General features: G+C 65.9%; 53 protein-coding genes, 2 tRNA genes and 1 pseudogene (1 of these 56 running past the window's edge). 44 read left to right on the top strand and 12 right to left on the bottom strand.

Annotated features, from left to right (window positions below):
- From tuf to ASC92_RS07890, 18 genes and pseudogenes are all read left to right on the top strand, one after another.
- Positions 1-154 (top strand): annotated as a pseudogene (tuf, locus tag ASC92_RS27930) (elongation factor Tu); the annotation flags it as partial.
- 21 nt (positions 155-175) lie between these two features.
- Positions 176-251: transfer RNA gene (locus tag ASC92_RS07810), tRNA-Trp, on the top strand.
- Between the two features lie 102 nt (positions 252-353).
- Positions 354-737 carry a preprotein translocase subunit SecE gene (gene secE, locus ASC92_RS07815; RefSeq protein WP_007831049.1) on the top strand — a complete coding sequence of 128 codons (384 nt, stop codon included), beginning with the start codon at positions 354-356 and terminating at the stop codon, positions 735-737.
- A gap of 3 nt (positions 738-740) precedes the next feature.
- Entirely contained in the window at positions 741-1,340 is a 600-nt protein-coding gene (gene nusG / locus ASC92_RS07820; protein WP_056512887.1) for a transcription termination/antitermination protein NusG, read from the top strand.
- A gap of 136 nt (positions 1,341-1,476) precedes the next feature.
- The gene (rplK, locus tag ASC92_RS07825; protein WP_056512890.1) at positions 1,477-1,908 is read left to right on the top strand and encodes a 50S ribosomal protein L11; all 432 of its coding nucleotides are present in this window, start codon (positions 1,477-1,479) and stop codon (positions 1,906-1,908) included.
- Positions 1,909-2,607, top strand: coding sequence for a 50S ribosomal protein L1 (rplA, locus tag ASC92_RS07830; RefSeq protein ID WP_013539106.1), 699 nt, complete (start codon positions 1,909-1,911; stop codon positions 2,605-2,607). It abuts the gene before it with no gap.
- Positions 2,608-2,867: 260 nt separating this feature from the next.
- Entirely contained in the window at positions 2,868-3,404 is a 537-nt protein-coding gene (gene rplJ, locus ASC92_RS07835; protein WP_056512894.1) for a 50S ribosomal protein L10, read from the top strand.
- Positions 3,405-3,447: 43 nt separating this feature from the next.
- Entirely contained in the window at positions 3,448-3,825 is a 378-nt protein-coding gene (gene rplL / locus ASC92_RS07840) for a 50S ribosomal protein L7/L12 (protein WP_056512897.1), read from the top strand.
- 251 nt (positions 3,826-4,076) lie between these two features.
- Positions 4,077-8,201 carry a DNA-directed RNA polymerase subunit beta gene (gene rpoB, locus ASC92_RS07845; protein ID WP_056512899.1) on the top strand — a complete coding sequence of 1,375 codons (4,125 nt, stop codon included), beginning with the start codon at positions 4,077-4,079 and terminating at the stop codon, positions 8,199-8,201.
- 21 nt (positions 8,202-8,222) lie between these two features.
- A complete protein-coding gene (gene rpoC / locus ASC92_RS07850; RefSeq protein WP_056512902.1) occupies positions 8,223-12,458 on the top strand; it encodes a DNA-directed RNA polymerase subunit beta' in 4,236 nt (1,411 codons plus the stop codon).
- 98 nt (positions 12,459-12,556) lie between these two features.
- Entirely contained in the window at positions 12,557-13,165 is a 609-nt protein-coding gene (locus tag ASC92_RS07855; RefSeq protein WP_056512905.1) for a hypothetical protein, read from the top strand.
- Positions 13,166-13,243: 78 nt separating this feature from the next.
- Complete coding sequence (gene rsmB / locus ASC92_RS07860) at positions 13,244-14,629, top strand: 16S rRNA (cytosine(967)-C(5))-methyltransferase RsmB (RefSeq protein ID WP_200935951.1); 1,386 nt, start codon at positions 13,244-13,246, stop codon at positions 14,627-14,629.
- A gap of 52 nt (positions 14,630-14,681) precedes the next feature.
- On the top strand, positions 14,682-15,248 hold the full coding sequence (locus ASC92_RS07865) for a DUF4390 domain-containing protein (RefSeq protein ID WP_200935952.1): 567 nt from the start codon (positions 14,682-14,684) through the stop codon (positions 15,246-15,248).
- The gene (locus ASC92_RS07870; RefSeq protein ID WP_056512913.1) at positions 15,245-17,575 is read left to right on the top strand and encodes a sensor histidine kinase; all 2,331 of its coding nucleotides are present in this window, start codon (positions 15,245-15,247) and stop codon (positions 17,573-17,575) included. The genes ASC92_RS07865 and ASC92_RS07870 overlap by 4 nt, the downstream gene beginning before the upstream one ends.
- A gap of 89 nt (positions 17,576-17,664) precedes the next feature.
- Entirely contained in the window at positions 17,665-18,366 is a 702-nt protein-coding gene (locus ASC92_RS07875) for a response regulator (RefSeq protein WP_056512914.1), read from the top strand.
- Between the two features lie 24 nt (positions 18,367-18,390).
- A tRNA-Phe gene (locus tag ASC92_RS07880) sits at positions 18,391-18,466 on the top strand.
- Positions 18,467-18,570: 104 nt separating this feature from the next.
- Complete coding sequence (locus ASC92_RS07885) at positions 18,571-18,909, top strand: ATP-binding protein (RefSeq protein ID WP_200935953.1); 339 nt, start codon at positions 18,571-18,573, stop codon at positions 18,907-18,909.
- Positions 18,910-19,009: 100 nt separating this feature from the next.
- Complete coding sequence (locus tag ASC92_RS07890) at positions 19,010-20,515, top strand: ISNCY family transposase (protein ID WP_056512917.1); 1,506 nt, start codon at positions 19,010-19,012, stop codon at positions 20,513-20,515.
- Positions 20,516-20,906: 391 nt separating this feature from the next.
- Here ASC92_RS07890 and ASC92_RS07895 read toward each other — a convergent pair whose 3' ends face one another.
- Complete coding sequence (locus ASC92_RS07895; protein WP_056512920.1) at positions 20,907-21,212, bottom strand: helix-turn-helix domain-containing protein; 306 nt, start codon at positions 21,210-21,212, stop codon at positions 20,907-20,909.
- A gap of 262 nt (positions 21,213-21,474) precedes the next feature.
- Here ASC92_RS07895 and ASC92_RS07900 point away from each other — a divergent pair, with 262 nt between their 5' ends.
- The 3 genes from ASC92_RS07900 to ASC92_RS07910 all read left to right on the top strand — a co-directional run bounded on the left by ASC92_RS07900 (position 21,475) and on the right by ASC92_RS07910 (position 24,036).
- Positions 21,475-22,047, top strand: coding sequence for a helix-turn-helix domain-containing protein (locus tag ASC92_RS07900; protein WP_056512922.1), 573 nt, complete (start codon positions 21,475-21,477; stop codon positions 22,045-22,047).
- Between the two features lie 355 nt (positions 22,048-22,402).
- Positions 22,403-22,954 carry a glycerol-3-phosphate dehydrogenase C-terminal domain-containing protein gene (locus ASC92_RS28885; RefSeq protein WP_162245708.1) on the top strand — a complete coding sequence of 184 codons (552 nt, stop codon included), beginning with the start codon at positions 22,403-22,405 and terminating at the stop codon, positions 22,952-22,954.
- A 74-nt stretch (positions 22,955-23,028) separates the two neighbouring features.
- Complete coding sequence (locus ASC92_RS07910) at positions 23,029-24,036, top strand: AraC family transcriptional regulator (RefSeq protein WP_235505742.1); 1,008 nt, start codon at positions 23,029-23,031, stop codon at positions 24,034-24,036.
- A 33-nt stretch (positions 24,037-24,069) separates the two neighbouring features.
- Here the strand turns inward: ASC92_RS07910 and ASC92_RS07915 are convergent, their stop codons facing one another.
- On the bottom strand, positions 24,070-24,978 hold the full coding sequence (locus ASC92_RS07915) for a LysR family transcriptional regulator (RefSeq protein ID WP_056512931.1): 909 nt from the start codon (positions 24,976-24,978) through the stop codon (positions 24,070-24,072).
- A gap of 178 nt (positions 24,979-25,156) precedes the next feature.
- On the opposite strand from ASC92_RS07915, the gene ASC92_RS07920 reads away from it, so the two are divergent.
- From ASC92_RS07920 to ASC92_RS07965, 10 genes are all read left to right on the top strand, one after another.
- Positions 25,157-25,876 carry a pirin family protein gene (locus tag ASC92_RS07920; protein WP_056512935.1) on the top strand — a complete coding sequence of 240 codons (720 nt, stop codon included), beginning with the start codon at positions 25,157-25,159 and terminating at the stop codon, positions 25,874-25,876.
- A gap of 142 nt (positions 25,877-26,018) precedes the next feature.
- On the top strand, positions 26,019-26,672 hold the full coding sequence (locus tag ASC92_RS07925) for a hydrolase (RefSeq protein ID WP_056512938.1): 654 nt from the start codon (positions 26,019-26,021) through the stop codon (positions 26,670-26,672).
- Positions 26,673-26,692: 20 nt separating this feature from the next.
- Positions 26,693-26,986 (top strand): DUF1427 family protein, encoded by a 294-nt coding sequence (locus ASC92_RS07930; protein ID WP_056513297.1) that lies wholly within the window; start codon positions 26,693-26,695, stop codon positions 26,984-26,986.
- Positions 26,987-27,090: 104 nt separating this feature from the next.
- Positions 27,091-28,980 (top strand): amidohydrolase, encoded by a 1,890-nt coding sequence (locus ASC92_RS07935; protein WP_056513300.1) that lies wholly within the window; start codon positions 27,091-27,093, stop codon positions 28,978-28,980.
- Complete coding sequence (locus ASC92_RS07940; protein ID WP_200935954.1) at positions 28,980-29,387, top strand: DoxX family protein; 408 nt, start codon at positions 28,980-28,982, stop codon at positions 29,385-29,387. The genes ASC92_RS07935 and ASC92_RS07940 overlap by 1 nt, the downstream gene beginning before the upstream one ends.
- Positions 29,380-30,981 (top strand): MFS transporter, encoded by a 1,602-nt coding sequence (locus tag ASC92_RS07945; RefSeq protein ID WP_056512942.1) that lies wholly within the window; start codon positions 29,380-29,382, stop codon positions 30,979-30,981. The genes ASC92_RS07940 and ASC92_RS07945 overlap by 8 nt, the downstream gene beginning before the upstream one ends.
- A gap of 46 nt (positions 30,982-31,027) precedes the next feature.
- Positions 31,028-31,576, top strand: coding sequence for a Dps family protein (locus tag ASC92_RS07950; protein WP_056512944.1), 549 nt, complete (start codon positions 31,028-31,030; stop codon positions 31,574-31,576).
- Between the two features lie 47 nt (positions 31,577-31,623).
- Positions 31,624-32,445, top strand: coding sequence for an alpha/beta fold hydrolase (locus tag ASC92_RS07955; RefSeq protein WP_056512948.1), 822 nt, complete (start codon positions 31,624-31,626; stop codon positions 32,443-32,445).
- 84 nt (positions 32,446-32,529) lie between these two features.
- Positions 32,530-32,847, top strand: coding sequence for a GNAT family N-acetyltransferase (locus tag ASC92_RS07960; protein WP_056512951.1), 318 nt, complete (start codon positions 32,530-32,532; stop codon positions 32,845-32,847).
- Between the two features lie 13 nt (positions 32,848-32,860).
- Positions 32,861-33,475 (top strand): antibiotic biosynthesis monooxygenase, encoded by a 615-nt coding sequence (locus ASC92_RS07965; protein ID WP_056512954.1) that lies wholly within the window; start codon positions 32,861-32,863, stop codon positions 33,473-33,475.
- Here ASC92_RS07965 and ASC92_RS07970 read toward each other — a convergent pair.
- From ASC92_RS07970 to ASC92_RS07980, 3 genes are all read right to left on the bottom strand, one after another.
- Entirely contained in the window at positions 33,466-34,176 is a 711-nt protein-coding gene (locus tag ASC92_RS07970) for a DUF1275 family protein (protein WP_056512958.1), read from the bottom strand. The two genes, ASC92_RS07965 and ASC92_RS07970, sit on opposite strands and share 10 nt — an antisense overlap.
- A gap of 118 nt (positions 34,177-34,294) precedes the next feature.
- On the bottom strand, positions 34,295-35,305 hold the full coding sequence (locus ASC92_RS07975; RefSeq protein WP_235505728.1) for a helix-turn-helix transcriptional regulator: 1,011 nt from the start codon (positions 35,303-35,305) through the stop codon (positions 34,295-34,297).
- Between the two features lie 171 nt (positions 35,306-35,476).
- Complete coding sequence (locus ASC92_RS07980) at positions 35,477-36,853, bottom strand: MFS transporter (RefSeq protein ID WP_056512964.1); 1,377 nt, start codon at positions 36,851-36,853, stop codon at positions 35,477-35,479.
- A 320-nt stretch (positions 36,854-37,173) separates the two neighbouring features.
- Between ASC92_RS07980 and ASC92_RS07985 the strand changes: the two genes are divergently transcribed.
- From ASC92_RS07985 to ASC92_RS07995, 3 genes are read left to right on the top strand one after another with little or no spacing between them, the layout of a single operon-like run.
- Positions 37,174-38,157, top strand: a complete 984-nt coding sequence (locus ASC92_RS07985) for an amidohydrolase family protein (protein WP_056512967.1) — start codon at positions 37,174-37,176, stop codon at positions 38,155-38,157.
- 25 nt (positions 38,158-38,182) lie between these two features.
- On the top strand, positions 38,183-39,052 hold the full coding sequence (locus tag ASC92_RS07990) for an intradiol ring-cleavage dioxygenase (protein ID WP_056512971.1): 870 nt from the start codon (positions 38,183-38,185) through the stop codon (positions 39,050-39,052).
- 4 nt (positions 39,053-39,056) lie between these two features.
- Positions 39,057-39,371: a Dabb family protein gene (locus ASC92_RS07995; protein ID WP_056512974.1), complete on the top strand. Its 315-nt coding sequence runs from the start codon at positions 39,057-39,059 to the stop codon at positions 39,369-39,371.
- On the opposite strand, the gene ASC92_RS08000 is transcribed toward ASC92_RS07995, so the two are convergent.
- Together ASC92_RS08000 and ASC92_RS08005 are read right to left on the bottom strand one after the other, a co-directional pair.
- Positions 39,347-40,297, bottom strand: coding sequence for a LysR family transcriptional regulator (locus ASC92_RS08000; RefSeq protein ID WP_056512978.1), 951 nt, complete (start codon positions 40,295-40,297; stop codon positions 39,347-39,349). The two genes, ASC92_RS07995 and ASC92_RS08000, sit on opposite strands and share 25 nt — an antisense overlap.
- Positions 40,298-40,304: 7 nt before the next feature.
- Positions 40,305-40,841, bottom strand: a complete 537-nt coding sequence (locus ASC92_RS08005) for a MarR family winged helix-turn-helix transcriptional regulator (RefSeq protein WP_056512981.1) — start codon at positions 40,839-40,841, stop codon at positions 40,305-40,307.
- Between the two features lie 133 nt (positions 40,842-40,974).
- Here ASC92_RS08005 and ASC92_RS08010 point away from each other — a divergent pair, with 133 nt between their 5' ends.
- Together ASC92_RS08010 and ASC92_RS08015 are read left to right on the top strand one after the other, a co-directional pair.
- Positions 40,975-42,240: an acyl-CoA dehydrogenase family protein gene (locus ASC92_RS08010; protein ID WP_056512984.1), complete on the top strand. Its 1,266-nt coding sequence runs from the start codon at positions 40,975-40,977 to the stop codon at positions 42,238-42,240.
- 13 nt (positions 42,241-42,253) lie between these two features.
- On the top strand, positions 42,254-42,799 hold the full coding sequence (locus ASC92_RS08015) for a flavin reductase family protein (RefSeq protein WP_056512988.1): 546 nt from the start codon (positions 42,254-42,256) through the stop codon (positions 42,797-42,799).
- Between the two features lie 32 nt (positions 42,800-42,831).
- On the opposite strand, the gene ASC92_RS08020 is transcribed toward ASC92_RS08015, so the two are convergent.
- Positions 42,832-43,614, bottom strand: coding sequence for an IclR family transcriptional regulator (locus tag ASC92_RS08020; protein ID WP_056512992.1), 783 nt, complete (start codon positions 43,612-43,614; stop codon positions 42,832-42,834).
- A 108-nt stretch (positions 43,615-43,722) separates the two neighbouring features.
- On the opposite strand from ASC92_RS08020, the gene ASC92_RS08025 reads away from it, so the two are divergent.
- The 5 genes from ASC92_RS08025 to ASC92_RS08045 are packed head-to-tail and all read left to right on the top strand — an operon-like array spanning position 43,723 to position 48,096.
- Positions 43,723-44,733 carry a TRAP transporter substrate-binding protein gene (locus ASC92_RS08025; protein ID WP_056512995.1) on the top strand — a complete coding sequence of 337 codons (1,011 nt, stop codon included), beginning with the start codon at positions 43,723-43,725 and terminating at the stop codon, positions 44,731-44,733.
- 26 nt (positions 44,734-44,759) lie between these two features.
- Positions 44,760-45,206: a type II 3-dehydroquinate dehydratase gene (locus ASC92_RS08030; protein ID WP_056512998.1), complete on the top strand. Its 447-nt coding sequence runs from the start codon at positions 44,760-44,762 to the stop codon at positions 45,204-45,206.
- 15 nt (positions 45,207-45,221) lie between these two features.
- Positions 45,222-45,788 carry a TRAP transporter small permease gene (locus tag ASC92_RS08035; protein WP_056513001.1) on the top strand — a complete coding sequence of 189 codons (567 nt, stop codon included), beginning with the start codon at positions 45,222-45,224 and terminating at the stop codon, positions 45,786-45,788.
- Positions 45,785-47,065, top strand: coding sequence for a TRAP transporter large permease (locus ASC92_RS08040; protein ID WP_056513004.1), 1,281 nt, complete (start codon positions 45,785-45,787; stop codon positions 47,063-47,065). The genes ASC92_RS08035 and ASC92_RS08040 overlap by 4 nt, the downstream gene beginning before the upstream one ends.
- 23 nt (positions 47,066-47,088) lie before the next feature.
- On the top strand, positions 47,089-48,096 hold the full coding sequence (locus tag ASC92_RS08045) for a TRAP transporter substrate-binding protein (protein ID WP_157609004.1): 1,008 nt from the start codon (positions 47,089-47,091) through the stop codon (positions 48,094-48,096).
- Positions 48,097-48,109: 13 nt separating this feature from the next.
- Here ASC92_RS08045 and ASC92_RS08050 read toward each other — a convergent pair whose 3' ends face one another.
- Together ASC92_RS08050 and ASC92_RS08055 are read right to left on the bottom strand one after the other, a co-directional pair.
- Complete coding sequence (locus ASC92_RS08050; RefSeq protein WP_056513006.1) at positions 48,110-48,805, bottom strand: aspartate/glutamate racemase family protein; 696 nt, start codon at positions 48,803-48,805, stop codon at positions 48,110-48,112.
- Positions 48,806-48,823: 18 nt separating this feature from the next.
- Entirely contained in the window at positions 48,824-50,242 is a 1,419-nt protein-coding gene (locus ASC92_RS08055) for an MFS transporter (RefSeq protein ID WP_056513009.1), read from the bottom strand.
- A 261-nt stretch (positions 50,243-50,503) separates the two neighbouring features.
- On the opposite strand from ASC92_RS08055, the gene ASC92_RS08060 reads away from it, so the two are divergent.
- The 3 genes from ASC92_RS08060 (at position 50,504) to ASC92_RS08070 (ending at position 55,169) form a co-directional block, all read left to right on the top strand.
- The gene (locus tag ASC92_RS08060; RefSeq protein ID WP_056513013.1) at positions 50,504-51,838 is read left to right on the top strand and encodes a dicarboxylate/amino acid:cation symporter; all 1,335 of its coding nucleotides are present in this window, start codon (positions 50,504-50,506) and stop codon (positions 51,836-51,838) included.
- Positions 51,839-51,916: 78 nt separating this feature from the next.
- Positions 51,917-53,773 carry a sensor histidine kinase gene (locus ASC92_RS08065; protein ID WP_056513016.1) on the top strand — a complete coding sequence of 619 codons (1,857 nt, stop codon included), beginning with the start codon at positions 51,917-51,919 and terminating at the stop codon, positions 53,771-53,773.
- Positions 53,774-53,780: 7 nt separating this feature from the next.
- Positions 53,781-55,169, top strand: coding sequence for a sigma-54-dependent transcriptional regulator (locus ASC92_RS08070; protein WP_056513019.1), 1,389 nt, complete (start codon positions 53,781-53,783; stop codon positions 55,167-55,169).
- Between the two features lie 18 nt (positions 55,170-55,187).
- Here ASC92_RS08070 and nadE read toward each other — a convergent pair whose 3' ends face one another.
- Together nadE and ASC92_RS08080 are read right to left on the bottom strand one after the other, a co-directional pair.
- Positions 55,188-56,027, bottom strand: coding sequence for an ammonia-dependent NAD(+) synthetase (gene nadE / locus ASC92_RS08075; protein WP_056513022.1), 840 nt, complete (start codon positions 56,025-56,027; stop codon positions 55,188-55,190).
- A 9-nt stretch (positions 56,028-56,036) separates the two neighbouring features.
- A protein-coding gene (locus tag ASC92_RS08080) for a phospholipase A (protein WP_056513025.1) crosses the window boundary here: on the bottom strand, positions 56,037-56,924 show its 3' portion. Its footprint extends 291 nt past the window's final position; 888 of the gene's 1,179 nt are visible here — the last part of the coding sequence; the start codon falls outside the window, past its right edge — the gene reads right to left on this strand; it ends in the stop codon at positions 56,037-56,039.

Raw genomic sequence — 56,924 nt, forward strand, 5'->3', positions numbered from 1 at the left:
CGCGGACAAGGAAATGGTCATGCCCGGCGACAACGTCAGCATCACCGTGAAGCTGATCAACCCGATCGCGATGGAAGAAGGCCTGCGCTTCGCCATCCGCGAAGGCGGCCGTACCGTGGGTTCGGGCGTCGTGGCGAAGATCCTCGACATCTAAGTCGAGCGAAAAGAGTACCGGAGGGGTATAGCTCAATTGGCAGAGCGTCGGTCTCCAAAACCGAAGGTTGTAGGTTCGATTCCTACTGCCCCTGCCACCTAGGTGGCACCCCGAAAAAGCCCATCGCGACCCGATGGGCTTCGGCGTCTCAAGGGACGCATTGAATAGAAGGCCGAAAGGCGCAGGAAATCAGCCAACCATGGCCACTTCTCAAATCGAAACCGTGAGCACCGGCGCAGACAAGGCCAAGTTGGCCGCGGCTGTTGTGCTGGCAGTGGGCGCCATCGTGGCGTTCTACCTGCTGTCGCGCCAAGGTTCGCTGGTCCAGTGGGCTGCGCTGCTGGTCGGCCTGGCCGCTGCGGTGGGTGCCTTTGGCAGTTCGGAGAATGGCCGTCAGTTGTGGGCTTTTGGCCGCGACTCGTGGCGCGAGGTCAAGAAGGTCGTGTGGCCGACCCGCAAGGAAGCAATGCAGATGACGGCTTATGTGTTCGCCTTCGTGGCGATCATGTCCGTCTTCCTCTGGCTCACCGACAAGACGCTCGAATGGGTGTTTTTCGACCTCATTCTGGGCTGGAGAAAGTAAGCAATGACCGACGTAGTTGAAACCACGCCTGAAGAAGAGAACACTCCGATTCTGGCTCCCGCCGCCAACCCCGATCTGCGTTGGTACGTGGTGCATGCCTATTCGGGCATGGAAAAGGCCGTCGAGCGCAACATCACCGAGCGCATCAACCGCGCCGGCATGCAGGACAAGTTCGGCCGCATCCTGGTTCCGACCGAAGAAGTGGTTGAAATCAAGAACGGCCAGAAGCGCACCACCGAGCGCCGCTTCTTCCCTGGCTACGTGCTGGTCGAAATGATCATGGACGACGAGAGCTGGCACTTGGTGAAGCACACCAACAAGGTGACGGGTTTCGTGGGCGGCGCCAAGAACCGTCCGGCCCCGATCTCGCAGAAGGAGGTTGAGGACATCGTCAGCCAGATGCAGCAGGGCACCGAGAAGCCGCGCCACAAGGTCGAGTTCACCGTCGGCGAATTCGTGCGCGTCAAGGAAGGCCCGTTCACCGACTTCAACGGCACGGTCGAAGAAGTCAACTACGAGAAGAGCAAGGTCAGCGTGTCGGTCATGATTTTCGGCCGCGCGACGCCTGTGGAGCTCGAGTTCAGCCAGGTCGAAAAGACCTGAGCCCCAGGCCGCAAGGCCTGCCCATTCCCGGCTGCGCGTTGTCCGACTCGGCGCGCGGCCTTGATCCCGAAGAGTCGTTCAACCCCGGGGAGCCTCGGCCGCAAGCCAAGGCGATATCACCCGCAAGGAGCAAAGCATGGCGAAAAAAATCGTCGGCTTCATCAAGCTGCAAGTGCCAGCTGGTAAGGCCAACCCGTCACCACCCATCGGTCCCGCACTGGGCCAGCGTGGTTTGAACATCATGGAGTTTTGCAAGGCGTTCAACGCGCAAACCCAAGGCGTCGAGCCGGGTCTGCCGCTGCCGGTGGTCATCACCGCGTTCGCTGACAAGAGCTTCACCTTCATCATCAAGACGCCCCCGGCGATCACCTTGATCAAGAAGGCCATCAAGCTGGACAAGGGTTCGGCCACGCCGCAATCCGTCAAGGTTGGCAAGATCACGCGAGCCCAGCTCGAAGACATCGCCAAGGCCAAGATGAAGGATTTGACCGCTGCCGACCTGGACGCAGCTGTTCGCACCATCGCCGGCTCTGCCCGTTCGATGGGCGTGACTGTGGAGGGCGTGTAAATGTCCAAGATCACCAAGAAGCAAAAAGCGCTCGAAGGCAAGGTCGACAGCAACAAGCTGTACCCGCTGGCTGACGCGATCGTCATCGTCAAGGACGCTGCCACCGCCAAGTTCGACGAATCGATCGACGTGGCCGTGCAGCTCGGCATCGACGCGAAGAAGTCGGACCAGGTGGTTCGTGGCGCCGTCGTGCTGCCCAACGGCACCGGCAAGACCAAGCGCGTTGCCGTGTTCGCCCAAGGCGCCAAGGCTGAAGAAGCCAAGGCGGCCGGCGCCGACATCGTCGGCATGGACGACCTGGCTGCCATGGTCAAGGCTGGCGACATGCCTTTCGACGTCGTGATCGCCGCACCGGACGCGATGCGCGTCGTCGGTACGCTGGGCCAGATCCTCGGCCCGCGCGGCCTGATGCCCAACCCCAAGGTTGGCACCGTGACCCCGGACGTCGCCACGGCCGTGAAGAACGCCAAGGCTGGCCAGGTCCAGTTCCGCGTCGACAAGGCCGGCATCGTGCACGGCACGATCGGCCGCCGCTCGTTCGACAACGACAAGCTGCAGGGCAACCTCGCCGCGCTGATCGACGCTCTGGTCAAGGCCAAGCCGGCGACCAGCAAGGGTGTGTACCTGCGCAAGGTGGCTGTGTCGTCGACCATGGGTCTGGGTGTCCGCGTGGACACGCAAACCATCTCGGCGAGCTAAAGAGATTTGCCCTGCCCCTGATCTAACGTGAAGGGGTGGGGCGGATGTGGTGGGTCGCGGCAGCTCCGGTTGCCGCGGGCCATCCAAGACCGCTGGTGTGCAGGGCGCTGCACTTAATCGCCGGATCGATCCTTCCGGTATCCAGCGCAGATGGCGATCCCGCTGCAAGGAATTTGATTTTTGTTCCGAAACAGTTGTTGGTCGCTGCATGAAGCGCGATCCCAGGCCCCGGCCGAAGATCGCATTAAAAGGAGTAGACCTTGAGTCTGAATCGCAGTGAGAAAGAAGCGGTCATCAGTGATGTGACCAGCCTCGCCGCAAAAGCTCAAACGCTCGTGATGGCGGAATACCGTGGCATCTCGGTAGCCGATATGACCAAACTGCGCAGCGAAGCTCGCAGCAAGGGCGTGACCCTCAGCGTGTTGAAGAACACGCTGGCACGCCGTGCTGTGGCTGGTAGCGCATTTGAAGTCGTCGGTGACCAGATGACCGGTCCGCTGATCTACGGCTTTTCCGAAGACGCAGTGGCTGCCGCCAAGGTGGTGGCCGACTTCGCGAAGACCAACGACAAGTTGGTGATTCGCGGTGGCGCGTTTGGCGGCAAGGCCCTGGACGTCAACGGCGTGAAGCAACTGGCCAACATCCCTTCGAAGGAAGTGCTGCTGTCCCAATTGCTGGGCTTGATGCAATCCCCCGTTTCCCGTACGGCACGCGTCCTCGCGGCGCTGGCCGCGAAGCGTGGCGAAGGCGAAGCTGCACCTGTCGCCGATGCACCGGCAGAAGCGCAGGCCGCTTGAGCCTCGCGTTTGAAATATTCAACCCAATTGTTAGGAAACAAAAATGGCATTCGATAAAGACGCATTTCTGACCGCGCTCGACAGCATGACGGTCCTGGAACTCAACGACCTGGTCAAGGCCATCGAAGAGAAGTTCGGCGTGAGCGCCGCAGCAATGGCCGCTCCGGCCGGCGCTGGTGGTGGTGCCGCTGCGGCTGCAGTGGAAGAACAGACCGAATTCAACGTCGTGCTGGCCGATGTCGGCGCGAACAAGGTGTCGGTCATCAAGGCTGTGCGCGAAATCACCGGCCTGGGCCTCAAGGAAGCCAAGGACCTGGTGGAAGCCGCTCCCAAGGCTGTCAAGGAAGGCCTGTCGAAGGCTGACGCCGACGCCGCCAAGAAGAAGCTGGAAGAAGCCGGCGCCAAGGTGGAACTGAAGTAATTCAGACCCCCTAGAGGGCTGGAGGTGCCTGAAAAGGCCCTCCAGCCTTTGCCGCTTTCAGAGCGCACCCAAAAGCCGACGTTGCGACGCGGTTTTTGAGTGTCTTCTGACCCCGACTGCAGAAGATCCCTTGGTTCGGGCGATGTGCAATGCATCGCTGTCCGCCAACGGCTGGTAGTGGCCAGCCGCCAAGCAGTGGTGCCTCGTGCACTGCTGACAAGTCGCTGAAGATCTCAAGCACCGGAGCTCTCATGGCCCAATCGTCCGCGTACAGTTACACCGAACGCAAACGCATCCGAAAAAGTTTCGGTAACCGCGACAGCGTCGTCGAAATTCCCTACCTGCTGCAGATGCAGAAAGACGCGTACACCGCGTTCCTGCAAGCCGGCATCGCCCCTAAACAACGCACTGTCGAAGGCCTGCAGGCCGCATTCGACGCCGCCTTCCCGATCGTCTCGCACAACGGTTTTGTCGAGATGAAGTTCCTCGAGTACAACCTGGCGAAGCCTGCGTTCGACGTGCGCGAATGCCAGACCCGTGGTCTGACTTTCGCCTCGGCCGTGCGCGCCAAGGTCCAGCTCATCATCTATGACCGCGAGTCGTCGACGTCGCAGTCGAAGGTGGTCAAGGAAGTGAAGGAACAAGAGGTCTACATGGGCGAAGTTCCGCTCATGACGGACAAGGGTTCGTTCATCATCAACGGCACCGAGCGCGTGATCGTCTCGCAGCTGCACCGTTCGCCCGGCGTGTTCTTCGAACACGACAAGGGCAAGACGCACAGCTCGGGCAAGCTGCTGTTCTCGGCACGCGTGATTCCTTACCGCGGTTCGTGGCTCGACTTCGAGTTCGACCCGAAGGACATGCTGTACTTCCGCGTGGACCGTCGCCGCAAGATGCCGGTCACGATCCTGCTGAAGGCCATCGGCCTGAACCCGGAATCGATCCTCGCGAATTTCTTCGTGAACGACAATTTCCGCCTGATGGACAGCGGCGCGCAGATGGAGTTCGTCTCCGAGCGCCTGCGCGGCGAAGTCGCGCGCTTCGACATCACCGACAAGTCGGGCAAGGTCGTGGTCGCCAAGGACAAGCGCGTCACCGCGCGCCACACGCGTGAGCTGGAACAAGGCGGCACCACGCACATCAGCGTGCCGGAAGACTTCCTGGTCGGCCGCGTGATCGCCCGCAACATCGTCGACGCCGACTCAGGTGAAATCCTGGCCAAGGCCAACGACGAGCTGACCGAAGCGCTGCTCAAGAAGCTGCGCACCGCCGGCGTGCAGGACGTTCAGGTGATCTACACCAACGAACTGGACCAGGGCGCGTACATCTCGCAAACGCTGCGCATCGACGAAACCGTCGACGAGTTCGCAGCGCGCGTGGCCATCTACCGCATGATGCGCCCCGGCGAGCCGCCGACCGAAGACGCAGTGCAAGCGCTGTTCCAGCGCCTGTTCTACAACCCGGACACGTACGACCTGTCGCGCGTGGGCCGTATGAAGTTCAACGCCAAGGTCGGCCGCGACGAATCGACCGGCCCGATGGTGCTGACCAACGAAGACATCCTGGCCGTGGTCAAGATCCTCGTGGACCTGCGCAACGGCAACGGCGAAGTCGACGACATCGACCACCTGGGCAACCGTCGCGTGCGCTGCGTCGGCGAACTGGCCGAAAACCAGTACCGCACCGGCCTGGCGCGTATCGAGAAGGCCGTGAAGGAACGTCTGGGTCAAGCGGAGCAAGAGCCGCTGATGCCGCACGACCTGATCAACAGCAAGCCGATCTCGGCCGCGCTGAAGGAATTCTTCGGCGCCTCGCAGCTGTCGCAGTTCATGGACCAGACGAACCCGCTGTCCGAAATCACCCACAAGCGCCGCGTGTCGGCCCTTGGCCCGGGCGGTCTGACGCGCGAACGTGCAGGCTTCGAAGTGCGCGACGTGCACGTGACCCACTACGGCCGCGTGTGCCCGATCGAAACGCCTGAAGGCCCGAACATCGGTCTGATCAACTCGCTGGCCCTGTACGCCCGCCTGAACGAATACGGCTTCATCGAGACGCCGTACCGTCGCGTGGTGGACAGCAAGGTCACCCACGAGATCGACTACCTGTCGGCCATCGAGGAAGGCAAGTACGTCATCGCCCAGGCCAACGCGGCCCTGGACAAGGACGGCGTGCTGACCGGCGACCTGGTCTCCGCGCGTGAAGCCGGCGAATCGATCCTGGTCGGTGCCGAGCGCATCCAGTACATGGACGTGTCGCCCGCACAGATCGTGTCGGTGGCCGCATCGCTCGTGCCGTTCCTGGAGCACGACGACGCGAACCGCGCGTTGATGGGCGCCAACATGCAGCGCCAGGCCGTGCCCGTGCTGCGCCCCGAGAAGCCGATGGTCGGTACCGGTATCGAGCGCGTCTCCGCGGTCGACTCGGGCACCGTGGTCACGGCCACCCGCGGCGGTATCGTCGACTACGTCGATGCGACCCGTGTCGTGGTGCGCGTGAACGACGCAGAAGCGGCAGCCGGTGAAGTCGGTGTGGACATCTACAACCTGATCAAGTATCAGCGTTCGAACCAGAACACCAACATCCACCAGCGTCCGATCGTCAAGCGCGGCGACAAGATCGCCAAGGGCGATGTGGTGGCCGACGGCGCATCGACCGACCTCGGCGAACTGGCGCTTGGCCAGAACATGCTGATCGCGTTCATGCCCTGGAACGGCTACAACTTCGAAGACTCGATCCTGATCTCGGAACGTGTCGTTGCCGAAGACCGCTACACCTCGATCCACATCGAGGAACTGGTGGTGATGGCTCGCGACACGAAGCTGGGCGCTGAAGAAATCACGCGCGACATCCCGAACCTGGCCGAGCAGCAGCTCAACCGCCTCGACGAATCCGGCATCATTTATGTCGGCGCCGAAGTGCAGCCGGGCGACACGCTGGTGGGCAAGGTCACGCCGAAGGGCGAGACCACGCTGACGCCTGAAGAGAAGCTGCTTCGCGCCATCTTCGGCGAGAAGGCTTCCGACGTGAAGGACACCTCGCTGCGTGTGGACCAGGGTTCGCAAGGCACCGTGATCGACGTGCAGGTCTTCACCCGTGAAGGCATCACGCGCGACAAGCGCGCCCAGCAGATCATCGACGACGAACTCAAACGCTTCCGCCTCGACCTGAACGACCAGCTGCGCATCGTCGAAGCCGACGCGTTCGACCGTATCGAGAAGCTGCTGACCGGCAAGGTCGCCAACGGCGGCCCGAACAAGCTGGCCAAGGGCACCAAGCTCGACAAGGCCTACCTGTCGTCGGTCGAGAAGTTCCACTGGTTCGACATCCGTCCGGCGGAAGACGAAGTGGCCACGCAGCTCGAGTCGATCAAGAACTCGCTGGAGCAGACGCGCCACAGCTTCGACCTCGCGTTCGAAGAAAAGCGCAAGAAGCTCACGCAGGGCGACGAGCTGCCCGCGGGCGTGCTCAAGATGGTCAAGGTCTACCTGGCCGTCAAGCGCCGCCTGCAACCCGGCGACAAGATGGCCGGCCGCCACGGCAACAAGGGCGTGGTGTCGAAGATCGTTCCGGTCGAAGACATGCCCCACATGGCCGACGGCACGCCGTGCGACATCTGCCTGAACCCGCTGGGCGTGCCTTCGCGGATGAACGTGGGCCAGGTGCTCGAAGTGCACCTGGGCTGGGCCGGCAAGGGCATCGGCAACCGCATCGGCGACCTGCTGCAGCAAGAGGCCAAGGTGGCCGAGCTGCGCAAGTTCATGGAGCAGCTGTACAACGGCTCGGGCCGCAAGGAAGAACTCAGCCAGCTGAGCGACACCGACGTGCTCGAGATGGCCGCCAACCTGCAAAGCGGCGCGACCTTCGCCACGCCGGTGTTCGACGGCGCCTCGGAAGAGGAAATCCGCGGCATGCTGAAGCTCGCCTATCCGGACGACATCGCCAAGCTCAAGGGCCTGACCGATACGCGCACGCAGGCCTACCTGTTCGACGGCCGCACCGGCGACCAGTTCGAGCGTCCCGTCACAGTCGGCTACATGCACTTCTTGAAGCTGCACCACCTTGTGGACGACAAGATGCACGCCCGTTCGACCGGCCCGTACTCGCTCGTTACGCAGCAACCGCTGGGCGGCAAGGCGCAGTTCGGCGGCCAGCGTTTCGGCGAAATGGAAGTGTGGGCGCTGGAAGCCTACGGCGCCGCCTACGTCCTGCAGGAAATGCTGACCGTGAAGTCCGACGACGTGCAAGGCCGTACCAAGGTGTACGAAAGCATCGTCAAGGGCGAGCACTCGATCGAAGCCGGCATGCCGGAATCGTTCAACGTGCTGGTCAAGGAAATTCGTTCGCTGGGGCTCGACATCGAGCTTGAGCGTTCTTAAGTTGAAAAGGGAAAGAGTCTTATGAAATCGCTACTCGACCTGTTCAAGCAATTCACGCCCGATGAGCATTTCGATGCCATCAAGATCGGCATGGCCTCGCCCGAGAAGATCCGTTCGTGGTCTTTCGGCGAAGTGAAGAAGCCGGAGACGATCAACTACCGCACGTTCAAGCCCGAGCGCGACGGCCTGTTCTGCGCCAAGATCTTCGGCCCCATCAAGGACTACGAGTGCCTGTGCGGCAAGTACAAGCGCCTGAAGCACCGCGGCGTGATCTGCGAGAAGTGCGGCGTTGAAGTCACGCAGACCAAGGTGCGTCGCGAGCGCATGGGTCACATCGACCTGGCCGCGCCCTGCGCCCACATCTGGTTCCTGAAGTCGCTGCCGTCGCGCCTGGGCCTCGTGCTCGACATGACGCTGCGCGACATCGAACGCGTGCTGTATTTCGAAGCCTACGTGATCACCGACCCCGGCATGACCCCGCTGAAGAAGTTCGGCATCATGTCCGAGGACGACTACGACGCGAAGCGCAAGGAATACGGCGACGAGTTCGTCGCCAAGATGGGCGCCGAAGGCATCAAGGACCTGCTCGAAGGCATCGAACTCGACAGCGAGATCGAACGCCTGCGCGGTGACTTGACCGGCTCCGAAGTCAAGGTCAAGAAGAACTCCAAGCGCCTGAAGGTGCTGGAAGCCTTCCGCAAGTCGGGCATCAAGCCCGAGTGGATGGTGCTCGACGTGCTGCCCGTGCTGCCGCCGGACCTGCGTCCGCTGGTGCCGCTGGACGGCGGCCGCTTCGCGACCTCCGACCTGAACGACCTGTATCGCCGCGTCATCAACCGCAACTCGCGCCTGCGCCGCCTGCTGGAGCTCAAGGCTCCGGAAATCATCGCGCGCAACGAAAAGCGGATGCTGCAGGAAGCTGTCGACTCGCTGCTGGACAACGGCCGCCGTGGCAAGGCCATGACGGGCGCCAACAAGCGCGCGCTGAAGTCGCTGGCCGACATGATCAAGGGCAAGAGCGGCCGCTTCCGCCAGAATCTGCTCGGCAAGCGCGTCGACTACTCGGGCCGTTCGGTCATCGTGGTGGGCCCGACGCTCAAGCTGCACCAGTGCGGCCTGCCGAAGCTGATGGCGCTCGAGCTGTTCAAGCCCTTCATCTTCTCGCGCCTCGAAGCCATGGGCATCGCGACGACGATCAAGGCGGCCAAGAAGGAAGTCGAATCCGGCACGCCGGTGGTCTGGGACATCCTGGAAGAAGTGATCAAGGAACACCCGGTCATGCTGAACCGTGCGCCTACGCTGCACCGTTTGGGCATCCAGGCGTTCGAGCCGATCCTGATCGAAGGCAAGGCGATCCAGCTGCACCCGCTGGTTTGCGCGGCCTTCAACGCCGACTTCGACGGCGACCAGATGGCCGTCCACGTGCCGCTGTCGGTGGAAGCGCAGATGGAAGCCCGCACGCTGATGCTGGCCTCCAACAACGTGCTGTTCCCGGCTTCGGGCGAACCGTCGATCGTTCCTTCGCAGGACGTGGTGCTGGGTCTGTACTACACGACCCGCGACCGCATCAACGGCAAGGGCGAGGGCCTGATCTTCTCCGACATCGGTGAAGTGCAGCGCGCGCTCGACGCCAACGAAGTCGAGCTCACCGCCAAGGTGGCCGTGCGTATCACGGAGTACACCAAGGACAAGGAAACCGGCGAATTCACGCCGTCGACCTCGCTCGTGGACACCACCGTGGGCCGCGCACTGCTGTCCGAGATCCTGCCCAAGGGCCTGCCGTTCTCGAACATCAACAAGGCGCTGAAGAAGAAGGAAATCTCCAAGCTCATCAACGTCTCGTTCCGCAAGTGCGGCCTGAAAGAGACCGTGGTGTTCGCCGACAAGCTGCTGCAGAACGGCTTCCGCCTGGCCACCAAGGCCGGTATCTCGATCGCCATCGACGACATGCTGGTGCCCGCCGAGAAGCACGGCATCATCGAGCGTTCGGCCAAGGAAGTGAAGGAGATCGAGCAGCAGTACGTCTCCGGTCTCGTGACCTCCGGCGAGCGCTACAACAAGGTGGTGGACATCTGGGGCAAGGCCGGCGACGAAGTGTCGAAGGTCATGATGGCCAAGCTGTCCAAGCAGAAGGTCATCGACCGCCACGGCAAGGAAGTCGAGCAGGAGTCGTTCAACTCCATCTACATGATGGCCGACTCGGGCGCCCGCGGTTCCGCAGCGCAGATTCGCCAGGTGGCCGGTATGCGGGGCCTGATGGCCAAGCCGGACGGCTCGATCATCGAGACGCCCATTACCGCGAACTTCCGCGAAGGCCTGAACGTGCTGGAGTACTTCATCTCCACCCACGGTGCCCGAAAGGGCCTGGCCGACACGGCGCTGAAGACGGCGAACTCGGGTTACCTGACGCGTCGTCTGGTCGACGTGACGCAGGACCTGGTCGTGACCGAGCAGGACTGCGGCACGCACGGCGGCTACCTGATGCGCGCGATCGTCGAAGGCGGTGAAGTCATCGAGTCGCTGCGCGACCGTATCCTCGGCCGCTCGGCTGCGGACGACGTGCTGCATCCGGAAAACCGTTCGGTGCTGCTGAAGGCCGGCGAGATGTTCGACGAAGACAACATCGAAGTCCTGGAAGCCCAGGGCGTCGACGAAGTCAAGGTCCGCACCGCGCTGACCTGCGAAACCCGCTTCGGTATCTGCGCGACCTGCTACGGCCGCGACCTGGGCCGCGGCGGCCTGATCAACATCGGCGAAGCCGTCGGTGTGATCGCTGCCCAGTCCATCGGCGAACCCGGCACGCAGCTGACGATGCGTACCTTCCACATCGGTGGTGCCGCTTCGCGCGCTGCCATCGCTTCGAGCGTGGAAGCCAAGTCGAACGGCTCGATCGGCTTCAACGCCACGATGCGCTACGTGACCAACAGCAAGGGCGAGCTGGTCGTGATTTCGCGTTCGGGCGAGATCGTCATCCATGACGAGCACGGCCGTGAGCGCGAACGTCACAAGGTGCCGTACGGCGCCACGCTGACGGTCAAGGCAGACCAGCAGATCAAGGCCGGCCACGTGCTCGCCAACTGGGATCCGCTGACCCGCCCGATCATCACGGAATTCGCCGGCAAGACGCAGTTCGAAAACGTCGAGGAAGGCCTCACGGTTGCGAAGCAGGTGGACGAAGTGACCGGTCTGTCGACCCTGGTCGTGATCGACCCGAAGCGCCGCGGCGCTGCCAAGGTCGTTCGCCCGCAGGTGAAGCTGATCGACGCGCAAGGCCAGGAAGTGAAGATCCCCGGCACCGATCACTCGGTGACGATCGGCTTCCCGATCGGCGCGCTGGTGCAGATCCGCGACGGCCAGGACGTGGGCCCCGGCGAAGTGCTGGCGCGTATTCCGGTCGAAGGCCAGAAGACCCGCGACATCACCGGCGGTCTGCCGCGCGTGGCCGAGCTGTTCGAAGCCCGTTCGCCGAAGGACAAGGGCATGCTGGCCGAAATGACCGGTACCGTGTCGTTCGGCAAGGAAACGAAGGGCAAGATCCGCCTGCAGATCACCGATCCGGAAGGCACGGTCTGGGAAGACCTCGTGCCGAAGGAAAAGAACATCCTGGTGCACGAAGGCCAGGTGGTGAACAAGGGCGAAAGCGTGGTCGACGGCCCGGCGGACCCGCAGGACATCCTGCGCCTGCTGGGTTCGGAAGAACTCGCGCGCTACATCGTGGACGAAGTGCAGGACGTGTACCGCTTGCAAGGTGTGAAGATCAACGACAAGCACATCGAGGTGATCGTTCGCCAGATGCTGCGCCGCGTCGTGGTCGACAACATCGGCGAGACCGGCTACATCTCCGGCGAACAGGTCGAACGCAGCGAAATGCTCAACACCAACGACGCCCTGCGCGCCGAAGGCAAGATCCCCGCGACGTTCACCAACCTGTTGCTGGGTATCACGAAGGCGTCGCTGTCGACCGACTCGTTCATCTCGGCTGCTTCGTTCCAGGAAACGACGCGCGTGCTGACCGAAGCCGCGATCATGGGCAAGCGCGACGAGCTGCGCGGCCTGAAGGAAAACGTCATCGTCGGCCGCCTGATCCCCGCGGGCACCGGCATGGCATACCACCAGGCCCGCAAGGTCAAGGACGCCATGGACGAAGCCGAGCGCCGCGCCATCGCCGAATCGGAAGCTGCCGAACTGGCAGGCTCCGCCGACAGCGATGCGACGACCAGCACGGCGGACGCCAGCGAAGGCGCTGCGACCGAATAACTGGTTAGCATCACCGGCCATGACCGGTACACACGCCCCCCGACCGCCTCCGGTTGGGGGGCGTTTTACTTTGTGTTTTGCATGAGGCGTTGTCGTCGATGAGCGTGTTGCCCGAATCGCTGGCCAGCTGGATCGTCATTGCGATCCTGTTGTTCTGGTTTGTCGGTGCCTACAACCGGCTGGTGCGTTTGCGCGCGGCTGTGCTGCAGGCCTACGGCCTGCTCGACGCGGCCCTGGGCAAGCAGCTGGATTTCGTGCAGGCCAGCATCACCGCCGCGCCAGCGCCAGAGGCGGCGCCAACGGGAGAGTTACTGTCGTCCATCGCACCATTGCAGGCCGCGACGACCCAGCTCGCGACCTTGCTCGGTGCGACCCGGCTGCACCCGTTGGACAGCGGCGGGATGGCCGCACTGGCCACCGCGCTCCAGGTGTGGACCAATGCATGGCGGCGCCAACACCCGGACGAGGTGACGGTGTTTGACGCCGACGGCATGCTGTCGCGGCCAGCGCCATTGCAGCCCGGCACCGAGGCCACGGCGCCCGGCGCCAGCGAACCGATCGCGTGGCCCGAGCCTTCGGCCGCGGCGGAGATCGCACGGGGCCAGTTCAATCAGGCGGTGGGGCACTACAACGCCGCGATCGCGCAATTCCCGGCGCTGCTGGTGGCATGGGCCGTGCGTCTGCGTCCGGCTGCGCCGCTGCTCTGAACGAACCCGACGCGATTCTTTTCATCTTTCCATTGCGTGGCGCCCGGCTTTTCGGTCGCCCGTTACCATCGTCCCAACTTGTCAGAACTACCTTCCGATCCTTCCTCGAGCAGCAGCGGCGCGCCGTCATTGCAGCCCCCGCTCTGGCGCCAACTGCAACTGACCGCAGCGGCGCTGGCGTCGATCCGTGCCGGCACCTCGGGCTCCGTCGCGTTCGAAGCCGTCGAGCCCGCGCTGCGGCCCGGCGTGCAGGCGCTCGGTTTCCAGGTGCTGCGCTGGCTCGGCCGCGCCGAAGCGCTGCGCCGCCACCTGGCGAAGCGCACGCCGCCGCCCTTGCCGGATGCATTGCTGTGCACCGCCCTGGCGCTGGCTTGGGACGCCGAGCGCGCGCCCTACGAACCGTTCACGCTGGTCGACCAGGCCGTCGAGGCCGCCAAACGCAACCCTGCGACTCGGGCACAGGCCAGCTTCATCAACGCCTGCCTGCGGCGCTTCCTGCGCGAGCGCGACGAACTGGTGGCCGCCACCGACTCCGAACCGGTCGCGCAATGGAACCACCCGCGCTGGTGGATCGAGCGCCTCAAGCGCGACCATCCGCGCGAGTGGCAGCGGGTGCTGGGCGCAGACAACGCGCAGGCGCCGATGACGCTGCGGGTCAATGTTCAGAAGTCGACCGCGGCTTCCTATCTTGTGGAACTGGAGGCCGCCGGTCTCGGCGCGACGCGTGTGGGGCCCAACGGCCTGCAACTGACGCGTGCACGCCCGGTTCAGCAACTGCCCGGCTTTGCCGACGGTGCCTGCTCGGTGCAGGATGCCGCCGCGCAGATGGCTGCGCCGCTGCTGCTCGAAGGCCTGTTGCCGGCGAAGCCCGGTGCCGCAGCGCCGCTGCGGGTGCTCGATGCCTGCGCGGCTCCCGGCGGCAAGACCGCGCACCTGCTCGAAATGGCGGCCCCCGGTGCCATCGACGTGACCGCGCTCGAAGTCGATGCCGCCCGCAGCCGCCGCATCGACGAAACTCTCGCCCGCCTCGGACTGAGCGCCAAGGTACTCGTGGCCGATGCGGGGCGCCCCGCCAAGTGGTGGGACGGCACGCCTTTCGACGCCATCCTGCTCGATGCGCCATGCACTGCCTCGGGCATCGTGCGGCGCCATCCCGACGTCCGCTGGCTGCGCCGCGAGAGCGACACCGCCCAGCTCGCCGCCCAGCAGGCTGCGCTGCTGGCCGCGCTCTGGCCGCTGGTGCGGCGCGGCGGCCGACTCCTTTACTGCACCTGCTCCGTGTTCCGCGAAGAGGGCTCGCAACAAATTGATGCGTTTCTTGTACACAACACCGACGCCCGATTGCTGCCATCGCCAGGCCATTTGCTCCCCCAAAGCGGATCGAATGCCCGCAGCGTCCCGGACAATCCCTCTGGTGACCACGACGGTTTCTTCTACGCCCTGCTTGAAAAGCGCCCGCACTGAGCGGCGCTGGCCAGTATTGCTGCCCGTCCTGTTCTGGGCCTGGGCGATGTGCATGGCTTGGCTGCCGGCTCCGGCGGCCGCCCAGGCCCGCACCGGCGCGTCGATCACTCAGATGCGCCTCGAGCAGGCCGACGACGGCGTTTATTTCAGTGCTGCGGTGCAGTTCGAACTGCCCTCGCTGGTGGAGGAGGTGCTCGACAAGGGCATCGCCATCTATTTCGTGGCCGAGGCCGAGCTCTACCAGGAGCGCTGGTACTGGACCGACCGCAGGGTCGCCCAGGTCACGCGCCATATGCGGCTGGCCTACCAGCCCCTCACGCGCCGCTGGCGACTCAACGTGTCGGCGGCACCGATGACGGGCGCGGCCGGCCTGGGCATCTCGCTGAACCAGAACTTCGACACGCTGGCCGACGCGCTCGACGCCATCAAGCGGGTCGGCCGCCTGCGGCTGGCCGACGTGTCGGAGGTCGGCGACGATCCGCTGCACCAGGTCACCTTCCGCTTCCGGCTCGACACCTCGCAGCTGCCGCGCCCGTTCCAGATCGGCGTGGTCGGGCAGGCCGACTGGAACATCGCCACCGAGCGCACGGCCCGGCTCGCAACGGAGAAGCAGAAGTGAGCACTTCTGGGCGCAGCGGCGCAGCAGCCACGCCGGCCGCGCGCCGCGCGCGGGCCACGCGCTGGGCCATCGGCGTCGGTGCTGCGCTGGTCACGGCCATCGGGCTGGTGCTGATGTTCCTGCTGGCGCAGGCCACCAACAACCGCGCGCTGTACGAGCGTTACTACGTGCGCCTGTTCGGCATCAACGTCGTGGTGGCGGTGCTGCTGGTCCTGGTGATCGGCTGGGTCGCCTTCCGGTTGCTGCGGCGGCTGCGGCAAGGCAAGTTCGGCAGCCGGCTGCTCATCAAGTTGGCGGCCATCTTCGCGCTGGTGGGCGTGGTGCCCGGGGCGCTGGTCTACGTGGTGTCCTATCAGTTCGTCGCACGCTCGATCGAGAGCTGGTTCGACGTCAAGGTCGAAGGGGCGCTCGATGCCGGCCTGAACCTCGGGCGCGCCACGCTCGATTCGCTGTCCGACGACCTTGCCGCCAAGACCCGCGGCGCCAGCGCGCAGCTGGCGCAGGTGCCCGACACGAGTGCGGGCTTGGTGCTCGAACGCATCCGCGACCAGCTCGAGGCCACCGACGTGATCCTGTGGACTGGTTCCGGGCAACTGGTGGCCAGCGCCGGCAGCTCTCGTTTTCAGCTCAGCCCCGAGCGTCCGACCCCGCAGCAGTTCCGCCAGGTCCGCCCGGAGCGCGCCGTCGCGCACGTCGAGGGCCTGGACGAAACCGCCGCGCCGGGCGCGACCCCGCCGGTGGCGAGCGTGCGCGCGCTCGCCATGGTGCAGAGGCCGGGCTTCGACTTCGACACCGCGCCGCGCTACCTGCAAGTCACGCGGCCGCTGCCGCCGGCCGTGGTCGCCAACGCGCTGGCCGTGCAGGAGGCCAACCGCGAATACCAGGAGCGGGCGCTCGCGCGCGAGGGCCTGCGCCGCATGTACATCGGCACGCTCACGCTGAGCCTGTTCCTCGCCGTGTTCGGCGCGGTGCTGCTGGCCGTGCTGTTCGGCAACCAGCTCGCGCGGCCGCTGCTCGTGCTGGCCGATGGCGTGCGCCAGGTGGCGGCCGGCGACCTTCGGCCGACCGCCGTGCTGCAGGGCAAGGACGAGCTGGGCGGCCTCACACGTTCGTTCGCCGTCATGACCCAGCAGCTGGCCGATGCCCGGGGTGCCGTCGAGAAGACCGTGGGCGAACTCGATGCCGCGCGCGCGAACCTGCAGACCATTCTCGACAACCTGACCTCCGGCGTGATCGTGCTCGACGCCAAGGGCACCGTGCTGTCGACCAACCCGGGTGCGACCCGGGTGCTGCGCGCGCCGCTCGCGGCCTATGAAGGCCGGGCGCTCGTCGACGTACCAGGGCTGGCCGACTTCGGCGCCAAGGTGCAGCAGCAATTCGAGGACTTTCTCGTCGAGCGCGTGCAGCACGGCCTCGACCATTGGCAGCACGCCTTCGAACTGCACGCTTCCGGCACCGACCTGCCGCAGCAGGACGGCGCCATCAACATCGTCGCGCGCGGAGCGGAATTGCCCGGCGCCGCGCGGCTGCTGGTGTTCGACGACATCTCCGAGATCGTCTCGGCCCAGCGCGCGCAGGCCTGGGGCGAGGTCGCGCGCCGGCTGGCGCACGAGATCAAGAACCCGCTCACGCCCATCCAGCTCTCGGCCGAGCGGCTGGAGATGAAACTGTCGGGCAAGGTCCAGCCGCCCGAACAGGCCGTACTCGTGAAGTCGGTGAAGACCATCGTCGACCAGGTCGATGCGATGAAACGGCTGGTAAATGAATTCCGCGACTACGCGCGCCTGCCCGCGGCCGACCTGAAGCCCGTGGACCTCAACGCCTTGCTGGCCGACGTGCTCCAGCTCTACAGCGCGGAGAACCTGCCGATCACGCTGCGCTCCGAACTCGACGAGCGCTGCCCGCCCGTCCGGGGCGACGCGCAGCAGATCCGCCAGGTCATACACAACCTGCTGCAGAACGCGCAGGACGCCGCCGAGGCTGCCGCCAGCGGGACAGGCAGAGCGGGCGAGGTCGTCGTCCGTACGCGGCTCGGAGATTCGGGGCAGCGCGTGCGCCTGACCGTGCAGGACAGCGGCCCTGGTTTTGCCGAGAACATCCTGAAGCGCGCGTTCGAACCCTACGTCACCACGAAAACAAAAGGTACCGGTTTGGGTCTGGCGGTCGTCAAGAAAATCGCCGACGAGCACGGCGCGCGCATCGAGCTTTCCAACCGTGTCGTCGATGGGGCTGTAGCAGGGGCACAAGTCTCGCTATCATTCGCGCTGGCAAGCGGGCCGCGGGCAGCGGCCGCTCACACCGAAGATTCGAAGTCTTCCGCCGCCTGAGCCGCACGAATATCCGTCGCACGGGCGACGGATGGGCCCGCGGACCCTACACACATTGCAGACACCAGCGCAAACAACAAGCAGCACTCATGGCAAACATTCTCGTGGTCGATGACGAGCTGGGCATCCGGGACCTGCTCTTCGAAATTCTCAATGACGAAGGCCACAACGTGGAGCTCGCGGAAAACGCCGCCGAGGCCCGCGCTGCGCGGCAGCGCGCGCGGCCCGACCTCGTGCTGCTCGACATCTGGATGCCCGACACCGACGGCGTCACCTTGCTCAAGGAGTGGTCCACAGCAGGCCTGCTGAGCATGCCCGTCATCATGATGAGTGGCCACGCCACCATCGACACCGCGGTCGACGCCACGCGCATCGGCGCGTTCGCCTTCCTCGAAAAACCCATCACCATGCAGAAGCTGCTCAAGGCAGTGGAGCAGGGCCTGGCACGCGAGAGCGCACGCCGCGCCGCCGCGGGCGTGGTGCCGGCGCCGGTCGCCGGCAGCCAAGCGGCCGCCATCACGACGACGGGCGACAGCTTGCTGATGGCCTCGCTGGCTTCCGTGCCCGTGGTCGACGCGGGCCCCCAGTCGACGCAGAGCTTCGACCTCGACCGCCCGCTGCGCGACGCGCGAGACGGTTTCGAGAAAGCGTACTTCGAGTTCCACCTCGCGATGGAGAACGGTTCGATGACCCGCGTCGCCGAGAAAACCGGTCTCGAACGCACCCATCTCTATCGAAAGCTCAAACAACTTGGTGTGGATCTTTCAAGAGGGCGAAGAAGCGCTGTATAATTTAGGGCTGCACTCAAATGCAATGGCCCGGTAGCTCAGTTGGTAGAGCAGCGGATTGAAAATCCGCGTGTCGGTGGTTCGATTCCGCCCCAGGCCACCAACATTACTTTCGCGGTTGTCCGCGTAAGTCCAAAAGCCCTAAGTAAATCAATTACTTAGGGCTTTTTTCATTGCGGCGGTGTACGACGAACTACTGGAGGCCGCATGAACACGGGGGCCACCACGCGCACTGCGGCCGATGCCACACGCCTGCCCCTGATGCTGGGGGAGTTGAGGCTTCCAACGATGAAGCGACTGTGGGCCGATCTGGCCGAGCAGTCCAATCGTGAAGGCTGGACGGCCGAGCGCTTCCTCGGGACGTTGCTCGAACAGGAGGTGAACGAGCGCGAGACCCGCCGACTTGCTCGGGCTCGCGTTGACAGCCACTTGCCGCCGGACAAGAGCCTGGCGAGCTTCGACTTCGATGCCGTCGCGACGATCTCCAAGGCGCACATCACGGCGCTGGCCGAGGCCGATGGGTGGATCGCACAGGGACCGCATTGACTCGTCGGAATTGCTACCCGAGCTGACCTGTTGCCTCACGTAACTTGCTACCCGTCGGATGGTCCGACGGGAGCAGCACTACGTGACGAGGCGAATCAGCATGGCAACACGCAAGGAGTTGATCGAAGCATTGCGAGCGCGCTACGGCGGCGCGGCACAGCCGGAGAAGACGAAGATCCTGGATGAATTCGTCGCCCTGACCGGGTACCACCGCAAGCACGCCATCCGGGTGTTGCGAGAAGAGGCCGCCAGGACGGAAACGCGGACACGCAACCGTCTGTATGACGAGGCGGTTCGGCAAGCGCTGACGCTGCTGTGGGAGGCCGCCGATCGGGTGTGTGGCAAGCGGCTGAAGGCGTTGATCCCAATGCTGGTCGATGCGATGGAACGTCATGGCCACCTCGACCTGGACCCGGTCGTCAAGACCAAGGTCTTGCAGGTCAGCGCAGCGACCATCGATCGCGTCCTGGCCGATGCGCGTTCGCATATCGATGGGAAGCGCCGGCGCCGCAGCGGCGTGGGCGCGGCCATCAGGCGCAGCATTCCGGTGCGCACGTTTGCCGACTGGTGGGATCCGGCGCCAGGCTTCCTCGAGATCGATATGGTCGAGCACTGCGGCGGCCCGAAGACTGACGGTGACTACGTTCACACCCTGACGCTGACCGACATCGCCAGCGGTTGGACGGAATGCGTGGCAATGAGGATGCGCGACCAGATGCTGGTGATCGAGGCATTCGAAAAAGTGACGGCCGACCTGCCATTCGAAATGCTCGGCATTGACTCGGACAACGACAGCACCTTCATGAGCCAGGCTGTGTTCGACTATTGCAAGGGCCGCGGCCTCGAGCAGACGCGATCACGGCCCTACAAGAAGAACGACCAGGCCTGGGTGGAGCAGAAGAACGGTGCCGTCGTTCGGCGGCTGGTCGGCTATGGCCGCCTGAGTGGTCGCGAAGCTACGAAAGCTCTGGCGCAGTTGTACGAGTCGTCGCGGTTGTACATCAACTTCTTCCAACCCTCATTCAAGCTGAAATCCAAAACGCGCGACGGCGCTCGCGTGCACAAGGTCTACTTCGCGCCGGCGACCCCATGTGAACGGCTTGTTGCCCATAGTGGCGTCGAGCCGGCGATCAAGGAGAAGCTGACGGCGCAATTCAAAAGACTCGACCCGGTGCGGCTGCTGCAGGAAATCCGGAGCGCACAGCAGACGTTGAGCGAGATCGCGGCTCACGGCGCGCCGAAGGAAGTGATGCCAAGAAGTGCGGCCGATGTCTCAGCGTTCCTTCGCAGCTTGTCGTCCGCCTGGACTGAAGGCGAAGTGCGTCCGACGCATCGCAAGCAGCCGAAGGCCAAACACTGGTGGCGAACCCGCACGGACCCATTCGCCGACGCGTGGCCAGTCATCGAGGGTTGGCTGATCGCTGAGCCCTCGATCGCGCCCAAGGCGTTGATGGATCGACTGGTCGCGATGGTTCCAGAGATCTATGACGGCAAGGCACAAATGCGAACGCTGCAGCGCCGGGTGAAGGCCTGGCGCAGCGAGCGGGTCATGGAAATGGTCCTGGGCGGTCTGCGCAAAGCTGATGCAGCGGCGGTAGAAGCCTGAACGCAGAACTCACCACCACCAAGGGGCGAGGGGGCCGGGCGCTTCGCGCCCGGTAGGCTATGGACATGTGGACGATGCGCCTGCGGCGCACCGGCTGCGACCGTGGACAACGCAGCGCTGCGCGACTGCGTTGCCCACCGCCGCAGCCTTTGCCCACATGCCCACAGCCTTCAATTAAATATTGAAAAGAAGACCAAACGACAACCAGCCTCCCGGTAACATTCCTTCGTGAGGCAACACGCCAGCTCAGGATAGTTGACGCCGGGCACTTGCCCCCACCTTCACAGCAGACGGGGTAAGAAAGCCGGTCAATCGATGCCTGCGCTGCCTGTCAATTGCCGGAGGATGACTCGGCTCGACGACGTACTTTGCCTGAGCGTGACCAGGGCTGCTATCCGGCTCGGCGGGCACGCTTGATCACCCGCGCGGGCAGCGTCTCCATGAGTTGCGAGACCGAGACTTCCAGGCCGCCGGCCAGCCTCCAAATGTTGAAGAGCGACAAGTTGCGCTCGCCGCGTTCAACAGAACCAACGTAGTTGGGGTGCAAGCCGGCCAATTCCGCAAGTTGCTCGATCGTGATGAGGCGGTCGTGCCGTAGGGCGCGCAGGTGTGCGCCAAATGCTTGTTGCAGACGCCCCAGCTCTTTGCTGGACGCGGGGTCCAGTGGCTGGGGCTTGTTTGCAACTACTCGGGGCATGCGCCCAAGTTTTCAATCTCCAACACTAAGAGTACACAAACTATCCGTTTTGTTGTGACCGGAATTCTGGCAAACTAGCTGAAAACAAAACGCAAAGTGTGTTTTGCTTCGAGCAAATTTCCATCTTCGTCAGCTCAACTATCTGGAGCGGAGTGAGATTCAAATGGCGCGTCGACAGCTTGCTTCGCCTCTGCCAACGGCCCGACCTCTGCGGCTGCCGGTCTCGGTGACGCGCGTCCGCCCGAGGCAATCTGCACCTGTCGTGCGCAGCCTATCTGCGGCTCGCATCGGTGCGCAGGTGAGGGCGCTGCGCATGGCGGCCGAGGTGTCTGGCGGCGAACTGGCCAAGACCTCGGGAATTTCTGCCTCGATGCTTTCGCGCATCGAACGCGGGTTGGTCTCGCCTTCGGTCGAGACCTTGGAGCGCCTCGCGCAGGGCCTGCATGTGCCGACCTCGCGCTTCTTCAGTGATCAGGCGCGGCGCACGGACTTTTGCCATGTGCGTGCAGGACATGGTGTCTTGGTCGATCGCATCGGCGCCGTGGCGGACTACCGCTACGAGCTGCTGGGTCACCTCCCGTCGGGCAACCTGTTCGTCGAGCCCTATCTGGTCACGTTGCTGCCCGGCGCCGATCCCTACGTGACCTTCCAGCACCCGGGCCTCAAGTTCCTGTACTTCCTGTCCGGGGAGGTCAGCTACCGTTACGGCGGCAGGACTGCGGAGGTGAGGGCAGGGGACTCGCTGCTGTTCGATGCGACCGCACTGCATGGGATCGAGGCCATTCGGACCCAGCCGGTCTCTTACCTGTCAGTGGTGTTCACGCTGCGAGAGTAGGCTGGCGTTAGCGGCACTGCCATGCTGCCGAGCGACGCAGATGCGCATCCGATTGATCGTTCGCGAATTCGCAACGTGCCGTATTTACCTCTCTGTCCGGCTCTATTTCTCGGGGTTCGGCATGCCGAACACCGAGAAATTCTCGAACGGTAGCCCTGCAGCACGAGGTGGCTGGCTACCTCGACGACCAGCGCGGCGACCATGCCGCCGAACGCGATGGCGGCGGTCTTTCCCTCGTTGCCGGCCGCCATGGCATCGGCTGGAAATCGACTACCTTTTGCGGGAGTGCGAGAACTTCTTCGCCATTGCGCCGAAACGCTCGGACATACGCAGCGCATGGGTGGGTCTTCGTCCTTTGGTCAACCACAACCCTGCGGAGACGGGCCGCGAGACGAAGAGCATCAGCCGCGAGCACACGGTCATCGTTCGGCCCGAGGGATTGGTGACGGTGACGGGCGGCAAATGGACGACCTATCGCTCCATGGCAGAAGATGTACTCGATCGGTGCGGCAACGCCGGGCTGATCGCCTTGGGTGGGCCATGTGTGTCTGCGAAGACGCAACTCGGAGGTGCGACTGGCGGCGGGCAAAGGTACACACTTGCCGAGCAGGCCGGGCCGCACAGCTATGGGTCTGAAGCCAATGTGGTCGAAGCACTCCCGGGGGCGGATCGGGTGATTGCACCTGGATTGACGGAGGCGATGGCACGCTTTGCCGTTCGTTACGAGTTCGCCCGCAACGTCGAGGATGTTCTGGCTCGACGTTCGCGCCTGTTGTTCCTGGATGCGAAAGCAGCGATGGAAAGCGCGGATGCGATCGCCGAGATCATCGAGTCGGAGACAGAAGCGCCCAGCAGAAAGGCTGAATTCAAGGCCCTTGCAAAGAAGTACCTTCATCCTAGCCACTGAAAATCGGAACAAGTTCTGTGAATATTGGGGTGCGAGGCAGACGCCTGCCCCGCGTGCCGCATGGCGGCTTGCAGGTGTCGGACGATGTGCCGGGTGTGACCAAGCGGGGTCGAACTAAGATGTCGGCCTCTGCGGGGATGTGCGCAACAGTCCTTCGCTCCCATATGCCGATCACACACCGCTCCGACAATCACTTCGCCCACCGCCTGGCGAAACAATATGGCGTCGATGCCGTCCCGTCGCTGGTCGCCACGTCGCGTTGGGGCTCGGAGCTCGGCATTGCGCACATGCACCACGATCTCCCGCATCTTTTCGTGTTGCCGCCGTTGCCTGCCGAAGATGCCTTCCTGCTCAGTGTGGAGATCGCGTCGGGCGGCTCCCGGCGAATTTGCAGCGGCGGTGCCACGCTGCGCTTCGGTCTGCAGCAGGAGGGGGCCTTTCACATCACCGACCTGTCGGAATGCAACTCTGCCTATGTGTGCAGTCCGTTCCATTCGATGCTGTTCCACGTGCCGCGCGAAACCATCGACTCCTTCGCCGAGGAAATGGACGTACCCCGCGTGCGTGCACTGCGTTGCGACGCGGGCACGGTCGACACCGTGGTGGCGAGCCTCGGCCGCGCGATGCTGCCGGCATTGATCCGGCCAGAAGAGGCGAGCACCTTGTTTGTCGATCACCTCGCGCTTGCATTGAAGGCCCATGTGCTGCATGCCTACGGTGGCGCGGCGGACGTGGCCAATGCCGATTCACGAGGCCTGTCGCCCTGGCAGGAGCGCCGTGCCAAGGCCTTCCTGATGGCACACCTCGCCAGTGATGTGTCACTGGCCGAGGTGGCGCGCGAGTGCGGGCTGTCGCGCAGCCATTTCAGCAAGGCCTTCAAGCAGACCGTCGGCCGGGCCCCGCACGCATGGCTGGTGACGCAGCGCGTCGATGCCGCGCGTCGCCTGCTGCGCCAGCCCGATCTTCCGATCGCGCAGATCGCCGCGGCCTGCGGCTTTGCCGATCAGAGCCATCTGACGCGCGTGTTCTCCGCGCACATCGGGACTCCGCCGGCGCGCTGGCGTCGCCTGAACGCCGACTGATCCGCGCGCCGCTTCCGGCTGTGGCTCGCCGCATCACGCCGAGCGTGGCAACAAGGCCGGCACCAACGGCCGATTCAGCTGCTTCACCCACCACTGCAGCGCCTGCCCCGTGGCACCCGTCTTCCACCCCAGCCAGAACGCCTCCGGCGCGCGCGGCTCCTCGGTCTGCAATTCAATCAGCGTGCCGCGCGCCAGCTCGCCCTCGACGCAGGCGCGCGGCAGGAAGCCGTGGCCGAGCCCGGCCACCTGGCACGCGACCTTCGCGGCCATCGACGGCACCGCGATGCGTGGCTGGCCCGCCAGCAGACCGACTGTGCGGTCCGACAGCGTGCGCGCGCTATCGCTCACCACGATGGCGTTGTGCTCCAGCAGATCGCCTCGCTGCACCGGGCGCATCACACGCGCCAGCGCATGCGCAGGGGCGACACAGAAGGCGAAGTCGAGGCTGCCCACCATCACGGCCTGGTAGCCACCGCCCGCCGGACCTTCGCCCGCGGCAATGACCACGTCGGCGCGGCCCTCGCGCAGCGCCTCCCAGCTGCCGGTGAGCGCCTCGCAGCCGATGCGCAGCCGCGTGCCGCAGCGCAGGTCTTCGAAGGCGCGCACGTCGTCGATGAGCGCCTCGGTGGGAATGAGCGAGTCGTGCACGAGCCGCAGCTCCGACTCGAAGCCGGTGGCGATCTGCCGCATGCGCGATTCGAGGTCGCTCGCCGCGCCGAGCAGCCAGCGCCCCTCCTTGAGCATCTCGCGGCCTGCGGCCGTGAGTGCGATGCGCGGCCCGTTGCGCTCGAAGAGCTGCATGCCGAGCTGCTCCTCGAGCTTGCCGACCGCGTACGAGATGGTGGAGGGCACCTTGTTCAGGCGCGTGGCGGCCGCCGCGAACGATCCGTGGCGGTCGATCGCATCGACCACCTCGATGGCTTCCAGGCTGAGCTTGAGCATGCGGCGTTTCCTTCTAAAAATGGCGCCCGGATCAATGATCGAAAAATTCGATGATAGGCGGCAAAAGGTTTCGTCAACAAGCCCTTCTTGAAGACCGATGATTCATCCCATGCCTCGGAAATTCCTCCGATGCCAATTATGAATTCAATCGAATTCAAGAACCGCAAAGGAATGAACCATGTTGGAAATTCGCAGTGCCGCCGACCGCGGAATCGCAGACTTCGGTTGGCTCAAGTCCCGCCACACCTTCTCGTTCGGCCACTACCACGACCCGAAGCAGGAAGGCTTCTCCGACCTGCTGGTGATCAACGACGACCGCGTGACCCCCGGCCGCGGCTTCGGCACCCATCCGCACCGCGACATGGAGATCTTCTCGTACGTGCTCGACGGCGCGCTCGAGCACAAGGACTCGATGGGCACCGGCTCGGTCATCCGCCCCGGCGACGTGCAGATGATGAGTGCCGGCACCGGCGTGCGCCACAGCGAGTTCAACTCGTCGGCCACTGACGCGCTGCACTTCCTGCAGATCTGGATCGTGCCGGGCAAGAAGGGCGTGCCGCCGCGCTACCAGCAGGTGCACTTCGCGCCGGAAGAAAAGCGCGGCCGCCTGCGCCTGATCATTTCGCCCGAAGGCACCGACGGCTCGCTCGCGGTGCACCAGGACGCCCGCGTCTACGCCGGCCTGTTCGACGGCGCCGAGCAGGCCTCGCTGACGCTCGATGCCGACCGCTACGCCTATGTCCATGTGGCCCGCGGCAGCGTGGCGCTCAACGGCCAGCGCCTGAACGAGGGCGATGGTGTGCGGCTGCGCGACGTGCGCCGGCTCGACCTGGCCCAGGGCGAGGGCGCCGAGGTGCTGGTGTTCGACCTGCGCCCCAACGAACTGCCCGCGTTCTGAGCCGCGCGACGGCAAATGTCCAAACTGCCTCATTAATCGACAAGACACGCACCCTCGCTCCCAACGAGGATGCGTCCTACGGGTTAACCCCAGCCTTTTTCTCTCACCGATCTCTCGCCTATCTCATTCACGGAGTTATTTCATGTCCATCAAAGCCACCCCCACCGCCGGCGCCAAGCTGCTCACCCCCAAGGACCACACGCTGGTGATGATCGACTTCCAGTCGCAGATGGCCTTCGCCACGCACTCGATCGACGCGGTCAATTTGCGCAACAACGCTGCGCTGGTGGCCAACGCGGCCGCAGGCTTCGGTGTGTCGACCATCCTCACGACCGTGGCCGAGAAGAGCTTCTCGGGCCCGATGTTCAGCGAGATCACCGACGCGTTCCCGGGCCAGAAGATGCTTGACCGGACCTCGATGAACACCTGGGAAGACGCGGCCGTGATCGACCGCGTCAACGAGATCGGCAAGAAGCGCATCGTGCTGTCGGGCCTGTGGACCGGCGTGTGCATCGTCGGCCCGGCGCTGTCGGCGCTGGACCAGGGCTTCGAGGTGTACGTGATCGCCGACGCCTGCGGCGACGTGTCCACCGAGGCGCACAACCGCGCGATGGACCGCATGGTGCAAGCCGGCGCGCAGCCCATGACCTCGCTGCAATACCTGCTCGAGCTGCAACGCGACTGGGCCCGCACCGACACATACGAAATGACCACCGGCATCGCCAGGAAGTTCGGCGGCGCCTACGGCCTGGGCGTGACGTACGCCAAGACCATGTTCGGCGCGCACGAAGGCTGAATCCCGCGGTGAGCACGAAGATGAAGCCCTACGTCCTGTCGCTCGCGCTCGGCCTGCTGGTCGGCGTGATCTACGCACTGTTCCAGGTGCGCTCGCCGGCTCCGCCGGTCATCGCCCTGGTGGGGCTTCTCGGGATCCTGCTCGGCGAGCAGATCCCGCCGCTCATCAAGAGCGTGATCAAGCCCGATGCCGCGGCCACCTCATGGCTGCAGCACCAGGTCACGCCGCATGTGTTCGGCGAGTTGCCGCAACGCACCAAGGCCGAGCCCGCTGCCACGGCCGCCGCTGTACCAACCACGCGCAAAGAGTCATGAGCGATCTGTTCGATGAGCAGCGCCGCCGCCTGTGCCTGGGCACACTCGGTGCCGCCATTGCCGGCACGGCAATGACCCCCTCCCACGCCCAAAGGAAGCCCGACATGGCCAGTTCCTCCGCCCCCGACCTGATCCTGCACAACGGCCGCTTCACCACGCTCGATCGTGCCAACCCCGAGGCCAGCGCCGTGGCCATCAAGGACGGCCGCTTCCTGCGCGTGGGTCGCGGCGAAGACGTGCTGCCGCTCGCCGGCACCGGCACCCGCGTGGTCGACCTGCAGGGCAAGCGCGTGCTGCCGGGGCTGATCGACAACCACCTGCATATCATTCGCGGCGGGCTCAACTACAACCTCGAACTGCGCTGGGACGGCGTGCGCAGCCTGGCCGATGCCATGGGCATGCTCAAGCGCCAGGTCGCCATCACGCCGGCGCCCCAGTGGGTGCGTGTGGTGGGCGGCTTCACCGAGCACCAGTTCGCCGAAAAGCGCCTGCCGACCATCGCCGAGCTGAACGCGGTGGCGCCCGACACGCCGGTGTTCATCCTGCACCTGTACGACCGCGCGCTGCTCAACGGCGCCGCCATGCGCGCCGTGGGCTACACCAAGGACACACCCGCACCGCCCGGCGGCGAGATCGTGCGCGACAGCGCCGGCAACCCGACCGGCCTGCTGCTGGCCAAGCCCAACGCGTCCATCCTGTATGCCACGTTGGCCAAGGGCCCGAAGCTGCCGTTCGACTACCAGGTGAACTCCACGCGCCACTTCATGCGCGAGCTCAACCGCCTGGGCGTCACCGGCGCCATCGACGCAGGCGGCGGCTTCCAGAACTACCCCGAGGACTACCAGGTGATCCAGCAGCTGGCCGATGCCGGCCAGCTCACCATCCGCCTGGCCTACAACCTGTTCACGCAGAAGCCCAAGCAGGAAAAGCAGGACTTCCTGAACTGGACCTCGACCTCCAAATACAAGCAGGGCGACGACTACTTCCGCCACAACGGCGCGGGCGAAATGCTCGTGTTCTCGGCCGCCGACTTCGAGGACTTCCGCCAGCCGCGCCCCGACATGGCGCCCGAGATGGAAGGCGAGCTGGAAGAAGTGGTGCGCGTGCTCGCGCAGAACCGCTGGCCCTGGCGTCTGCACGCCACCTACGACGAAACCATCGACCGCGCGCTCGACGTGTTCGAGAAGGTCAACCGCGACACGCCGCTGGCTGGCCTGAACTGGTTCTTCGACCACTGCGAGACCATCTCCGAGAAGTCGATCGACCGCATCGCGGCGCTCGGCGGCGGCATTGCCGTGCAGCACCGCATGGCCTACCAGGGCGAGTACTTCGTCGAGCGCTACGGTGCCGGCGCGGCCGAGGCCACGCCGCCCGTCAAGCGCATGCTCGAGAAGGGCGTGAACGTGTCTGCCGGCACCGACGCCACCCGCGTCGCGTCGTACAACCCATGGGTGTCGCTGTCGTGGCTCGTCACCGGCAAGACCGTGGGCGGCATGCAGCTCACGCCGCAGCGCAACTGCATCGACCGCGAGACGGCGCTGCGCATGTGGACCGAGAAGGTCACCTGGTTCTCCAACGAGGTCGGCAAGAAGGGCCGCATCGAGGCCGGCCAGCTGGCCGACCTGATGGTGCCCGACCGCGACTTCTTCGCCTGCGCCGAATCGGACATCGCCGGCACCACCGCGCTGCTCACCATGGTGGGCGGCAAGGTGGTCTACGGCGCCGGCCCGTTCGCGCCGCTGGACGAAGGCACGCCGCCGCCGGCCATGCCCGACTGGTCGCCCGCGCGCACCTTCGGCGGCTACGCGGGCTGGGGCGACAAGGAAGGGCGCCCCTTGCAGCAGACGATTCGTCGCATGGCGGCGGATTGCGCCTGCGCCAACGACTGCAACGTGCACGGCCACCAGCACGCCACGGCCTGGAGCAGCAAGCTGCCCATTGCCGACCTGAAGAGCTTCTGGGGCGCGCTGGGCTGCGCCTGCTGGGCGGTGTGATGAAGACGATGCACTGGCAACCTTCACCCGTGCTGCGCTGGATCGCGCTGCTGCTGCTGTGCGCGGCCTACCTGCAGGGCGGCTTCAACAAGGCGATGGACTTCGGCTCGGCCATCGCCGAGATGAACCACTTCAGCGTGTCACCCGCGGCACCGATGGCGGCCGCCGTCATCGTGCTGGAACTGGGCGCCTCGGTGCTCATCCTCACGGGCTTCTACCGCTGGCTGGGCGCCGTGGCGCTGGCAGCGTTCACGCTGTTCGCCACCTTCGTGGCGCTGCGCTTCTGGCAGATGCCGGTGGGCCAGGAGCGCTTCATGGCCGCCAACTCGTTCTTCGAACACCTTGGACTGGTCGGCGGCTTCCTGCTGGTGGCCTGGCACGACCTGCAGGGACGCAAGAATGATTGAGGCCGTCAAAACCGCGCGGCCGACCGGTGGCGCCGGCGGCAGCTTCGCGCCGCTGCGCCAGCCCGTCTTCGCGGTGCTGTGGGCCGCCACCGTGCTCGGCAACATCGGCAGCTTCATGCGCGACGTGGCGAGCTCGTGGCTGGTGACCGACCTGTCGGCCAGCCCGACGGCCGTGGCGCTGATCCAGACAGCGGCCACGCTGCCGATCTTCCTGCTGGCCATTCCGGCGGGCGTGCTGTCGGACATCCTCGACCGCCGGCGCTTCCTGGTCTTCGTGCAACTGGTGCTGGCCAGCGTGAGCGGTACGTTGCTGGTGCTGTCGCACACAGGCGCGCTCACCGTCGAGTACCTGATTGCGCTGACCTTCGTCGGCGGCATCGGCGCGGCGCTGATGGGGCCGACCTGGCAGTCGATCGTGCCGGAGCTGGTGCCCAGATCCGACCTGAAGAGCGCGGTGGCGCTGAACTCGCTGGGCATCAACATCGCGCGTTCCATCGGCCCTGCCGCGGGTGGCCTGATCCTCGCGAGCTTCGGTGCGGCCCTGACCTACGGCGCCGACGTGCTGAGCTACGTGTTCGTCATCGCCGCGCTGATCTGGTGGAAGCGCCCGGCCGCGGTCGACAGCGGCCTGTCGGAGAACTTCCTGGGCGCCTTCCGTGCCGGCCTGCGCTACACGCGCGCCAGCAAGGAACTGCACCGCGTGCTGTTGCGCGCGGCCGTGTTCTTCCTGTTCGCGAGTTCGGTGTGGGCGCTGCTGCCGCTGGTGGCGCGCCAGATGCTGGGCGGCACCGCCGGCTTCTACGGCGTGCTGCTGGGCGCCGTCGGCGCGGGCGCCATTGCCGGTGCGCTGGTCATGCCGCGGCTGCGCCAGCGGCTCGATGCCGACGGCCTCGTGCTGCTGGCCTCGGTGATCACCGCCGCCGTGATGGGCGCGCTCGTGTTCGCACCGCCGAAGTGGCTGGCCATCGTGCTGCTGTTGCTGCTGGGCCTGGGCTGGATCATTGCGTTGACCACGCTCAACGGCGTGGCGCAGGCCATCCTGCCGAACTGGGTGCGCGGTCGCGGGCTGGCGGTGTACCTCACCGTGTTCAACGGCGCCATGGCGGCCGGCAGCCTCGGCTGGGGCCTGATTGCACAGGAAATCGGCGTGCCCTACACGCTGGTGACCGGCGCCATCGGCCTGGTGATCGTGGCCGTGCTGTTCCACCGTGCGCGGCTGCCCACGGGCGAGTCGGACCTGCAGGCTTCCAACCATTGGCCCGAACCGCTGGTGGCCGAGCCCATTGCGCACGACCGCGGCCCGGTGATGATCCAGGTCGAGTACCGCATCCGCAAGGAAGACCGCCCGGCCTTCCTCGACGCGATGAAGCGCCTCTCGCTGGAGCGCCGCCGCGATGGGGCCTACGCATGGGGCATCACCGAGCACACCGGCGACGGCGAGCGCGTGATGGAGTGGTTCCTCGTCGAGTCGTGGGCGGAGCACCTGCGCCAGCATCACCGCGTGTCGCACGCCGACGCGGATCTGCAGAGCGAAGCCGTGCGCTTCCACATCGGCCCGGACAAGCCCGAGGTGCATCACTTTCTTTCTCTCTGACGACAGACGAAATTTCGCCGACAACTCAGGCGTACCAAGGAAAAACATGGCCAATTCGAAATCCACCAAGGCCGTCAAGGCCCTGGCCGGCAGCACCAAGGCGCGCCGCGTCGCATCGCTGCACACCCCGAGCGACCTGGGCGCCGACGCCACGCGCGACATTTCCGCGGCGCTCAACGTGCTGCTGGCCGACGTGTTCGCGCTGTACTTCAAGACGAAGAACTTCCACTGGCACATGTCGGGCCCGTCGTTCCGCGACTACCACCTGCTGCTGGACGAGCAGGCCGACCAGATCTTCGCCACGGTCGACCCCATTGCCGAGCGCGTGCGCAAGGTGGGCGGCACCACGCTGCGCTCCACCGGCCACGCCGCGCGCCTGCAGCGCCTGTCGGACAACGATGCCGACTTCGTGACCCCCATCGACATGCTGGCCGAGCTGCGCGAGGACAACCAGCGCCTGGCCGGCTTCATGCGTGCCACGCACGCAGTGTGCGACGAGTACGGCGACGTGGCCACGGCCAGCGTGCTGGAGAACTGGATCGACGAGGCCGAGCAGCGCACGTGGTTCCTGTTCGAGTCGGTGCGCCAAGGCTGAGCCCTTCCGCATTCCCCTGTTTCTTCCCTCCACCCCACAGGAAAACCATGACCACTCTCACCCTGCGCGACGGCACAGAGCTCTACTACAAGGACTGGGGCACGGGCCAGCCCATCCTGTTCAGCCACGGCTGGCCCCTGAGCGCCGACATGTGGGACGCGCAGATGCTGTTCTTCGCGGAGCGCGGCTACCGCGCGATCGCGTTCGACCGCCGCGGTTTCGGCCGCTCGAGCCAGCCCTGGACCGGCTACGACTACGACACCTTCGCCGACGACATCGCCGAGCTGATCGAGAAGCTCGACCTGAAGGACGTGATCCTCGCAGGCTTCTCCATGGGCGGCGGCGACGTCACGCGCTACATCGCGCGCAAGGGCAGTTCGCGCGTCGCCAAGCTCGCGCTCATCAGCGCCGTGACGCCGCTGTTCATGAAGACGGCCGACCATCCCGGGGGGCCCGACGCATCGCTGTTCGCCAGCATCCGCGCCGGCCTGGCCGCCGACCGCCCGCAGTTCCTGGACGACTTCAGCACGCTGTTCTACGGCACCAACCGTCCGGGCGCCAAGGTGTCGCAGGGCGTGTTCAAGCAGACGCTGCAGATCGCGCTGCAAGCCTCCATCAAGGCCACCATCGACTGCGTGACCGCCTTCTCGGAAACCGACTTCCGCCCCGACATGGCGAAGATCGACGTGCCCACGCTCGTGATCCACGGCGACGACGACCAGGTCGTGCCCATCGAGGCCACCGGCAAGCTCGCGGCCGAGATGATCAAGGGCAGCCAGTTCAAGGCGTACGCCGGCGCGCCGCACGCCACCTGCAATACCCACGCCGATCAGGTCAACGCCGATCTGCTGGCGTTCATCAAGGGCTGATGCTGACACCGCCCCGGCAGGGCGCGCCCATGGCGACTTGCCGGAGCGGTGCTTCGTGCGCGCCCGGGACATCAAGAATTTCTCATGACCACTTCTCCTTCTTCCATCCAGGTTCGCGACAACCCCGCAAAGCACCGCTTCGAATACGCGGCTCAGGGTGAGCACGCGGTTGCCATCTATTCGCTCGAAGGCAACGTCATCACCTTCATCCACACGCTGGTGCCCGAGGCCCTGCGAGGCCAGGGGATCGCGAAGCAACTGGTGCTGGCCGGCCTGGCCTCGGCGCGCGAGCGCGGGCTGAGGGTGGTTCCGCAGTGCCCCGTGTTCAACGCCTTCATGCGCGCGCACCCCGAGACGCACGACCTGCTGGCCGAAGAAGGCCGTAAGCTGCTCGGCCTCTGAGAAAGACACACGCATGACCGCCGACGACCGCCAACCCGGTTTGCGCACCGCTACGCTGGACGAGATCGCCGGGCGTGCGCTGCCCGGGGCCGAGACCGTCACCGCCGTGATCCAGCAGACGGTGAAGCGCGAGCGCGTGGCCGACTATGAGCAATGGCTGAAGAAGGTGGTGCCCATCGCCTCGCGCTTTCCCGGGCACCGCGGCGTCAACGTGATTCACCCGGCGGCGGGGAGCCTGCAGTACACCATCACCATCCGCTTCGATTCGCTCGCGCATGCGCAGGACTGGTTTGCCTCCGGGGCGCGCCGCCAGCTGGTGGAAGAGGTGGCGCCGTTCCTCGACGCCGACGAGAAGGTGGAAACGCGCAGCGGGCTCGAGTTCTGGTTCCACCCGCCCGCAGGGCAGCCGCCGGCCAAGCGCTACAAGCAGTTCCTGTTGACGCTGTCGGTGATCTATCCGCTGACCATGCTGGTGCCGGCGGCGCTGCACCGGTTGCTGGCGCCCGTGCCCGTGCTGTCCAGCTACGGGGTCGAACACCTGATCGCCTCGGCCGCCATCGTCGCGCTGATGGTGTACGTCATCATGCCGAGGTACACGCGCCTGATGGCGCGCTGGCTCTACAGGTGAGGCGCAGCTGACGCCGGTACAGGATCGCCCTCGTGCGTGCTGCGCTGGAGCATCACGGCGCAGGCTGCCAGCACCGGTGGCACGGCAAAGCACCACACGTTCCACTGCAGGTAGATGAGCGCCGCCGCCGCGCAGCCGGCGGCGAACCAGACCACCGCGGCCGACATGCGCCGCATGCGCGCGCGGGCGGCGGCCGCTTCTTCGGGCGCCTGCTTGCCGCGCATCAGGTCGGCGAGATCGACCATGACCTGCGTCGTCGTGCCGGTCATCAGCGTGGTCGGCGGTGCGCTGCCCAGGTGGATGCGGTGCACCGCGTTCTGGATCGCCATGGCCGACACCAGCACCAGGCCCGTGAGCATCGCGCTTGCGCTGTCGCCATCGGCGAAGGGGCCGAAGCGGATGGCCAGGATGCCGCCCGCCAGCAGCAGCGCGGCCTTGAGCACCAGCATCGTGCGCAGCACCGGCAGGCCAAGGCCGGGAAGGCCATAGCTCAACAACCGTGCGAGCACGACCACGATGCAGAACACCGGCAGCGCAAGCAGCTTGGTGATCGTGCCCGAGGTGCCATGCACCAGCGCCGCGCCGATGGTGACGAAGTTGCCGGTGACGTGCGCGGTGAACAGGCCATGCAGCGCCAGGAAGCCGGCGGTGTCGACAAAGCCGCCGTTGAGGCTCATGAGCTGCGGCAGGGAGGGTTTCATGGTGGTTCCTTCGATGGGGATCCCATGGTGCGCGCGGCGGCGCGCGCCGTCTTGCAGGGTTGGACGCGGCTTTGCATATTCGGACGCATTCCGTATCGGCGTGCGCACCCGGATCTTTTCACATGCCGATTCGGATCTCTCTGCGCCAGGCGCCTGGCGGCTTGCCGGTGTACTGGGAAAAGACGCGTGTGAAGTGGCTCTGGTCCGCAAAGCCGCAGGCCGTCGCAACCTCCACCAGCGGCCGTTCGAAGTCCATCAGCAGCGCTTGCGCACGTTCGATCCGCTGCGCGATCAGCCATTGGTGCGGCGTCTGTCCGGTGGTTTCGCGGAAGGCGTGGATGAAATAGCTGCGCGACAGGTTGCAGGCGTCGGCGATCTCGGCAATCGAGATGTCGCCATTCATCTTGCTGCGCAGCATCTCCTTGACGCGCGCCTCGTGCGAACGCGAAAGCAGCCGGTTCGTCCGGGGCCCGGTTGCCGTGGCTCCGCGGCCGTAGTTGTCGACCATGTAGCTCGTCATCGCGACGCCGATCTGGTCGATGAACAGCTGGCTGACCTCGGCAGGGCGTTCGAGCGCAGGGGTCAGCGCGCTGGCGAGGTGGGAGAGCACGTCGTCCCTGGCGCCCGCAACATCGACGAGGCCGCCGACGCGGGGCCCCTGCTTTTCGTCGATGGCGCGTTCCAGGGCCGGATGCGAGATCTCGAGCAGCACGAAGTCGAAGCCGCTTTGCATGTCCGCGCGGTAGCGGTCGCAAAAATCACGGACATAGATCGAGCCCTTGCCGAAGTCATGGCACGACGCATGGTGCTCATGGAGGAGTCGCCTGCGGTGGCCGTCGCGCAACGAGATGCCGAGCAGCACCCCGCGCGCGCTTGCGGCCGTTTCCACATAGTGGAGCTCATTGGCGTTCACGGTCTTGCGGTAGATCCGCAAGCCGTTGGCCGAGAGTGCCTGGTCTTTCTGGAGATGACCGAGCGTGCATCCCAGCATGTCTTTTGGCATGGGTCCTGCCGCCGGTTGGGGGAGGCCACTTCGTGCCTCGAGGAGACCGCTTTCAGCGCGCATGGATGGAAGAGAGCGGAGATTGAAATAGCCGAGTATCCGATCGGCGGCGCTACGGCCGATCACAGATGGGAATTTTGCACACTTTCCTGGTGAAGTGTCGTGCGGTATCGAGCGAACCCGCGAATTTTCAGGTATGGCGCCGGCGGTGCCCGTTTTTGGACAATGACCGCACCATGAAAAAAGCGGCCTTGTCAGGCCGCCCGGAAGAGGAGCAGGAGCAGATCGCCTTGTCGCTCACGAACCGGCCAATTGCTTGCCGTCGTCCCCCGGCTCGGCTCGAGGCCGGTCGGCATCGACCACCTGCGCAGACGCAGACCGGCCGTGATTGATCAGAAGAACCGCAACCATGCCGATCACGGCCGGAATCGCGATGGCCATGAAGTTCTGCTGCAGCGGCAGGTTCATGCCCACGAGCACGCCGATCAGGATGGGCGCCAGGATCGCGCCGCTGCGCCCGACGCCCAGCGCCCACCCGAGACCCGTGGCGCGCACTGCCATCGGATAGAACTGGCCGGTGTATGCGTTGGCCACGATCTGCGTGCCGATGGTCGACGCACCGGCCAGGCCGATGAGGACGAACAGCACCGGCGTCGGCATCTTGTAGCCAAGCAGCGTGAGCGAAATCGCGGCCAGCGCATACATGCCTGCCAGCACGTACTTGATGTGGAAGCGGTCCGCGAGCCAGCCGCCGCCGATGGCGCCGACCATCGCGCCCGCGTTGAGCACCAGCACGAACGTCAACGCCGAACCGAGGCTGTAGCCCGCACCGGCCATGAGTTTCGTCAGCCATGAACTCAGCGCGAACACCATGAAAAGGCACATGAAGAATGCGAGCCAGAACATGACGGTGCTGAAGCCGCGGCCCTCCTGGAAGAGGTGCCTGATCGGTGCGCCGGCTGCGCGGTCGGCGGGCGGCACGACGAAGCGATCGGTTGCCAGCGGTTGGTAGCTCGGATCGAGCCTGGAGGCGATCTTCTTCAGTTCTTCGGTTCGTCCCCGGGCCAGAAGGAACGGCATCGATTCCGGCATGTACTTCAGGATGAAGGGGATCAAGACCAGCGGCATGCCCGCTGCGAAGAACACCGACTGCCAGCCGTAGGTTTCGATCAGGCCCTTGCCGAGCAGCGCGGCGATGATCCCGCCGACCGCGTAGCCGCTGAACATCAGCGTGACGAGGGTTGCGCGCATCTTCTTCGGCGAGTATTCGGTCATCTGCGCAACGACGTTCGGCATGACCCCGCCGATGCCCAGCCCGGCGAGGAAGCGGACCACGCCAAAGGTGACGGGGTCCTTGGCGAACCCGGCTGCCGCGGTGAACACGCTGAAGAGGGCTACGCAGATGACGATCGCCCATCGACGGCCGATCCTGTCTGCGATGGTGCCGAGAAAGATGGCGCCGAACATCATGCCGAAGAGGGCCGAACTGACCATGAATCCGGCGTTGGTCGGTTGGACGCCCATGTTCGCCATGATCGAAGGCAGCGCGATGCCGACCACGGAGAGGTCGTAACCATCGAACACGATGATCAGGGCGCACCAGAACAGCACGAGCCCGTGGAAGCGGTTGAAGCGGGCTTCGTCGGCCAGCTTGTGAAGGTCGATCTGACGCATGACTCGTGTCTCCGAGTTGTTGGAAAAGGGGTGCGTCAGCGCCTTGTCATCGGCAGGCGAACGTTGACGGCGTTCGCATGGTGGATTGCAGGCGCGGGAAGGTCCAACGCATTTTCAGGATGTTCTCTATGAAGCCTGGAAATGTTGGGGCGGGTCTACCCACAAGCTGCCCTTCATGCGAAATCCAGATGTGCGCCATCACCGAATTTCGTTCGACGCTGCAGCGAGGCTTTCGTAAATTGACCTGCAAGGCAAGCGCCGCTGTTGGCGCTGCCGCGAATCAACACCCGCGGACCGTGCCCGCAAAAAAGGAAACAGCCATGCAAGGAAAGATCGGCCTCGAGGAACACTTTGCGCTGCCCGAGACGCTGCAGGACTCGGCCGGCTTCGTGCCCGGGGATTACTGGAAGGAGCTCAGCAGTCGTCTCGTCGACATCCATGAAGGGCGCCTGCGCCAGATGGATGAGAACGGCATGGAGATGATGATTCTTTCGCTCAACGCGCCCGCCGTGCAGGCGGTCCCCGATCCGGTCAAGGCCTATGAACTCTCCGTCCGGGCCAACGATTTCCTGGCGGAGCAGGTCGCGAAGCGGCCCGACCGCTTCCAGGCATTTGCCGCCTTGCCGATGCAGGACCCCGACAAGGCCACCGAGGAACTCGAGCGCTGCATGACCGTGCTTGGTTTCCGTGGCGCGCTGGTCAACGGATTCTCGCAGGTCGGCACGGCCGACAACGCCGTCTACTACGACGCGCCCCAGTACGCGTCCTTCTGGGCCGCGGCGGAACGGCTCGACGCGCCGTTCTATCTGCATCCGCGCAACCCGCTCGCGAGTTGGGCCCAGATCTACGAAGGCCACCCCTGGCTGCTCGGGCCCACGTGGGCCTTTGCGCAGGAAACCGCCGTCCATGCCCTGCGCCTCATGGCCAGCGGCCTCTTCGACCGGCATCCGGGCCTGAAGATCATTCTTGGCCATCTCGGCGAAGGCCTTCCGTACAACATGTGGCGGGTCGACCACCGCAATGCCTGGGTCAAGGCGCCCAAAGGCTATCCCGCCAAGCGCAAGCTTTGCGAGTATTTCCACGAGAACTTCTATCTCACGACGTCCGGCAACTTCCGCACCCAGACACTGATCGACGCGATGCTGGAAGTCGGCTCGGACCGGATCCTGTTCTCGACCGACTGGCCCTTCGAGAACGTGGACCACGCATCGAACTGGTTCAACGATACGAGCATCAGCGAAGCCGACCGGCTGAAGATCGGCCGCACGAACGCACTGTCGCTGTTCAAGCTGAAGCAATCCTGAGGTGCCGGCGCGGCGAGAAGACCAGATGATCGACATCGACGAATGGACCATCACCAGCGCCACGCTGAAGGCGCAGGGCGGAACGGCCGACGCGCGCCTGAAGACGGTGATGGACAGCCTTGTGCGCCATCTGCACGACTTTGCGCGCGAGGTGCAGCTCACCGAAGCCGAGTGGTCCCACGGCATCGACTTCCTCACGCGGGTCGGCAGGATCACGGACGACAAGCGCCAGGAGTTCATCCTGCTGTCCGATGTGCTCGGGCTTTCGACGCTCGTTACCGCGCAGTGCAACCGGCGCCCGACGGGCTGCACGGAGGCGACCGTCTTCGGTCCCTTCTATGTCCCCGACGCGCCGAAGTACCAGAACGGCGACGACATCTCCAACGGCGCCCACGGCATGCCCTGCCTCGTGCGGGGCAGCGTGCGGGGCATCCAGGGCGAGCGCATCGCCGATGCGCGGATCGACGTCTGGCAGTCCGACGACGAAGGCTTCTACGACGTCCAGCGCCCCGAACTGAGCAGCGCCCAAGGCCGTGGCCAGCTGAGCACGCGCGAGGACGGCCGCTTCGATTTCAGGTCCATCGTGGCCGTGCCGTATCCCATCCCCCACGACGGCCCCGTGGGGCAGCTGCTGGAGCAACTCGGCCGCCATCCCTGGCGTCCCGCGCACCTGCACTTCATGATCCAGGCGCCGGGGTACGAGACGCTCATCACCCATGTGTTCCGCTCGGGCGGCACGTACCTGGATTCCGATGCCGTGTTCGGCGTGCGCTCCTCGCTCATCGCCGAGTGGAAGCGCCATGAGCCCGGCGTCGCGCCGGACGGAACGCACATGGACGAACCCTTCTACACACTCGACTACGACTTCGTGCTGAACAAGGCGCCACGGGATTGAAGGCATGGAAATCAAGCACATCGTCATGTGGCGCGTCGCCGGTGCCTCGGCCGCGGAACGAAGCGCGAACTCCATCGCGGTGCGCGATGCGTTCGAAGGGCTGCGCGGTCGCATCCCTGGGCTCCTGGAGCTGGAAGTCGGGATCGATACGAGCCGCATCGACTACGCCTGCGACGTGGTGCTCTTCACGCGGTTTCGCGATGCGCAGAGCCTGGAAGACTATGCGACCCATCCCGAGCACCTTCGCGTGAAGCGCGAACTCGGCAGCATCCGCACCGAGCGCCATCAGGTCGACTACGTATCGGTGCCGACTCCCTGATTTCGCTGCGAGCGTTGATGGAACAGCCCGAATATCAGCTCGCGCAGCCAGCGATTGCCGCTGTCCTGGTGGAATCGCTCGTGCCACTGCTGCCGGATTTCAAAGGGCACGACCTCGAACGGCGCATTGACGATGTGCAGGTCCGTGCGCGACGCCACCATCGCCTGGGCGAGGCGCGCCGGTGCCGTCAGCAGCAGTCCCGACGAGGCGACGATCGACGACAGGCCCAGCGAATGCGCAGCGGTCAGCACCACGCGCCGCCGATCGAGCGCGCCGGCTCGCTCCAGCGTCTGCTGCAACTGAAAGTCGGTCGTTCCATGGGGGCGGTACGCAATGTGTTCGGCCGCCAGGTACTCGTCGAGATCCATGCTGTCGCGGCTGCCAAGCGGTGACGCCCTCGATGTCAGCACGACGAATGTCTCGTCGAACAGCCGCTGCTGATAGAACGACGGCCCTATCGGCTCCCAGCTGCCCAGTGCGATGTCGATCTGCCCGTGGAGCATGCGCTGGCGTGCCTCGGCAATGGGCACGTCGACGGTTTCGAATCGCACCCCGGGCGCAATGCCGCGCGCGACCAGGAGCAGCTCCGACATCATGACCAGCTGCCCGATGTCGTTGACGGCAATTCGAAACGTGCGCCCGGATGTCTGCGCCTCGAAGGTCCTGCCTTGGTCGACCGCCTGCATCAGGCAGGCGAGGCCTTCCTCGATCGGCGTGATGAGCCGCTCGGCCACCGGCGTCGGGACCATGCCGTCGGTCGAGCGCACGAACAGCGCGTCGTTGAAGCGCTCTCGCAGGCGCTTCAGGGCATTGCTCACCGCCGACTGGGTCATGCCGAGGCGCTCGCCCGCCAGCGTGACGCTTCGCGTGGCGTAGATCGCCTGGAACGCCAGGAAGAGGTTCAGATCGATGGTGTTGATGTTCACCGCGGCATCACTCGTTGTCGAGCACTTCCAGGTTGTCATAGACCATGCGAAGCATGTCCCTCAGCGATTCGGCCTGCGCGAGGCTCAGCCCCGACAACGACACCCGCTCATAGAGCTGCGCCAGGGGAATGATGCGCAGCGCGAGGTCGCGCCCCGCATCGGTCAGGCTCAGGGCGAGCGCACGCGCATCCTCGTCCGACCGGTCGCGCACCAGGATGCCCCGCTGCAGCAGCCCGTCGACCACCCGCGAGAGCGTGGAGGGCTCCGTGGAGGTGTGCAGCGCGAGGTCGGAGAGCCGCTGATGCGCCGCGTGGTGCAGCGCGACGCACACCCGCCACTCGGTCAGCGACAGGTTGAATTGCTTGAGTTCCTTGCTGAACGATTGCCCCATCCGCGTTCCTGCGCGTGCAAGCAAGTAGGGGATGGCGCGCTCCAGGTCGTGATTGGGCGATTTATCTGTGGATGCATTCAATTCGCGCACCGACTCCGCAGGTGCTTTGAGTTGTTCGGAGATCGATGCCAGGGACGGTTTTCGCTTTGCCATGGCTGATCTTACAAACAATCGTCGGGCCACTTATAGAGTTAACCCCTATGATTAATTGATTGCATTTGCAAATGTTTTCTTCTCCAATCAAGGCTTCGCACCCAATATCCATCCACCTTTCCCGGAGACACCCATGACAGATGCTGCGAACCCGTTTGCCCAACTCAATCACGTCGACCTCCCGGCTCCGGGTCGGAAGTCGCCGGTGAAGAACGCGCCGTCGATCGAATCAATAGTTGCATCCGCAAGCGAATTGGTGCCCATGCTCCGCTCCCGGGCGCAGCGCACCGAACAGGATCGGCGCGTCTCCGATGAAACGACGCGGGCCTTCCACGACGCGGGTTTCTTCAAGCTGATGCAGCCGGCGCGCTATGGCGGTTTCGAGTACGGATTCACCGCCTTCATCGATGTGGTGAGCGAACTGGCGCGGGGCTGCACCTCGTCGGCATGGGGCTGCTCGCTGGGAGCCATCCACCAATGGCTCGTCGCGACCTTCCCCGAAGAGGCGCAGGACGACGTCTGGGGCAAGGACCCCGGCGCGATCGTCTGCGGTTCGTACGCGCCGGCGACGATGGCGGAGAAGGTCGATGGCGGCTACCTCGTGCAAGGCAAGTGGCTCTTTGCATCCAACGTGGACAACTCGCAGTGGGCCTTGCTGGGCGTGCAGTTCCCGCCCGAGGAAAAAGGCGCGCCGCCAACGGCCGGCTTTCTGCTCGCTCCCCGGTCGGATTGGTCGATCGAGGACAACTGGCACGTCGCCGGCCAGGCAGGCACGGGCTCCAAGGCCGTCGTCATCGACAAGCCGACCTTCATTCCTGGGCACCGCAAGCTGACGTTCGCGGAGGCCTCCTCGAACTGCCCGCCCGGCGCCAAGGTCAATGCGAATCCGATCTACCGCATTCCCTTTCTCTCGGCGGTGCCGGTCTGCCTCGTGTCGCCCATCCTCGGCACCGCTCAGGGCGCGGTCGACGAGCTGATCGAGCTGGCCGGATCGCGCGTCACCCGTGGCGCGGTGGCTGGTGCAGGCAGCAGGCTGAGCGAGTTCTTCCCTGTGCAGTCCCGCCTGGCCGAGGCGTCGGCAAGCGTCGATGCGGCGCGCCTGCTGCTCTACCGCGACACCGCGCAGGTGGAGCAGATGGCGCTCGACGGCCATGTCATCAGCATCGAGCAGCGCATCCGCAATCGCCGCGACCATGCCTTCGCCGCGCGACTGTCGCGCGATGCCGTCGAGGCGGTGTTCGCCAGCGTGGGAGGCGCGGGCCTGTCGCTGAACCAGCCGATCCAGCGGATGTGGCGCGATGCCAATGCCATCTCGCGCCACATCAGCCTGAACTGGGACGCGGTCTCCTCCATGGTGGGGCAATACCTGCTCGGCCTCGAGCCGAAGGGCCAGTACTGAGCGAGGTGCCGGCATGTACTCCTGGGCTCTGATCACGGGCGACGCCGCCGACACGGCCGATGCCCGCCAACTCCGGCAGGCGCTCGGCGCCTTCCCCACGGGGGTGTGCCTCGTGACGACCACCACGCCGGACGGCAAGCGCGAGGGGATGACGATCAACTCCTTCTCGTCGGTATCGCTGGACCCGCCGCTGATCCTGTGGAGCATTCGCGACGACACGCGCAGCGCCGACGCATTTCTTGCGGCGCGCTCCTTCAATCTCAGCGTCCTCGCCGCCGAACAGCGCGACCTGGCCTGGCATTTCGCCAAGCCTGCGGCGGACAAGTTCGAGCGCTTCGGCGAAGCCTTCGCCCTTGCATCCAACGGATGCGCACGATTGACGCGCAGTGTCGCGACATTCGAATGCTCAACGTATTCACGCCACCAGGAGGGGGATCACACGATCATCCTCGGTCGCGTGGATCGCTTCTCGCGCACCGACACGCCACCCTTGCTCTTTCATTCTGGGCAGATGGGCTCGCTGTGGGAGCTTGCGGAAACCTTGGCAAGGCCGCAGTAGCGCTGCGCCCCTGCCGTCGGCTTGGCGTCCGGTCAGGCCCTTCGCTTGAACAGCGTGGAGGCCCCGCTGGCCAGCGCTACGTCCTCGGCCGACGCCAGCAGCACCGGCCCGAGCTCGAGCATGCGTTCTTCCGTGAGCCGCACCAGCGGCCCGGCGATGGTGATCACGCCGATCACCGCGCCGTTGCCGCTGCGCACTGGCGCGGCCATGGCCGTCATGGCCGGCGCGAACACCTCGCTGATCATCGCGAAGCCGCGCTTGCGTGCCGCGCGCAGGTACGCGAGCAATGCCTTCACGGTGGTCGGCGCCTTGGGTCCATAGTCCTTGGGCTTGCCGAAGCCTCGCTTTGCCACGAGCTGCAGCGCCTGCTCGTCCGTCATCGTCGAGAGCCAGGCGTGGCCCGCCGAGCTGCACGAGAGGTTCACCGACAAGCCCATGTCCGGGTCATAGCGCAGGCCGCGCGTCGCGCCCTGGGCCTTGGCGACGAAGGTGAGCTCGTCGCCGTCGACCACGGCCAGCCGCACCAGCTCGCCCGATTCGGCCGCGAGCCGGTCGAGCAACGGTTGCGCCACGTCGACGATGCCGCTGTTGCTCAGGAAGCTCAGGCCCAGCGACACCAGCTTGATCGTGAGCGTGTAGTCGCCATGGCTCTGGTCCTGGCGCACGTAGCCGCAGCGGACCAGCTCGGTCAGCAGGCGATGGGTGGCGCTCAGCGGCATTTCCAGCTCAGCCGAGAGGGCGGACAGCGCCCGGCCTTCGGGGTGGCCGGCCAGGTGTTCGAGGACCTTGAAGCTGCGTTCGAGTATGGCTGTCATGGCGGCACTCTAGCGTTTTTGCCAAGTGTTTTCACTAGTGGAAATACTTTCCACATTCCGCCTAAGATCGCGCCGCGCTGCACCTTCGCAGCGCTGGAGACACACATCTTGAGAACCCTTCATCGCTCGCTGGCCGCGGCCGGCCTGACCCTCGCGCTGGCCGTTCCCGCCCTCGCGCAGGGCGTGCAGGACCGTGTGATCCGCTTCGGCCACCTCAACAACGCCGACCATCCCGTGAGCTTCGGCGTGAAGCGTTTCGCCGAACTGCTCGCGGCCAAGAGCGGCGGCAGGATGAAGGTGCAGGAGTTTCCTGCTTCGCAGCTGGGCAACGAGATGCAGCAGCAGTCGGCGCTGCAGGGCGGCGTGCAGCAGATGTCAGCGCCGGCCACCACCTCGCTGGCGGGCATCGTCAAGGAGTTCGGCCTCGTCGACTTTCCGTTCGCGGTGGGCAGCTTCGCGCAGGCCGATGCGCTGCTCGACGGTCCGCTGGGACAGGCGCTGATCGCGAAGCTGCCGGAGAAGGGCCTCGTGGCGCTGGGCTACTGGGACCTGGGCTTTCGCAACGTCACCAACAGCAAGCGCCCGATCACCAAGCCCGAAGACCTCGAAGGCCTGAAGATCCGCGTCATTCCGAACCCCGTGTTCCTCGAGACCTTCAAGGCCTTCAAGGCGAACCCGGTGCCGATGCCCTTCGCCGAGCTGTACGGCGCGCTCGAGGCGAAGGCGGTCGACGGCCAGGAGAACCCGTACGCGGTGATCCTGTCGAACAAGTTCTACGAGGTGCAGAAGTTCGTGAGCGCCACGAACCATGTGTACGCGGCCAACATCGTGCTGGTCAGCAAGAAGTTCTGGGACTCGCTGAGCCCGGCCGAGCAGAAGATGATGCACGAGGCGGCCGACGAAACGCGCGGCTACCAGCGCCAGGTGAGCCGCGCGGCTGCGCAGCGCGCCGTGGGCGACCTGCAGGCCAAGGGCGCGCAGTTCAACGAACTCGCACCCGCCGAACAGGCGCGCATGCGGCAGATCGCCAGGCCCGTCACCGAGCGCTTTGCCGCGAGCTACGACCCCGCCATCGTCAAGCTCTACACCGACGAGCTTGCGCGCATCCGCAAGCAGTAAGCAAGACTCCGACCGAAGGCGCCCCCATGAAGATCCTCGTGCTGCACGGGCCGAACCTCAACCTGTTCGGCCGCCGCGAACCCCATATCTACGGCAAGACCACGCTGGCCGAAATCAACGCGCAGCTGCAGCAGCTCGCCAACGAGCTCGGCGTGGCGCTGGACATCATCCAGTCGAACCACGAAGGCGAGCTGGTCGACTTCCTGCACACGCATATCGACGACGCCCAGGGCGCGCTGGTCAACCCGGCAGGCCTCACGCAGCACGGCGTGCCGCTGCACGACGCGATCAAGGCGATGCCGTTCCCGATCATCGAGGTGCACATGTCCAACATCGCCGCGCGTGAAGCATGGCGCGCGCATTCGATCATCTCGCCGGCCGTGAAGGGCACGGTCCAGGGGCTCGGTCCGCACTCGTACCTGGCTGCGCTGCGCGCACTGGTCGAGATGCAGAAGCAGCCCGCGTCGGCCTGAGCAGGAAGCACTTTCATGAGCAGATGGATCGACCGATGCTGCGCCGGCATCGAAGCCGTGATCGCGGCCGCGCTCGCGGTCATGGTCGTGCTGGTCTTCGGCAACGTGGTGCTGCGCTACGGCTTCAACTCGGGCATCACGGTGTCCGAAGAGGTCTCGCGCTGGCTCTTCATCTGGATGACTTTTCTCGGCGCGGTCGTCGCGCTGAAGGAGCACGGCCACCTGGGCGTCGACATGGTGGTGCAGAAGCTGCCGCCCATCGGCAAGAAGATCTGCCTCGCGGCAGGACACGCGGTGATGCTCTACATCGTGTGGCTGCTGTTCCAGGGCAGCGTGGCGCAGGCGCGCATCAACTGGGACGTGACGGCGCCGGTCACCGGTGCATCGATGGCGGTGGTGTACCTGTCGGGCGTGGTGTTCTCGGTGCTGGCCGCGTTCATCCTCGCGCTCGATCTGCTGCGCCTGCTCACCGGGCGCATTGCCGAAAGCGATCTCGTGATGGTGCAGGAGTCCGAAGAAGCGGTGCAGCTGCAGCAGATCCTCGGTTCGCAAGGCGATGCACAACAGGGGCCGCGCAAATGACCATCTTCGTCTTCGTCGGCTCGCTGCTCCTCGCCATGGCGATGGGCATTCCCATCGCGTTCTCCCTGCTGGCCAGCGGCGTCGCGCTGATGTGGCATCTCGACCTGTTCGACGCGCAGATCCTTGCGCAGAACGTGATCGGCGGCGCAGACAGCTTTCCGCTGCTGGCCGTGCCCTTCTTCATGCTGGCCGGCGAGATCATGAACGTGGGCGGCCTCTCCAAGCGCATCGTCGATTTCGCGCTCGCGGTGGTCGGCCACGTGAAGGGCGGCCTGGGCTACGTGACCATCATGGCCGGCTGCCTGCTCTCCGCGCTTTCAGGCTCCGCCGTGGCCGACGCGGCCGCGCTCACCGCGCTGCTGCTGCCCATGATGGTCAAGGCGGGCCACGACAAGGCGCGCGCGGGCGGGCTCATCGCGGCAACCGGCGTCATCGGACCGGTGATACCGCCGAGCATCGGGCTCGTGATCTTCGGCGTGGCCGCCAACGTGTCGATCTCCAAGCTGTTCCTCGCGGCCATCGTGCCGGGGCTCTTGATCGGCGGCGCGCTGTGGATCACCTGGGCATGGCTGGTGCGTCGCGAGAAGATCGTGCCGCCGCCGCGCAAGTCGGGCGCCGAGATCTTCAGCGCATTCCGCAAGGCGCTCTGGGCGCTGATGCTGCCGGTGATCATCCTCGTGGGCCTGCGCATGGGCGTGTTCACGCCGACCGAGGCGGCCGTGGTGGCCGCCGCCTACGCGCTCTTCGTGTCGATCGTGGTCTACCGCGAGCTGAGCTGGAAAGACCTCTACGCGGTGTTCGTGGGCGCTGCCAAGACCAGCGCCATCGTGATGTTCCTGATTGCCGCGGCCATGGTGAGCGCATGGCTCATCACCGTGGCCGACCTGCCGTCGAAGGTGGTCGGCCTGCTGCAGCCCTTCATGGGCAACCAGATCCTGCTGATGATCGCGATCATGGTGCTCGTGATGGTCGTGGGCACCGCGATGGACATGACGCCGACCATCCTGATCCTCACGCCGGTGCTGATGCCCATCGTGAAGGCCGCCGGTATCGACCCCGTGTACTTCGGCGTGCTCTTCATCATCAACAACTCGATCGGGCTGGTGACGCCGCCGGTGGGCACGGTGCTCAACGTGGTGGCTGGCGTCGGGAAGATATCGATGGACGACGTCACGCGCGGCGTGGTGCCTTTCATGATTGCCGAGTTCGCCGTCATGTTCCTGATGGTGCTGTTCCCGTGGCTGGTGACGGGGCCGGCCAGGCTGTTCCACGGATAGACAACTACAAGGAGATATTCATCATGAAGAAGCGTTCGATTCAAAAGATGCTGGTTGCTGCCGTCGCGGTGTTCGCCGTGTGCAGCGCCGGCGCGCAGGTCAAGGAGCGCACGCTCAAGTTCGCGTTCCAGAACCAGACCGGGCATCCGCAGGCGCAAGGCGCGCAGAAGTTCGCCGACCTCGTGGCCGCCAAGTCGGGCGGCAAGATCACCGTCAAGCTGTTCGCGGGCGGCGCGCTCGGCGGCGACCTGCAGACCGTGTCGGCGCTGCAGGGCGGCACGGTGGAACTCACGGTGCTCAACGCCGGCATTCTCTCGGCGCAGGTGAAGGAGTTCGCGGCCTACGACTTTCCGTTCCTGTTCAACAGCGGCAAGGAGGCCGATGCCGTCACCGACGGGCCCTTCGGCCAGAAGCTGATGGCCAAGCTCGAAGACAAGGGCCTGCACGGCCTGGGCTATTGGGACCTGGGCTTTCGCAACCTCACCAACAGCAAGCGGCCGGTCGTGAAGGCCGACGACATCGCGGGGCTGAAGATCCGCGTGATCCAGTCGCCGATCTACATCGACCTGTTCAGCGCGCTGGGCGCCAATGCCACACCGCTGCCGTTCCCCGAGCTGTATCCGGCGCTCGACCAGAAGGCGGTCGACGGGCAGGAGAACCCGAACACCACCATCCTGTCGTCCAAGTTCGCCGAGGTGCAGAAGTACATCACGCAGACCCGGCACATCTACAACCCGCAGGCGCTGCTGATCAGCAAGAAGACCTGGGACGGCATGAGCGCGGACGAGAAGAAGATCATCACCGAGGCGTCGGCCGAATCGACCGCGTTCCAGCGCCAGGCCTCGCGCGGCGCCGCCGACAGCGCACTCGATGCGCTGAAGAAGGCGGGCATGACCGTGTCGGAGCTGCCGCCCGAGGAAATGGCGAAGCTGCGCGCGAAGGTGAAGCCGGTGATCGACAAGTACTCGGCCTCGGTCGGCGAGGCCACCGTGAAGGAGCTGATGGCCGAGATCGACAAGGTGCGCAAATAGGCGGCAGCGCCTCTCAGCCGGCTGTCGCGCGCCGCAGCGCCGCGCGCGCCAGCAGGCGCGTCGAGTCGAGCGTCGGCAGCGCGGAGTTGCCGTCGTTCAGCACCAGCGGAAGCTCGGTGCAGCCCAGTGCCACGGCGTCGCAGCCGCGCGCCTTCAGGTTTTCGATCATGCGCTGCAGCACGGCCGTGGATTCCGGCCGGAACACGCCGCACACCAGCTCGTCCATGATGATGCGGCCGAGCTCGGCGCGTTCGCCGGCATCCGGCCGCACGGCGTCCAGCCCGGCGGCCGACAGCGCCTGCGGGTAGACCTCGCTGTCGACCAGCCAGCGCGTGCCCAGCACGCCCACGCGGCCAAAGCCCCGCGACAGCGCCTGCGCCGCGACCACCTCGGCGATGTGCAGCCAGGGCAGCGGCGAGCGCGGCAGCACCAGGTGCATCGCCTGGTGGATCGTGTTGTCGGGGCAGACCAGAAAATCCGCACCGGCCGCCGCCAGCTTGCCGGCCGAAGACAGCATCAGCTGCGCGACGCCGTCCACGTCGCCTCGTTCGAGGCAGTCCACGTACGCAGCGAGCGAGTGCGTGTGCATCGACACCTCCGGATGCGCGTGGGCCGCGCCAAGGTACGAGGCTCCTTCGACGCAGAGCGTGCGGTAGCAGAGGGCCGCGCCTTCGGCCGAGCAACCGACCACGCCGATGTGCAATGGCATGTCAATTTCTCCTGAACTTCATCGCCTGTGCGATACCGCCATGCCGGCCTGGCGATCGAGCCGCAGCGTCATCAGCGTCGCAATGGCCATCAGCAGGCCGACCACATACCAGGCGTGGCGGAAGTCCGCGAGCTGCACGGCCGGCGCGCCGCGCAGCGCCTGCGATGCGCCGAGCACCATCGCGCCCAGCGCCACGCCGAGCGCGAGCGACACCTGCTGCAGCATCGTGCCGAGCGTGCTCGCACCGGCGCGGGATTCGTCGGGCACGTCGGCAAAGGCCAGCGTGTTGATCGCGGTGAAGTTCATCGAGCGCGCCATGCCCGCCGCGAAGAGCAGCACGCACACCCACGGCAGCGGGTCGCCCGGCGACAGCAGCCCGCAGCCGAACAGCGTGGCCGCGCAGATCGCGCCATTCACCGTCAGCACCCTGCGAAAGCCGAAGCGCCTCAGCACCGCCGTGGTGGCGCTCTTCATCACGAGGTTGCCGCCCATGTACACCAGCAGCATCGAGCCTGCCTGGAACGCGTTCATGCCGAAGCCGATCTGGAACATCAGCGGCAGCAGGAAGGGCGAGGTATTGATCGCGATGCGTGAGACGAAGCCGGCCGTCGCGGTGGCCAGCGCATAGGTCGGCACCGCCAGCGCGCGCAGGTCGAGCAGGGGCGCCGCCGTTCGCCGCGCATGGCGCACCGCGGCGGCAGCGGCCACGGCGCCCAAGGCCAGCAGGCCGAGGGTGGCGGCCGAACCCGGCTGCGGCCCGCCCAGGCGCGTGAGGCCTTCGACCAGCGCGGCCAGCGCAACGGCGGTGAGCACGAAGCCGGTGGTATCGAAGCGCGCCGGGGCCGCGCCGGTGCGGCGCGGAAACAGCCGCATGATCAGCCACAGCCCCACGAGGCCCAGCGGCACGTTCAGCAGGAAGATCCAGCGCCACGAGGCATGCGTCGCGATGAGCCCGCCCAGCGGCGGGCCGATCACCGGCGCGATGAGCCCCGGCCAGGTGATGGTGCCGATGGCCTCGATCAGCCGGTGCTTCGGCGTCTCGCGCAGCACCACGAGCCGGCCTACCGGCGACATGAAGGCAGCCGCCGCGCCCTGCAGCACGCGCGCCCCGACGAACACCCCGAAGGTGGGCGCGAGCCCGCAGGCGAGCGAGGCCAGGGTGAAGGTGCCGACCGCGAGCGCGAACACCCGCCGCGCCCCGAAGCGCCCGGCGCACCAGCCCGCCGCCGGCACCAGCGCCGCCATCGCGATCAGGTAGACCGTAAGGCCCAGGCTCGCGTCGAGCGCGCCCATGCCGAAGCCGGCCCCGATGGCCGGCAGCGCGGTGACGATGATGGTGGCGTCCAGCGTCTCCATGAAGAAGGCGGCCGCCACGGTGAGCGCGATGCGCTTCGAGGCGCCGTCCGTGGCCGCTGGTGGCTGCGCGGTGTCGTTCATGGAACCGAGTCTGACACCGTCATGGGCCTAGGGTTTTCCCCGGGGTGCCGATCCGGCAGATCGGACGGGCGTTGCCGGCGCCATCCGGATCGTCGGCGGGGTGCCGCACCATCGCGCACAAAAAGGTCCATTGAATCAAGGACTTAGCTTGCAGTTCACGCGGTGTTGCCGGTGGCATGTCGATTGCTCAACCACAAGGCCGGCCGTGCGCCCCGCTGCGGGGCCTGGCCACGAATTGGAGACAAACCGATGAGCACCCCCATGGAACACCCCGCCGCACCCAAACCCTTCTACAAGTCCCTGTACTTCCAGGTCATCACCGCCATCGTGCTCGGTGTGCTGCTGGGGCATTTCTACCCCGACACCGGCGCATCGATGAAGCCGCTGGGCGATGGCTTCATCAAGCTGATCAAGATGATCATCGCGCCGATCATCTTCTGCACGGTGGTGGTCGGCATCGCCGGCATGGAGGACATGAAGAAGGTCGGCAAGCTGCTGTATTTCGAGATCGTGAGCAGCGTCGCGCTGGTCGTGGGCCTCGTCATCATCAACCTCGTGCGGCCCGGCGCGGGCATGAACGTCGACGTGAGCCAGCTCGACACCAAGAGCATCGCGGCCTACACCGGCCCGGGCAAGATGACCAGCACGGTCGACTTCGTCCTGAACATCATTCCGAGCACGCTGGTCGATGCCTTCGCCAAGGGCGAGATCCTGCAGGTGCTGCTGATCGCGGTGATGTTCGGCTTTGCGCTGCACCGCTTCGGCGGCCGCGGCACGCTGGTGTTCGACCTGATCGAGAAGGGCTCGCACGTGCTCTTCGTGATCGTGGGCTACATCATGAAGCTCGCGCCCATCGGTGCCTTCGGCGCCATGGCCTTCACCATCGGCAAGTACGGCGTGAGTTCGCTGCTGCAGCTGGGCCAGCTGATGGCCACCTTCTATGCCACCTGCCTGTTCTTCATCTTCGTGGTGCTGGGGCTCATTGCGCGGTTCCATGGGTTCAGCATCTGGAAGTTCATCAAGTACATCAAGGAAGAGCTGCTGATCGTGCTGGGCACGTCGTCGAGCGAATCGGTGCTGCCGCGCATGATGGCCAAGATGGAGAACCTGGGCGCGAAGAAGTCGGTGGTCGGCCTCGTCATTCCGACCGGCTACTCGTTCAACCTCGACGGCACCTCGATCTACCTGACGATGGCGGCCGTGTTCATCGCGCAGGCGACCAACACCGACATGACGCTCACGCAGCAGCTCACGCTGCTGGCCGTGCTGCTGCTCACTTCGAAGGGCGCGGCGGGCGTCACGGGCAGCGGCTTCATCGTGCTGGCGGCCACGCTGTCGGCCGTGGGCCATGTGCCGGTGGCGGGCCTCGCGCTGATCCTGGGCATCGACCGCTTCATGTCGGAAGCCCGCGCGCTGACCAACCTGATCGGCAATGGTGTCGCCACGCTGGTCGTCGCCAAGTGGACCGGCGACCTGGACACCGTGCGCATGCACCGGCACCTGGACCAGGAAAGCACCGCGGAAGCCGACGAGCCCGAGCGCGTGCTCGACGCCACCGAGGCGCACATGCCCATCGGCCAGGCACGGCAGGCCTGACCCTGCTTCCGGCCCCCCGCCAGGGGCCATCGGGCTGCCACCGATGCGGACGGCCCGGCCTTGTGCAATAACGCTCCCATGAATTCAAGGGAGCCGGGCCGGCATTTCGATGGACCTTCCGACCACGCGAGGGGATGGCGTGCCCTGCCGCGCTGGTGTGGCGCTCTGGCCCTGGTGGCAGTGGCCGCCTTCGCAGGCCAACAGATCGCCATGCAGGCCGGCCTGGCGCGCCTGCGCGAAGCGGCCGAGCACCGGCTCGACATGCTCGCGACCGGGCTCGACGCCGACCTCGCCCGCTTCGACTACCTGCCCGCCCTGCTGGAGATGACGCCCGTGGTGCCGGAGCTGCTCGGCACGCCGTCGGACACGCGCCTGCGCGACGCGGTCAACCGCTACCTCGACGGCGTCAACGCCACGGCCGGCGCCGAGATGCTCTACGTGCTCGACGCCTCCGGCACCTCGCTGGCCGCGTCCGACTGGGACAAGCCCGGCACCACCGTCGGCCAGGACCTGTCGTTCCGGCCCTACGTGATCGACGCGCTGGGGCAGGGCCGGGGCCGTTTTTACGGCGTGGGCATCACCAGCAAGAAGCCGGGCTATTACCTGTCGTATGCGCTGCGCCGCGGCCAGGCATCGCGCGGGGTGGTGGCCGTCAAGATCAACCTCGAAGAGGCCGAGCGCGCCTGGCGCAAGCTGCCCGGCGACGTGGCGCTGATCGACCAGCGTGGCGTGGTGATCCTCGCCACGCGCGAAGACCTCAAGTTCCGCCCGCTGCTGCCGCTCGATGCGCTGCAGCGCGCCGAGGTGCTGCGCTCGCGCCCCTATGGCGAGGCCAGCCTGCAGCCGCTGCGGTGGACGCAGAAGGAGGCGCTGGACCGCGACGTGCAGGTGATCTCGCTCGACGGCGTGGACCAGCTCGCGTCGGCGCGCACCCTGCGCGGCGCGCCGTGGCAGCTGGTGGTGCTCGACGACCTGGCGCCGCTGCGCGCGGCGGCACGCTACGCGGCCATCACCGCCAGCCTCGCGATGGCGGTGCTGCTGCTGGTGGCCGTCGCGCTGTGGCAGCGCCGCCGCGCGGTGCGCCAGAAGCTGGCCAGCCAGGCCGCGCTGCAGGCGGCGCACGACACGCTCGAATCGACCGTGGTGGCGCGCACCGCGCAGCTGCGCGCGGCGCAGGGCGAGCTGGTGCATGCCGGCAAGATGGCCGCGCTGGGCCAGATGTCGGCCGGCGTGGTGCACGAACTCAACCAGCCGCTCACGGCCATGCGCACGCTGTCGGAAAGCGCCGTCATCCTGCTCGACAAGAACCGCGTCGACGACGTGCGCGGCAATCTCCAGCGCATCCGCAACATGGTCGACCGGCTCGCGCGCCTGACCTCCCAGCTGCGGACCTTCGCCTACAAGGGCGAGGTGCCGCTGGCGCCGGTGCTGCTGTCGCAGGCGATCGCCGAGGCGCAGGCGATCGTCGCCGACGCCGCAAAGAAGCAGCGCGTGGCCATCGAGGTCGACGTGCAGCCCGCGGCGCTGAGCGCCATGGCCGAGGACGCCGCGCTGGGCAGCGTGCTCGCCAACCTGATGCGCAACGCCATCGACGCCATGCAGGACGCGCCGCTGCGCACACTGCGGCTGGAAGCGCGGCCGAAGGAGGGGCGCGTGCTCCTTTCGGTGACCGACACAGGCCCGGGCATTCGCCCCGATATCCTGCCGCGCCTGTTCGAACCCTTCGTCACCGGCAAGGCCGCGGGCTCGGGGCTGGGCCTGGGGCTCGTGATCTCGGCACAATTGGTGCGCGCCATGGACGGCACGCTGCGCGCGGCCAACCTGGATGGCGGCGGCGCATGCTTCGTCATCGACCTGCCCGCCGCCATTGCCGTGATCCACAACCCGCCCGTACCCTCTCATTCACCCTCCCTTTCCATTGCACAACAGGAGTGACCCCCAAGTGAGCGAAGCCCCTGCCATCCGGGTGCTGCTGGTCGAGGACGACGAAGACGTCCGCATCAGCACCGCCCAGGTGCTGACCCTGGCCGGTTTCGAGGTCGAATCCTTCGCGAGCGCCGAGCGCGCGCGCCCGCACATCGGCTTCGGCGTGCCGGCCGTCGTGATCAGCGACGTGCGCCTGCCGGGACTGAGCGGCACCGAGTGGCTGCCCGAGCTGCGCAACGTCGATGCCGAGCTGCCCGTGATCCTGGTCACCGGCCACGGCCACATCGCGATGGCCGTGCAGGCCATGCGCGAGGGCGCCTACGACTTCATCGAAAAGCCTTTCAGCTCCGAACGGCTGGTGGCCATCGTGCGCCATGCCATCGAGCGCCGGCAGCTCAGCCTGCAGGTGCGCGCGCTGCGCGACGCGCTGGAAAACTGGCAGGGCATCCAGTCGGTGCTGATCGGCCGTTCGGCGCAGATGCAGCAGGTGCGCCAGACCGTGAAGACGCTGGCCGAAACCTCGGCCGACGTGCTGGTCTACGGCGAGACCGGCACCGGCAAGGAGCTGGTGGCGCGCTGCCTGCACGACCACAGCGCGCGCCGCCGCCAGCACTTCGTGCCGCTCAACTGCGGCGGCCTGCCCGAGTCGCTGGCCGAAAGCGAGCTGTTCGGCCATGAGCCCGGCGCCTTCACCGGCGCCAACCGTGTGCGCGTGGGCAAGTTCGAATACGCCAGCGGCGGCACGCTGTTTCTCGACGAGATCGAGAGCATGCCGATGGCGGTGCAGATCAAGCTGCTGCGCGCGCTGCAGGAGCGCAGCATCGAGCGCATCGGCTCCAACAAGACCATTGCCTTCGACTGCCGCGTAGTGGCCGCGAGCAAGGACGACCTGAAGGCCCTGAGCGACCAGCAGAAGTTCAGGGCCGACCTGTACTACCGCCTGGGCGTGGCCTTCATCGAGCTGCCGCCGCTGCGCGAGCGGCGCGAGGACATCCCGCTGCTGTTCGAGCACTTCACCCTGCAGGCCGCGAGCCGCTACGAACGCCCCGCGCCGCTGCTGAGCAATGCGCAGCTGGCCGACCTGATGGCCTACGCCTGGCCCGGCAACGTGCGCGAGCTGCGCAACGTGGCCGACCGCTTCGTGCTGGGACTGCTCGGCGAGCGCCTGACGCAGACGCGCGGCGGCGGCAACGGCGGCAATGGCGCCGACGGCGTGCCGCCCTTGCCGCGCGGGCTGCCGCAGCAGGTGGAATCGTTCGAGCGCGCGGTGATCGTCGAGGAGCTGCGGCGGCAGCACGGCGACCAGCCGGCCACGGCCGCCGCGCTCGGCATCGCGCGCCAGACGCTGCACGACAAGGTGCGCAAGCTCGGCCTGACGGTGGACGAGTTCAAGCCTGCGGCCTGACCGGCAGCACGGCCGCCGTCAGAAGGGCTCGACAGGCAGCGCGCGCTTGTGCGCGCTCTTGCGATGCGTCGCAAGAATGATCCGGCGGGCCTCGGCCGACACCGGCTTGCCTTCGAGGAAATCGTCGATCTGCTCGTAGGTGACGCCGAAGGCGTCTTCGTCGGGCTTGCCCGGCACCAGCGATTCGAGGTCGGCGGTCGGCACCTTGTAGACCAGCGCGTCGGGTGCGCCCAGCAGCTGCGCCACGGCGCGCACGCGGCGCTTGTTGAGGCCGGTGAGCGGCGTGATGTCGGCCGCGCCGTCGCCGAACTTGGTGAAGAAACCCATCAGCGCCTCGGCCGCGTGGTCGGTGCCGATGACGATGCCGTCGTGCGCGCCGGCCACCGCGAACTGCGCGATCATGCGCTGGCGCGCCTTGATGTTGCCGAGCACGAAGTCTTCATGCGCCGCGTCGCGGAACGCCAGGTCGCCGGCCTTCAGTGCCGCGAGCATGCCGTCGGCGGCGGGGCGGATGTCGACGGTGATGGTGCGGTCTGGCTTCATCACCGCGAGCGAGCCCTGCGCCTCGGCTTCGTCCTTCTGCACACCATAGGGCAGGCGCATCGCGATGAAGGTGGCGTCGCGGCCCGTGGCGCGCAGCTTCTCGACGGCGCGCTGCGCGAGGCAGCCGGCGGTCAGCGAATCGACACCGCCGCTGATGCCCAGCACCAGCGTCTTCAGGCCGGTCTGCTTCAGGTAGCTGGCGAGAAAGTCGACGCGGCGCTCCAGCTCGCGGGCGGCATCGAAGACGGGCGCGACGTGCAGCGCCGCGATGATCTCGCGCTGCGTGTCGTCGACGGGAGTGAGGTCCTGATTCATGAGGCGATCCTAGAAATCAACGAGGCTGAGGCCGATGCTCAATACGGTGCGCTTGCGGTTGTAGTCCACCAGCGTATCGCCATAGCCCGAGAACAGCTGCGTGTGGAAGCGCAGGTTGCTCTTGGTCGGGTCGCCGATGGCCTTGAGCCATTCGAGGCGCACCGAGCCGCGGCCGCTGTCGCGCAGGTTGTTGCGCACGGTCACGGCGAGCTGGTTGTCGCGGTTGAGGTTCCAGCGGCCGGTGAGCTCGGCGCGGCCGATGTAGTCGGAGATGTCGGGGTTGTCGTCCTTGGCGGCGCTCTCGGAGACACGCTTCCAGATGCGCCCGGTGATGGTGAAGCGGTCGTCGAGCTCGGCGCCGCCCATCAGGTAGACGCGGTTCCAGCTACGCGACAGCGGCAGGGTCTGGCCGTTCGACTGGTGCACGATGCCCAGGCCCGAATAGCGCCAGCGCCAGCCGCCCGGCAGCTTGAAGTCGGTCGGGTAGACGTACATCAGTTCGGGTTCGTGGTCGGTGGTGCGGAATGGCCGCGAGATGGCGCCGTTGAACAGCTGCCAGGTCGACTGCTGGCTGTAGGCGAACCACAGCGAGTCTTTCCGGTTGGCCGGATCGTTCTGCGTGAGCATGCCCTGGGCAAGCTTGGTGCGCACCGACAGGCCGATGCGCATCTCGTTGGCCTGGTAGGCCACGGGGTCGGCGGTGTGGCCGGCCGAGGGCGAGGTCGGCGTCTCGGGTCTCTTGGTGGCGGCCGAGACCGACACGTTGAGCGGACGGTAGCCGCGGAAGGTGAAGGTGCCGCAGTCGGTGGCCTCCTCCAGTTCCCAGAAGCGCGAGAGCACCGAGTACTGGCGGTCGCGGCAGCCTTCGGTGGTGGCGACCGAGACGACGCGCGTGGC

This window comes from Variovorax sp. Root411 (genome assembly GCF_001425205.1).
In the GTDB taxonomy this organism is placed as follows: domain Bacteria; phylum Pseudomonadota; class Gammaproteobacteria; order Burkholderiales; family Burkholderiaceae_C; genus Variovorax.

Coding starts and splice junctions, on each gene's coding strand:
- secE (WP_007831049.1), top strand. CDS start 354: ATGGCCACTTCTCAAATCGAAACCGTGAGCACCGGCGCAGACAAGGCC.
- nusG (WP_056512887.1), top strand. CDS start 741: ATGACCGACGTAGTTGAAACCACGCCTGAAGAAGAGAACACTCCGATT.
- rplK (WP_056512890.1), top strand. CDS start 1,477: ATGGCGAAAAAAATCGTCGGCTTCATCAAGCTGCAAGTGCCAGCTGGT.
- rplA (WP_013539106.1), top strand. CDS start 1,909: ATGTCCAAGATCACCAAGAAGCAAAAAGCGCTCGAAGGCAAGGTCGAC.
- rplL (WP_056512897.1), top strand. CDS start 3,448: ATGGCATTCGATAAAGACGCATTTCTGACCGCGCTCGACAGCATGACG.
- rpoB (WP_056512899.1), top strand. CDS start 4,077: ATGGCCCAATCGTCCGCGTACAGTTACACCGAACGCAAACGCATCCGA.
- rpoC (WP_056512902.1), top strand. CDS start 8,223: ATGAAATCGCTACTCGACCTGTTCAAGCAATTCACGCCCGATGAGCAT.
- ASC92_RS07855 (WP_056512905.1), top strand. CDS start 12,557: ATGAGCGTGTTGCCCGAATCGCTGGCCAGCTGGATCGTCATTGCGATC.
- ASC92_RS07865 (WP_200935952.1), top strand. CDS start 14,682: ATGGCTTGGCTGCCGGCTCCGGCGGCCGCCCAGGCCCGCACCGGCGCG.
- ASC92_RS07875 (WP_056512914.1), top strand. CDS start 17,665: ATGGCAAACATTCTCGTGGTCGATGACGAGCTGGGCATCCGGGACCTG.
- ASC92_RS07885 (WP_200935953.1), top strand. CDS start 18,571: ATGAACACGGGGGCCACCACGCGCACTGCGGCCGATGCCACACGCCTG.
- ASC92_RS07890 (WP_056512917.1), top strand. CDS start 19,010: ATGGCAACACGCAAGGAGTTGATCGAAGCATTGCGAGCGCGCTACGGC.
- ASC92_RS07895 (WP_056512920.1), bottom strand. CDS start 21,212: ATGCCCCGAGTAGTTGCAAACAAGCCCCAGCCACTGGACCCCGCGTCC.
- ASC92_RS07915 (WP_056512931.1), bottom strand. CDS start 24,978: ATGCTCAAGCTCAGCCTGGAAGCCATCGAGGTGGTCGATGCGATCGAC.
- ASC92_RS07920 (WP_056512935.1), top strand. CDS start 25,157: ATGTTGGAAATTCGCAGTGCCGCCGACCGCGGAATCGCAGACTTCGGT.
- ASC92_RS07925 (WP_056512938.1), top strand. CDS start 26,019: ATGTCCATCAAAGCCACCCCCACCGCCGGCGCCAAGCTGCTCACCCCC.
- ASC92_RS07930 (WP_056513297.1), top strand. CDS start 26,693: ATGAAGCCCTACGTCCTGTCGCTCGCGCTCGGCCTGCTGGTCGGCGTG.
- ASC92_RS07935 (WP_056513300.1), top strand. CDS start 27,091: ATGGCCAGTTCCTCCGCCCCCGACCTGATCCTGCACAACGGCCGCTTC.
- ASC92_RS07940 (WP_200935954.1), top strand. CDS start 28,980: ATGAAGACGATGCACTGGCAACCTTCACCCGTGCTGCGCTGGATCGCG.
- ASC92_RS07945 (WP_056512942.1), top strand. CDS start 29,380: ATGATTGAGGCCGTCAAAACCGCGCGGCCGACCGGTGGCGCCGGCGGC.
- ASC92_RS07950 (WP_056512944.1), top strand. CDS start 31,028: ATGGCCAATTCGAAATCCACCAAGGCCGTCAAGGCCCTGGCCGGCAGC.
- ASC92_RS07955 (WP_056512948.1), top strand. CDS start 31,624: ATGACCACTCTCACCCTGCGCGACGGCACAGAGCTCTACTACAAGGAC.
- ASC92_RS07960 (WP_056512951.1), top strand. CDS start 32,530: ATGACCACTTCTCCTTCTTCCATCCAGGTTCGCGACAACCCCGCAAAG.
- ASC92_RS07965 (WP_056512954.1), top strand. CDS start 32,861: ATGACCGCCGACGACCGCCAACCCGGTTTGCGCACCGCTACGCTGGAC.
- ASC92_RS07970 (WP_056512958.1), bottom strand. CDS start 34,176: ATGAAACCCTCCCTGCCGCAGCTCATGAGCCTCAACGGCGGCTTTGTC.
- ASC92_RS07980 (WP_056512964.1), bottom strand. CDS start 36,853: ATGCGTCAGATCGACCTTCACAAGCTGGCCGACGAAGCCCGCTTCAAC.
- ASC92_RS07985 (WP_056512967.1), top strand. CDS start 37,174: ATGCAAGGAAAGATCGGCCTCGAGGAACACTTTGCGCTGCCCGAGACG.
- ASC92_RS07990 (WP_056512971.1), top strand. CDS start 38,183: ATGATCGACATCGACGAATGGACCATCACCAGCGCCACGCTGAAGGCG.
- ASC92_RS07995 (WP_056512974.1), top strand. CDS start 39,057: ATGGAAATCAAGCACATCGTCATGTGGCGCGTCGCCGGTGCCTCGGCC.
- ASC92_RS08005 (WP_056512981.1), bottom strand. CDS start 40,841: ATGGCAAAGCGAAAACCGTCCCTGGCATCGATCTCCGAACAACTCAAA.
- ASC92_RS08010 (WP_056512984.1), top strand. CDS start 40,975: ATGACAGATGCTGCGAACCCGTTTGCCCAACTCAATCACGTCGACCTC.
- ASC92_RS08015 (WP_056512988.1), top strand. CDS start 42,254: ATGTACTCCTGGGCTCTGATCACGGGCGACGCCGCCGACACGGCCGAT.
- ASC92_RS08020 (WP_056512992.1), bottom strand. CDS start 43,614: ATGACAGCCATACTCGAACGCAGCTTCAAGGTCCTCGAACACCTGGCC.
- ASC92_RS08030 (WP_056512998.1), top strand. CDS start 44,760: ATGAAGATCCTCGTGCTGCACGGGCCGAACCTCAACCTGTTCGGCCGC.
- ASC92_RS08035 (WP_056513001.1), top strand. CDS start 45,222: ATGAGCAGATGGATCGACCGATGCTGCGCCGGCATCGAAGCCGTGATC.
- ASC92_RS08040 (WP_056513004.1), top strand. CDS start 45,785: ATGACCATCTTCGTCTTCGTCGGCTCGCTGCTCCTCGCCATGGCGATG.
- ASC92_RS08045 (WP_157609004.1), top strand. CDS start 47,089: ATGAAGAAGCGTTCGATTCAAAAGATGCTGGTTGCTGCCGTCGCGGTG.
- ASC92_RS08050 (WP_056513006.1), bottom strand. CDS start 48,805: ATGCCATTGCACATCGGCGTGGTCGGTTGCTCGGCCGAAGGCGCGGCC.
- ASC92_RS08055 (WP_056513009.1), bottom strand. CDS start 50,242: ATGAACGACACCGCGCAGCCACCAGCGGCCACGGACGGCGCCTCGAAG.
- ASC92_RS08060 (WP_056513013.1), top strand. CDS start 50,504: ATGGAACACCCCGCCGCACCCAAACCCTTCTACAAGTCCCTGTACTTC.
- ASC92_RS08065 (WP_056513016.1), top strand. CDS start 51,917: ATGAATTCAAGGGAGCCGGGCCGGCATTTCGATGGACCTTCCGACCAC.
- nadE (WP_056513022.1), bottom strand. CDS start 56,027: ATGAATCAGGACCTCACTCCCGTCGACGACACGCAGCGCGAGATCATC.